We start from the raw sequence: 43200 nt of genomic DNA, 5'->3' as shown, positions 1-43200 counted from the left end.
GTGCCGACCTGGCTCGGCCCGTGCCGACCTGGCTCGGCCCGTGCCGACCTGGCTCGGCCCGTGCCGACCTGGCTCGGCCCGTGCCGACCGTGCGGCCACGAGGAGCCCTCCGGCGCCGGTGGGCGACCGCCCCGTACCGGGTTGTCGCCCGCCGGTGCCGCACTGCCCCTGTTCTGCCGTTCAGGAGGTCGCCAGTCGTGGTATGACTGCCGAGTGACGGGGCAGAACGGGACAAGGCGGACCGCCCGTGGCCACCGATGACCGGGTCGGGCACCTCGGCGACTCCAGGAGCCAGGGGCGGGCGACCTTCCTGGAACTCTTCCTCGATCTGGTCTACGTCTTCGCGCTCACCCGGCTCTCCCAGCGACTGACCGACGACTTCACCGTCAGCCGCCGTACCCTGCTCTCCGAACTGGGCCAGACCCTGCTGGTACTGCTCGCCCTGTGGCAGGTCTGGCTGCTCACGGCCTGGGTGACCAGCCGGTTCGACCCGCGCCGGATCGAGGTCCAGCTCATCGTCATCGCCTCCATGTTCGGGGCGATGATCATGGCGGTGTCGTTGCCGCAGGCATTCGGCGAGCGCGGCGTGGTCTTCGCCAGCACCTTCGTCGCGATCCAGATCGGCCGCCCGCTCTTCCTGGTGCTGGCCCTGCGCGGACATCCCCGGCAACCGGTGTCGACCCGGATCCTGTTCTGGTCCACGCTCTCCTCGATCGGCTGGATCGCCGGGGCGATCAGCGGCGGCGCCGGGCGGGGAATCTACTGGACGGTGGCGGTGCTGGTGGAGTTCCTCGGCGCCGCCCTGCGCTGGCCGACACCGGGGTTGGGGCGCAGCGACGCCCGCAACTGGGGAATCGGCTCGACCCACCTGGCCGAGCGGTACCAGCAGGTGCTGCTGATCGCCCTCGGCGAGGCGATCCTGGTCAGCGGGTTCGTCCTCAGCGCGGTCGGCTTCGCGGTCGAACGCACCTCGGTCTTCGTGGCGACCTTCGTCACCACGGTGCTGTTCTGGCGGATCTACTTCTACCAACCCGACCCGAAGCTGGCCGAGGCGTTCGACCAGAGCCAGGACCAGCTCCGGTTCAGCCGGGCAGTCGGGTACAACCACCTGGTCATGGTGTGCGGGATCGTGGGCACCGCGGTCGGCTACGGCCTGCTCATCAACGACCCGTACGCCGAGCCGGACCCGACCTGGATAGCGATCATCTTCGGTGGGCCGGTGCTCTTCCTCGTCGGCCGGGTGTGGTGCGAGCGGGAGGTGCACAGTCGGGTCGCGGTGACCCGATGGTGCGGACTGCTCGCGTTCGCCCTGCTCACGCCGGTCGCCGCCGTACTGCCGATGCTGGCCGCGCCGTTCCTCGCCACCGCCGTCATGGCCGGGGTCGTGCTCGCCGACGTACTACGCGACCGCGGCCAACTCGCGATCGAGCCGAACCCGCCGGTCTGACGACGACCGAAACCACAGACAGCACCGACCGTACCCACGGTCGGAGCAGGAGAAGGACCGGCCGGATCCGTGGCCGGACCAGGAGAAGGAGCGAACCATGGCAGAAGCACCCGACTACTTCCGGCCGGAGGGCGGGGCGGTGCTGACCACCCTGCTGATCGTCCGGGACGTCGACCGGTCCCGCGAGTACTACCAGCGGGTGCTCGGCGCGGAGTGCATACGGGAACGCGAGCCCTGCGTCCTGCGGTTCCACAACAGCTATCTCGTGTTGAACAACGAGGGCGGGCCGACGGACGACAAGCCGACGGTCCAGGCCCAGGCTCCGGCCGACTCGGCCACGCTCAGTTGCGCGATGAACATCCGGGTCACCGACGTACGCCGGGTGCACGCAGAGTGGTCGTCCCGGGGCGGGCAGTTCCTCACCGAGCCGAAGGACCACGGCCTGGAGATCCGCTGCTACCTGCGGGACCCGGACGGTTACCTGATCGAGGTCGGCCAGGGCACCGGCATCCTGGCGCAGCAGGGCCTCAGCTCCGGTTGACCGGACAGGTCCCCGGATCATCCGGACCGCAACCGCCGCCCGGCCACCCCGCCGGGCCGCCGTCCGGCTTCGGCGCGTGGACGGCCCACCCAGCGCAGCAGCCAGGACGGAGGCTCAGGACGGAGGCTCAGGGCAGCAGCCAGGACGGAGGCTCAGGGCAGCAGCCAGGCCCAGAAGAGATCGTTCGCCGTCTGCCCCGAGTCCCGCCGGATCGACCGGTAGACCTGCCGCCGGTTCAGCTCCCGGATGTCGGACCGGGTGCGGTTCCGGCGGGAGCGGTCCAGCCACCGGTTGAGCAGTTTCTCCACGGCGAGGCCCTTGAGCACCAGCGCGGCGACGGTCAGTGCCAGGATCACGAACACGATCTGCGCGAGCCGGCTGCCGGGTAGCAGGAGCAGCACGGGTACGCCGATCACCAGCAGCACGAAACCCACCCAGGAGACCAGCGTGCAGCCGACCGCCCACCAGTAGGGCTTCCGTTCGCGCAGCCGGTCCAGTTCCCGGGTTCTCAGCTCGCCAGCCTGCATCCGGCCCTCCGTCGACGGCGGCAGTCGGACATCCGCGAACCCAACGGTAGGGACGACCGTCAACCGAAGCTGGCAGGATCGTCGTCAGCCGACCGACGGGAGGAACAGATGCTGTTGCCGGCACTGGGCGGGGTGCTGCCGGACCGTCCGGACGCGGTCCGGATCGACGGCGAGACGGCCTCCTGGGAGGAACTGCGGACCGCCGCCGCCGGGGTCGCCGGCCGGATCGTCGGGGCGCCGGCCGTCGCGGTGTACGCGACCGCGACGCTTCCCGGCGTGGTCGGGATGCTCGGCGGACTGCTGGCCGGGGTACCGGTGGTGCCGGTGCCGGCCGACGCGGGGCCGGTGGAACTGCGGCACATCCTCACCGACTCCGGGGCCGCGCTGCTGCTGGCGGACACCCCGCCGAAACACCCGGTGCCGGTGCCGGTCGAGCCGGTCCGGACGGCCCGGCCCGCGTCGTCCGGCAGGCTTCCCGAACCATCGGGTACGGCCACCGCGCTGATCCTCTACACCAGCGGCACCACCGGGGCGCCCAAGGGTGTCCTGCTGACCCGGGACGCGATCGCGCACGACCTGGACGCCCTGGCCGAGGCGTGGGCGTGGACCCCGGACGACGTCCTGGTGCACGGGCTGCCGCTCTACCACGTGCACGGGCTGGTCCTCGGGGTACTGGGGGCGCTGCGGGTCGGTTCCCGGCTGGTGCACACCGGCCGCCCGCACCCCGACCGGTACGCCTCGGCCGACGGGACGCTGCTGTTCGGCGTACCGACGGTGTGGTCGAGGATCGCCGACGATCCGGGCTCGGCCCGGGCGCTGGCCCCGGCCCGGCTACTGGTCTCCGGCAGCGCGCCACTGCCGGTGCCGGTCTTCGACCGGCTCGCCGAGCTGACCGGGCACCGGCCGGTCGAGCGGTACGGGATGACCGAGACCCTGATCACCGTCAGCACCCGGGTCGACGGCGAGCGCCGGCCCGGGTACGTCGGGCTGCCGGTGCGTGGCGTCCGGACCAGGCTGGTCGACGACACCGGTGCGGTACTGCCGGCCGACGGGGAGAGCATCGGGGAACTCCAGGTGGCCGGTCCGACCCTGTTCACCGGCTACCTCGGGAGGCCGGAGGCGACCACGGCCGCGTACGCGCCGGACGGCTGGTTCCGCACCGGCGACGTCGCGACGGTCGGGCCGGACGGGCAGCACAGGATCGTCGGTCGGGCCAGCACCGACCTGATCAAGAGCGGCGGGTACCGGATCGGGGCCGGCGAGGTCGAGAACATGCTGCTCGCCCACCCCGGGGTACGGGAGGCGGCGGTGGTCGGCGCTCCGCACCCGGACCTCGGCCAGCAGGTGGTGGCGTACGTCGTCGGCGACGGGGTGACCGCCCAAACGTTGATCGACTTCGTCGCGAGCGGGCTGTCCCGGCACAAGCGGCCCCGCCAGGTGCACCTGGTCGAGGAACTGCCCCGCAACGCGATGGGCAAGGTGCAGAAGCGGCAACTGCTGCCCTGACCGGCCCGGCGCGCCGATCCTTGATCCACTCGGTGGTCTCCGGAAGGGCGCGGGTAGCGTGGTCGGGGGCACACCGCCGAGGAGGCGGTCGCCGGGCGACCGGCACGGGGTGCCATGGTGACAGCAGGCTCGTCGGGCGATCCGACAGCGTCTAGCGGACCGGAGGAGCGCGCGTGCAGACCCGCACAGATCTCGTCGAGGACCTCATGGGGCGCTTCCCGCACATCCCGCGCGAGGCGGTTCTGAAGGAGGACCTGCTGCGTGGCGGGATGGCGTTCGACGACTCGGCGCTGACCGACAACGAGAACGGCGAGGTCAAGCCGAAGTCGTACTTCATCTTCTCGTTCGACCACCGCACCCTGCCCGAGCTGGGTACGGCGGCGCTGCGCCGGCCGCCGGAGGAGATCGTGCTGACCGGCGGCCCGTACGAGCTGCGCCGCACCGTCGTCTCGGTGCGGGTCAACCCGGACTCGCCGTACCGGGTCAAGGACGGCGGTGACGGGGTGCTCCGGCTCTACCTGGACGACCGGCCGATCGCCGACGTCGGGCTGCCGCCGATGCCGGAGTACTACCGGCACACCCTCGCGGGCGGCAAGTCGGTGATGGAGGTCGCCCCGACCATCCAGTGGGGCTACCTGATCTACCTGACCGTCTTCCGGGTCTGCCAGTACTTCGGCGCCAAGGAGGAGTGCCAGTACTGCGACATCAACCACAACTGGCGCCAGCACAAGGCGGCCGGCCGGCCGTACACCGGGGTGAAGCCGGTGGACGAGGTGCTGGAGGCGATGGAGATCATCGACCGGTACGACACGGCCGGCGCCTCGCGGGCGTACACCCTGACCGGTGGCAGCATCACCTCGAAGGTCGACGGACTGGCCGAGGCCGACTTCTACGGCCGGTACGCCAAGGCGATCGAGGAGCGCTTCCCGGGCCGGTGGATCGGCAAGGTCGTCGCGCAGGCCCTGCCAAAGGCCGACGTGCAACGGTTCCACGACTACGGGATCCGGATCTACCACCCGAACTACGAGGTCTGGGACAAGCGCCTCTTCGAACTGCACTGCCCCGGCAAGGAGCGGTACGTCGGCCGCGAGGAATGGCACCGCCGGATTCTCGACTCCGCCGAGATCTTCGGCCCCCGCAACGTCATCCCGAACTTCGTGGCCGGGATCGAGATGGCCGAACCGTTCGGCTTCCGGACCGTGGACGAGGCGATCGAGTCGACCACCGAGGGGCTCCAGTTCTTCATGTCCCGGGGCATCACACCCCGGTTCACCACCTGGTGCCCGGAGCCGACCACCCCGCTCGGCCGGACCAACCCGCAGGGCGCGCCGCTGGAATACCACATCCGGCTGCTGGAGGCGTACCGGGCGACGATGGAGGCGAACGGCCTGACCAGCCCGCCCGGCTACGGCCCGCCCGGGGCCGGTAACGCGGTCTTCTCGGTCAGCTCGTTCATGGACACCCTGCCGCCGAACTGACGCCCCGGCCCGGCCGCCCAGCGGGGCTCGACGGCGTCGGTCAGGTCAGGGACTTCGCGAGCCAGTGGTCGACGTAGGGGTCCTCGGTGAAGGCCGGTACCTCCAGAAAGCCGTGCCGGGCGTAGAGCCGACGCGCCTCGACGAGGTCCTGCCGGGTGGTCAGGCACAACCGGGTCACCCCGTGACCCCGCGCCAGCGACTCCAGGCTGTCCAACAGCCGGGACCCGATCCCGCGTCCGCGTGCGGTCGGCGCGACGTAGACCCGGTGCACCTCGGCGGCGTACCCCGACAGCAGTCGTAGCCCGGCACAGCCGACCGCGACACCGTCCAGCCGGGCCACCAGCAGGGCGCCGTGCGGTGCGTCGAGGTGCTCCGGCGGGTTGTCCCGGAGCACCTCCTCGATCCGGTCCGGGCTCGGCCGCCGCCCGTCGTACCTGCGCAGGATCTCCTCGAAGTAGGCCCGGAGCAGCCGTCCGGCCTCCGCCGATCCGGGTGCGACCCGATCGATCCGAGCGTCCACCAGGGTCCACCCGACCCCGGTCGGGCCGCCGGCCCGCACGCCACCTCCACCGTCAGCCATGCCGTCAGGATCGGACCCCGGAACGAGGTCGCTCCTCCCCGTGCGGCGGGACGCGGTTCCCCCGCTGTCGGGAGGTGCTCATCCCAGTATCTCGGCGTCGCTGATGTCCTCGACGTCCACCGGCTGTCGGCGCTCGACGACGACCACCAGGCCGAACGGGTCGCAGACCGGAAACCGCCCCGCCAGGAAGTGCACCTGCCACGAGCCCTCGGGAGCGTTCGGGTAGAAGTTGAACTGCGGCTCTTCCAGGGGAAAGCTCTCGACCCGGAACTCGCGGTACGGCGCGACCTCCGCCTCGGTGACCCCGAAGAAGTCGGGCTCGTCGAACAGCTTCCGATGTACGAGCCGGAGGGCTGCCGCCAGGTGCCGGTCGACGTCGCCGATCACCTCGGCGACCAGCGCCAGGTCCACCTGGTCGAGATCGTCGTCCCCGTCGAGCATGACGTGCAGCGGGACCGGGGTGTCGAGAAGCGCGCTGGTCGGCGGCGGCTGGCGACTCCACATCCGGATGCCCTGCGGCCCGTGCTCCAGCTCCAGCGTGCCGATCCCGGGCAGTTCCCGGGTCTCCGCCTGTTGCCCGGGCAGTTCCCGGGTTTCCGCCTGTTGGCGGGGCAGCGGGTCCGGCGCAGGTCCGGCAGTGGCGGTCACCCGACCGCCCCGGAACGGCGGGCGGTCGGCCGGGTCGACCGGATCGGCCGGGGCGGCCGACTGTGCGGTCCGGCGTTGCCCACCAGGTCGGGATTCCAGGCCGGACCGACGTCCGGACGGTCGACGGTAGGGACGCCGACCGGCAGTCCCGGATTGGTGACCGTCCCGCGAACGGGGCGCCGAACGTCCGTTGTGTCCATGGCCGGAAAGTATCGCCGACCTCTACGACACGCCATGGGTCGGCTCGCCCATCCCGGGGCCGGCCGACGGTCGGTCCGGTCGTACCGGTCCGGCGGCGTCGCTCCTTGCCGGACTGTTGGATCATGTCACCGAGGCGATCCCGAAGTTGGAAGGAGCCGGCATGGCACAGCCGGATGGCGAGGCGGCCGACGCGGAGCGGAACCGGCCGCCGGGCGTACGGGACGATGCCGTGCCGGGCGTACCGGACGATGCCGTGCCGGTGGTCGCGGACGGTTCCGGGCGGCGGACGCGGCGCTGGCCTCTGGTCGCGGCGGTGGTGCTGCTGGCTGGCGCGGCGGCGCTGCTCGGCGGTCTCTACCTGGAGGCCGACCGGGACCGGCAGGACCAGCGGCGCCGGGTGGCGGAACTGACCAGCCGCGAGGCCGAACTGGTACGGCAGGAGGCGGATTCGCGGCACCGCGCCGCCGAGGCGCAGCGGCAGTTCGACGCCGAGCGGGCCCGGTTCACCGCCGTCGAGCCCTGCCTGCGACAGGTGACCTCGCCCGCCCCGATCGAACTGCTGCCCGAAGCCGACCGTGACCGGATTCTCGACGAGGCGATGCGTAACCCGCCGAGCCGCTCCGGACGGACCGTCCGGCTGGACGAGCTGACCCTTCCCCGGGCGATCTTTCCGGCCTGCGAGGACGTCGCCCGGCAGTTGAAGTAGTGGACGAGCACCGCCCGGAACCCACCCGCCGGAGCCGCCTGCCGGCACCGGGGTCCGACCCGGTCGGACCGGCCAGGCCGAGACTGGTCCGGCGGCTCGACCGGCTGGCCGCCCGCCGGTTCGTGACCGTCGTCGCCGGCCCGGACACCGGCAAGACGACCCTGCTGCGGGACTGGGCGACCCGGTGGCCGACGGCCTGGCACACCCTGCTGCCGGCCGACCGCGATCCACGGCACCTCTTCGAGGCCCTGGCTGCGGCACTGCGAGGCGTCGGCGTCGAGGTACCGGCAGCGAGTACGCCTGACACAGCGGGTGCGGCGGACACGGCAGACGCAACAGACGTAACGGGGGCGCCGGACGCGGCGGACGTAACGGGGCCGCCGGACGTAGCGGACGTCATGAGGGCACCGGAAGAGGCGGACGCAGCGGGGGCGCCGGAGGCAGCGGGGGCGCCGGACGATCCGGTCGGGCTCGGCCGGCTGCTCCTCGGAGCACTGGCCACCGGTGCCACCGGCGCGGACGGCAGTGTCCGGTTGGTGCTCGACGACGTGCACCTGCTCGGCACCGGGCCGGCCGCCATCCTGCTGGAAACGCTGGCCGCCGGGCTGCCCGCCGGCACGGTGCTGGTACTCGCCGGGCGCGACCCGGTGCCGTTCCCGGTCGACGTACTGCGATCCGCCGGCCGGCTGGGCGAGATCGGCCCGGCCGACCTCGCACTCACCCCGGCCGAGGTAAGCCGACTGCTGGCGGCGGCGGGCGCGGCGGGACAGCACCCGGCGATCCGGCGCGGCGCGCTGGACTGTGCCGCCTGGCCGGGACTGGTCGCCGCGATCGCCGGCCTGGCCGCCGGAACGGCACATCCGGTGCTCTGGTCCCCTGGAGACAGCCCAACGGCACATCCGGTGCCCTGGTCCGGTGCGGGTGGGCCACCGGCACCGCCCGACCTGGCCGACCTGTCCGTGTCCCTCGACGAGGGCGACCTCGCCGCGCTGTGGGTACTGTCGGCGGTCTGCCGGGCCGGTCCGGCAGCGCGGATCCGTAACGTCGCGGCGTACGACCGGGCGGTGCGCGAACTGGTCGACCCGCACCGGCTCACCGCAGGTGACCTCGCCCCGCTCCGGGCGACCCGACTGGTTCTCGGCGCACCGTCCGGGGTACCCGACGTCGACCTGGTGCTCGCCGAGTCGGCGGTACGCGACGGGCAGCACGACGAGGCGCTGCGCTACCTCGCGGCGGTACCGGCCGGAATGCCGCTGCCGGCGGCGCTGGCCTGGCAACTCGGCGCACTGCTGCACCGGCGGGGCGAGTTCGACGACGCGGAGGCGCTGCTCGAACGCGCCGCCCCGGGCGGCACCGCGACGGCGGGCGGGCTGGCGGACCAGGCGCAGGTGATGGCGGGGCGGGCGGCGGTGCGCTGGGCGCGCGGCGACCGGACCCGGACCCGGGAACTCGCCGACGAGGCGATCCGGCTTGCCGAGCAGAGCCGGGACGACGCGGCGATCGCGGCGGCGTACGTCGCCCGGGCGCTGGCCGCGTTCAGCGAGGGTGACCGGGCCGGCAACGAGCACGCCTACGCCCGGGCGCTCGCCGCGGCCGTCCGGGCCGGTGACCTCGTCCAGCAGTTGCGGATCCACTGCAACGTGGGCTCCCGGCTGGTGGAGGAGGGGCGGTACCGCGCGGCGACCGAGGAACTCGGCTCGGCGATCCGGCTCGGCGAGCAGACCGGCCAGCGACTGCTGCTGGCGCTGGCGCTGCACAACCGGGCCGAGGCGTGGCTGGGACTCGGCGAGCTGGGCCGGGCACGGACGGACGCGGACGCGGCGCTGAGCCTGTGGCAGCGCGACGGGTCGCCGCTGGCCGCGTTCGGGCTGCTGCTGACCGCCCGGGTGCACCGGGTCTGCGGCTCGACCAGCCAGGCGGTGGCCGCCTACCAGGCGGCGTTGGCGATGGCGGAGCCGGACGGCAACGCGCAGGTGCTGATGGAGGCGTGCGCCGGACTGGCCCGGACCCGGTACGCCGACGATCCGGCCGTGGCCGCCGAGTACGCCCGCCGCGCGCTGAAGATGCCGAGCGCGAACGGGCCGACCGTGGCCGAACTCGCCGCCGGCTGGGTGGCGCTCTGTTCCGGTGACGCCGGTACGGCTCTCCGACATGCCGAGCGCGCCCGCGCCGAGTCGGGGCCCCGACGCGATCCCGCCGGACTGGCCGAGGCGATCGAACTCGCCGCGCTCGCCACCGGACTGTCCGGGGCGTCCGAGTCGGCGGGTCCGGTGGCGGGCGGCGGCAGCGGTGTCGGCCGACTGGGCGGCGGCAGCGGTGTCGGCCGGCTGTCGGGGCGTACGACGGTGGGGCTGGTCGAGGCGGCGCAGATCTGGGCCGAGGCCGGCAACGAGGTCGCGTTGGCCACGAATGCGCTGCTGCGGGCGAGGTTCGGGGCGGACCGGCCGGCCGAGGAGGTCGCCCGGCAGCGGCTGCACCGGCTCGGCGTACGCGAGGGGGCCTGGCATGTCGCCGGAGCGCTGGCGGCGGTCGGGCCGGCACCGGTCCCGGAGGTCGAGGTGCAGACCCTGGGGTACTTCGTGGTCCGGCTGGCCGGGGTGCCGGTACCGGCCGCCGGCTGGCAGTCCCGCAAGGCTCGGGAACTGGTGAAGGTGCTCGCCGGTCAGCTCGGCCGGCCGCTGGGCCGGGAGACCCTGGCCGCCGTGCTCTGGCCGGAGGCGCCGTCGGAGGTGGCACTACGTCGGCTGTCGGTGCTGGTCTCGACCGTCCGTGCCGTGCTGGACCCGGAACGGCGGCATCCGGCCGACCGCTACCTGGGCACCGACCCGGCGACGGTACGGATCAACCTGGACCGGGTGTCGGTGGACGCCGTACGGTTCCACGACGCGGCCCGGGCGGCGATCGCAGCGGACGGCGCCGGCCCGCCGGACGGGCGTACCGGGGCGAACGGGATCGGGCCGGTAGGTGAGCGGGAGCCGGCGGGCGGCGTCGAGATCCTGGGCCGGCTGGAGGCCGTCGTCGGGATGTACACCGGCGACTTCTGCGACGACGGCGAGGTGACCGGGGACTGGGCCGGGCGTCCGCGCGCGGCCCTGGCGGAGCTGCATCGTGAACTGGTCCGCCGGTTGGCCCGCCGCTACCTACGATCCGGGCGGCCGGAGGCGGCGGTCGGTTGGTACCTGCGGCTGACCACCGAGGACGGTTACGACGAGTCGGCACACCTGGGTCTGGTCGGCGCGCTGTCGGCGGCCGGGCGGCACGGCGAGGCGGCCCGCCGCTACCAGGACTATCTCGACCGGATGCGGGAGATCGAGGTAGTACCGGCCGCCTTCCCGACGGCCGCCGCAGGCCCGGCCGGTGCCTTGAACGATTCCTGAACCGCCTCCGAACATCGCCGACCATGATGAACCTCCGGACGGCCGGTGGGGGCCTGCCGGACACGGCGGGATGAGCGCGGAGGCGGCGGATGTCCAGTTGGCGGCGGTCCGGGTCGCTGCTCGTGGCGGCCGTTCTGCTGGTCGGCGCCGGGGGGTGCGGGCTCGGGCCCGGTTCCGGCGGCGGGTCGGCGGACGGCGAGGCCGCGAGCGAGGCGGGACGCACCTACGGGTACGGCCCGACCCGCGACCGGTCGGTCAGGTACCAGCCGGACGTGGTGCTCGTCGAGGGGGGACCCGACGCCGTCCGGTCAGCCAGCGCGGACGGTACGACCTGGGTACTCGACGCCGACGCGCCCGGCGCCGACGAGCTCGAACCGGGCCGGATCATGTACGCGACCAGCCGCGCGGTCGGTCGGGTGGAGCAGGTTCGGCGGACCGGGGACGACCTCGCCGTCACGCTCTCCCCGGTGACGCTGACCGAGGTGTTCCGGGACGCGCACTTCCGTTCCGACCGAACGATCGACGACGCGGCGCTGGCGTACCAGGAGGTGCCGAGGCTGCCCGGGGCGGTGAGCGTGCCCTCGGGTACCCGGTCGCCCGAGGACGCCGTCACTCCGATCGGCCTGACCGCCGGTGCCGCCCGGTCCCGCCCGACGGCCGTCCCGGGCGGCGCGGCAGCGTCGCCGGACGGCACCACCGTGCTGGCGCTGGATCCGATCCGGCTCGCCCCGGCCGGTGCCGGCCGGCTGCCGCCGGCCCGGGAGCGGAACTTCGCGGTCACCGTCGGCGACTGGGAGGCGCAGCCGTACCGGACCCCGGGCAAGCTCGGCCTGAAGATCGGGTACGCGGCCAACGAGAACCTCAAGGTCTACATCGACTTCGCGATGAACGTCGACAACCTGCGGATCCGCACCGACGTGCCGATCTCGAACGGGCGGATCGGCGGTGCCGCCACCTTCGCCGTCGACGGGATCCGGAGCATCTCGGTCGACGTGGCGGCCGGCGCCGCGAACGGCGCGGACGACAACAAGAAGGTCCGGGTCGAGGTACCGGTCGAGATCAACATCCCGATTCCCGGTGAGGCGCTGGTCTACAGCAACACCTGGAAGTTCATCGTCACCACCGGGCTGAGTGGCCGGAACACCACCGTGAAGGCGGCCGGGGAGTGGGCGGTCAACGGCACCCTCGGCATGATCGACGGCAGCCTCCAGAAGCCGACCCTCTCGGTGGTCCGGAGCATCATGGACTCGATCACCGGCATCTCGGTCGGCCCCAGCGGGCTCGCCTTCGCGGTGGAAACGAAGATCCAGTTCGGTATCGGCATCCCGGCCGCCTTCGCCGGCCCGTACGCCAAGCTCGTCGTCGACCTCGGCGTCACCAACGGCTCGGCGCTGGGCGCCCCGCTGGCCCGGTGCGTCTCGGCGAGCCTGAACGCCAAGGTCGGCGGCGGGTTCGGGGTGACCGCCTCGTCCGTGGCAATCGCCGAACTGCAGAAACTGCTGCCGACGAAGCTGAAGTTCGAGTTGGAGAGCGAGAAGCTGTGGCCGATCCACCGGGCGGCCCAGACCCTGCCGAACGTACCGCTCTGTGTGGGCTGAGAGGACTTCCCTGATGATCGTCCGTACCCGCCTGGTGCTGGTGACCCTGACGACGCTGGCGCTCGCCCTGCCCACCGGGTGCGGGCGGTTCGCTGCCGGGGACCCGTCACCGGCCGCCGAGGACGCCCCGCCGGCCGCTGCTGCGGATGCCGGTCCGACCGCCGGGCCGACCTCCGGGGCAGCGCCGGCGTCCCTGGACGCCTGCGTCCTGGTCACCAAGGACGACGCCGAGAAGCTGGCCGGTACGCCACTGGACGACGCGGTACCGATCCGGGAGACGTGCAGCTACACCGGACCGGTCACCGGCCCGACCGCCCAGGTGGAGGTCTACGTCGGGGACGGCGCGAAGAAGTTCCTCGACATCGAACGCGAACTCGGGCACGAGATCTGGCCGCTGCCCGGAATCGGCGACGAGGCGTACGCCGAGGACGGTGCCTTCTTCGTCTTCAAGGGTGGCCAGTGGGTCGCGGTCAAACTCGTGCTGCTGAACGACCCGAAGGAGAGCCGCAAGCCGCTGGAGGAACTGGCCGCCGTCGTGGCCGGCCGGATGTGACGCCGATCCGGCGCCACATCAACCCGACGTGACGCCGGCCGGAGTTGACGCCGGATGTGACGCCGACTCCGGTGTGACGCCGACCTGAGGTGATCCAGGCAGAGGTCGTGTCGGCCGGCAACCGGTGCTGGCGGCGCGCTCACTCGGAGGTGGTGTTCGTGGTGGAGGGCACGCCGTCGGTACAGGTGATGGTCATCTGCACCGTCCGGTTGCCGTGCCGGAACCTGATCATCGTGGCCGGCGCCGGGCCCGCCTCGACCTCGTCGGTCCGGTAGGGGCGGTTCGGCGCCCAGGACAGCAGCCAGGCGTCGCCGCCGGTGCAGGTGGCCTGGACGGATCCGCCGTCCGACGACAGGGTCTTCTCCTCGGGCTCGGGGGTCGGCGGCGGTGGCGACTCCGGCGTCGACGGTGCCGGCTCCTCCGGCGTGGTCGGCACCTCGCCGTCCGGGACGCCGCCGCCCGGGTTCCCGCCGGGCTGGCCGCCGGGCGGCACTCCGGTGACCGGGCCGGGCACGATGGTGCCGGACGGCGTTCCCGACATGCCGACCAGCGGTGTCAGTGGCCCCGGCCCCGGTCCCGGTGGCCGGACCGGTGGCGCGGAGCCGTCGCCGGTGCTGCCGGACGGGCCGGTACCCACGGCCGGCCGGCCGCTCGGGCCGGGCTGCGCGGCCCCACCCCGCCGGCCCGCCCCGGGGCTGAGCGGATCGGCGAGCCAGAGCAGCAGCGCGGTGACCGCGACGGCGGCGGCGCCGGTGGCCAGCACACCGGCACGGAACTGGCTGCCCCGGCCACCTGCGGCGCGCGGCACCAGCACGGTCGAGGGTTCGCCGTCGACCGCCGTCGGGGCCAGCGAGTGGGCCAACTCGTCGTCGACGATCCGTACCCCGGCCGCGCGGGCCAGCACGGCGGCCATCTCACGGGCCGCCGGGCGCCGCTCCGGGTCCTTGTCCAGGCAGCGCCGGCACAGGTCGGCGACCTTCGCGGGTACGTCGGGCAGCGGTGGCAGCGGCGTCGGTTCGACGTACACGTGGGCCCGCAGCATCTGGGTGGCGGTCTCCGCGCTCCACGGTGGGCGCCCGGCCAGCAGGCGGTAGAGCAGCACCCCGACGCCGTACACGTCGGAGGCGGGCACGACCGCGCCGCCGCTGATCCGTTCCGGGGCGAGATAGCCGGGAGTGCCGAGCAGTTCGTCGCCCCACTCGTCCGGGTCGCCCTGGCCCACGGCTGCGGCGATGCCGAAGTCGACGACCTTCGCTCCGGCGGGGGTCACCATCACGTTGCCGGGCTTGACGTCCCGGTGCACCAGGCCCCGGTCGTGTGCGGCGGCCAGCGCGGCGGCCACCTCGGCACAGATCCGGAAGACGACCTTGGCCGGCAACGGGCCGGCCGCGACCCGCTGTTCGAGCGTGCCGCCCTCGACGAGTTCCATCACCACGTACGGGATGCAGGTGAGGCCGGTGACCGACTCGCCGAAGTCGTACACCTGGGCGATGTTGGGGTGCGAGAGTGCGGCGGCGGCCCGCGCCTCGTGCCGGATCCGGCGTCGCGAGACCGGGTCCCGGGCGTGCGGCCCGGCCAGCAGCTTGACCGCGACGGGCCGGCCGAGCACCTCGTCCCTTGCCCGCCAGACCACCGCCATGCCGCCCCGACCGAGCTGGTCTTCCAGTCGGTAGCGGCCGCCGAGCACCTGCTGCGCCTCCACGCGAACAGTCTGGCGGCCCGGGTTCACGTCAGTCGGCCCACACGCCGGCCGATGCCCGCAATGTCCTCGATCGGGCAGGAACTCGACCGAACGGGCGAGGCGGGGCCCGGGCGGTGGTCGACAGGACGAGTGCGATTGGCCGAGAGTGATCATGGGACTACTTGTTGTAGTTGCCGAGTCAGGACTACTCGGGCAGATGGACCGGGACGCTGGTGATGACCACGCCGGGTACGTCCCGCAGCGCCCGGCGCAGCCGCAACTCGGTCCGGGTGTGCAGCAGGTGGTGCCACAGGTGCCGGACCACGATCTCCGGCACCACCACGGTCAGGGTCACCTCCGGGCGTACCGAGTGCAGGGCCTCGACGTACTGGGCGAGGGGTCCGATCACGGTCCGGTACGGCGAGATGATCGTCTCCAGCCGCAGGTGGTCGCCCCAGGTCTCCCACTGCCGGCGGAACCGGTCTGCCTCCTCCTGCTCCGGACTGAGGTGCACGGCGAAGGTCGGCTGCCCGAGCGAGGTGGCGTACGCCAGCGCCCGCAGCGCGGCCAGGTTGAGCCGGGCCACCGGTACGACCACCAGGTGCCGTACCTCCCCGGGAGTGAGGTCGACCCGCAGGTCACCCGGGCCGCTCGTCTCCCGCACCTGGTTCGGTCGCGCCTCCTCCGAACCTTCGGCCGAGTCGGGTCCACCCGCTGTTCCCGGCGCGACCTGCCAGTCGGGTCCACCCGCTGTGCCCGGCGCGGCCTGGCCGGTGTCCGGTTCGGGGGCCCGTGCCCGGCCGCCGCCCTGCCCGGAGCTCTGGTGTGCCTCGGCGACGGCCGGCGGCAGTGCCAGTGCCTGGCGCATCGCGTCGTAGTGCGACCTGATGTGCCGGCAGAACAGCACCAGCAGCGGCACGGCCAGCACCGCCACCCAGGCCCCCGCGACGAACTTGGTGATCGCGGCCGTGACCAGCACCAGCGCGCTGAGCAGCGCGCCGAAGGCGTTCAACGCGGCCCGACGCCGCCAGCCCCGCTCCCGGTGGTGCCGCCAGTGCATCACCATCCCGCTCTGCGAGAGGGTGAAGGCCAGGAAGACGCCGACGGCGTAGAGCGGGATCAGTGACTGGGTGTAGCCGCCGAAGGCGACGAAGACCAGCGCCGCCGCGCCGGCGAGCGCGACGAGTCCGTTGCTGAGTGCGAGCCGGTCGCCGAGGTGCAGGAAACGCCGGGGGGCGTACCCGTCCCGGGCCATGAAGAACAGCAGCCGGGGAAGGTCGTTGAACGCCGTGTTCGCGGCCAGCAACAGCACCATCGCGGTCGTCGCCTGGATCAGCGCGTACCACGGACCGTGCGGAAACGTGCGGTGGGCGAGTTGGGAGAGCAGCGTCTCGTCGGCCCTCGGCACCAGGCCGTTGAGGTGGATCAGGATGGTCAGCCCGGCGAAGAGCACCACGAGGAGGGCGATCATCCAGGTGAGGGTGGTCCGGGCCTGACGCCACTCCACCGGCTTGAAGACCGGCACCGCGTTCGAGACCGCCTCGATGCCGGTCATCGAGGTCGCGCCGGAGGCGAAGGCGCGCAGCACAACCAGCAGGCCGAGTCCTTCCACCGCGCCGACCGTCGGCGGCGGGACCGGGCTGAACCCCCGCTCCGCCGCCCGGACCACACCGACGGCGAACAGCAGCAGGATCGCGGCGATGAACAGGTACGTCGGGGTGGCGAAGATCTTCCCGGCCGCCCGGACGCCGCGCAGGTTGCCGGCGAGCAGCGCGGCGATCACCAGCAGCCCGAGCGGCACCGTGAACGGGGTCAGGGCGGGCAGCGCCGAGGTGATCGCCTGTAGGCCGGCCGCCACCGACACCGACACGGTCAGCACGTAGTCGAGGATCAGGCCGGCTGCGGCGGTGAGCCCGAACCGGGGCCCGAGACTGTCGCTGGCCACCAGGTAGGAGCCGGCGCCGTGCGGGTACGCGTAGACGGTCTGCCGGTACGACGCGCCGACGGTGATCATCAGTACCACCAGCGCGGCGGCGATCGGCAGCGAGAGCCCGAGCGCGCCGCTGCCGGCCAGTACCAGGATCGCGAGCATCGCCTCCGGCCCGTACGCCACCGAGGAGAGCAGGTCCGAGGAGAGCACCGGCAGGGCGACCAGCTTCCGCATCCGTTCCTGGAGCACCGCCGCGCTGGCCAGCGGCGGTCCCAGCAGGGCACGCCGGACGCGACCGGTGGCCCGGCCGAGCCGGGTCCCGGTGGTACTCGTCGAGCCGGTCGCGGTCAACTGTCCGTGCTGCTCGGTCCGGAACATCTCGATCCGGCCCAGCCGGTGGAAACGGCTCGGCGCCGGCCGGTGCCGGTACTGCTCCAGGCTCGGATCCAGCGGCAGCCGGGCGTCCCGGGGCGGCTGGTCCCGCAGGTCCGTCCGCCACCGCCGGCCGACCTGGTGCAGGGCGGCCAGTTCGGTCTCGTTCAGCGGCGGGAACTCGGCGGACGGGCTGAAGGTGATCGTCGGGTGCTCCGGGGGCGTCGCACCGTCCCCGTCCCGCTCCTGCCGCCCAGCCATGCTCCGCCTCGTCCCGCACCGCCCCCGCCTCGCACTGTCACCGATCGGGCGGGCCGGCGGCACCGGAATGGCGATTCTCGGCCGGAAAGTACGGGCGGGCGTCCGGGGCGGACCGGACGTGGCAGTCGGGCGGGTCGGGGCAGGGGTGGGCTACTCCACGTACCGCTGCCAGACCGACAACAGGTCGGCGGCGTCGAGGGAGCTGTCGTGCGTCGTGGTCAGGTCGCCGACCATCGCCGAGCTGTCGTCGTCCCAGTAGATCACGAGTTGGTCGACCTGGAAGACGTACTCGATCCGGGTGCCGGACCGGGGGTGGCTGCCGGCGTACTGTTCCCGGGTCCCGGCGTACTCCGCGACGCGCTGGGTCCGGGACCTGTCCCGCTCGTTCTGGTCGGCGAGCGCCCTGAACTGGACCTCCCAGCCGTCCCCGGCACAGGCGACGTACTCGACGGCGGTCCCGCCGTAGGTGTCCGGCCGGCGCTGTTCGCAGTTGCCGACGTCGTCGAGCCACGGCCGGGCGAACTCGCGCAGCGGAGCGGACGTGATCACCCGCTCGTTGGCCCGACCGGCCGGGCCGAGTCCGGAGCCCAGATCGGTCACCCAGACCACGACCAGCACCGTGGCGGCGAGCAGCACCAGCACGGCGGCGCCCGCACCGATCCAGCGGCCCTGGCGGTGACCCGGTCCGGTCCGGGGCGCTCCCGTCGACCCGACACTCCGCACCGCCCCCGCCGAGGCACCGCCGACCCTCGACACGACCGGCGCGGTTCCGGCCGTCGGTACGCCCGGAAGACCGCCGGCCGTCGGCACCCCCTGGGAGGCGCCGACCAGCGGCACGTCCGGCGCGGCGTCGGCCGTCGGTACCCGAAGTGCGGCGTCGGCCCGGGCCGGACCGGGCGGGGCACCGGGTGCCGGGAGCCTGTCCGAGCGGTCGGCGGGCGGCGTCCCGGGTGGAGCACCCGCCGCGCCGAGCAGCGCGCCCTGGGCGACGACCAGTTCGGGCTGCTCGATGACGGTGGGCATGATGCCGAGCCGCCGGTGCAGGACGGTGGCCACCAGCGGGACCCGGCTCGCCCCGCCGACCAGGAACAGTCCGGCCACCCGCTCGGCGTCGACCCCACCGCCCGACACGGTCGCGGCGGTGAGCGCCACCGTCCGCTCGATCGGCGCCCCCGCCGCAGCCTCGAACTCCTCCCGGGTGACGTGTACGTCCACCTCGAAGATCGGCACGTGCAGCCCGGCCGTACTCCGTCGGGACAGCTCCTCCTTGGCGGCCCGGGCCTCCTCCCACAGCGACTGGCGGTGCCGCAGGTCCGGCTCGGCCCCCGGCTGGCTGAGCCGGTGCCATCGGCCGTCGACCGTGCCGGCGGGGACGACCGCGGTGCGTACCCGATCGACGACGATGCCGTCCAGGTCGATGCCGCCCAGGTCGGCGAGGCCCTGGCTGTCGGCGACGTCCCAGCCGCCGTCCGGGCGGCGCCGGAGTACCGCCACGTCGAAGGTGCCGGCGCCGAAGTCGTAGACGACGACGGCGTCACCGCCGCGCACCGGACGGGCGAGGACCGTCGTGAAGTAGGTGGCGGCTGCGGTGGGCTCGGCGACCAGGGCGGGACGGGGCAGCCCGGCCCGCTCGGCGGCATCGACGAGGATCTGGCGGCGCCGGGAGCCCCAGGCCGCCGGATGGGTGAGTACCACCTTGCCGATCGGGCGGCCGACCACGCGTACCGCCTCGTCGGCACAGCGCCGCAGCACGGCGGCGACCACGTCGACGACGGCCACCTCGGCCTGGCCGAGCAGGATGGTCCCCTCGTCGATCCGCCGCTTCGGGTACGGCTCCAGTCCGGCCGGGGAGCTGCGACCGGCCCGCAGCGCGTCCCGGCCGACCAGCAGCCGACCCTCGGAGTCGACGAAGACTGCCGAGGGGAGCAGCGGTGAGGCGTCGAAGAGGAGTGGCCGTCCCTCGCCCGGGTGCCACTGGCACACCGCGACCGTGTGGGACGTACCGAAGTCGATCGCGAGCCGGGGGGCACTGACCACGGGTCACGACGATAGCGAACCGGTGCCCGTCCGGGCCGACCGTCGCCGGCCGGTACGCCCCGACGCCCCGGCCCCGACAACGGGCCGCGGCCCGACCGGGGGGTGGTCGGGCCGCGGCGCAGGGGAGGGGTCGGAGTTCGGAGCGTCCCGGCCGGTCGAGCCGGCGGGGGCGGTGCTCACCGCAGGACGTTCCCCGGATGATCGGAACCGGTCAGGTCAGTCGGCGGAGTCGGCCGAGCCGCCGGAGTCGGCTGAGCCGCCCGAGTTGGCCGAGTCGCCACCACCACTCTTCTTCTTCCGCACCGGCGCCGGAGAATCGTCCGGACTGTCGTCGACCACCTTCGACTTCGGCTTGGGCTTCGCCTTCGGCGTGTCCTTCTTCTTCGGCTTGACCACCGGCTTCGCCTTCGCGGGCGAGTCCGCCGCCGAGGCGTTGACGCTGTCCGCCGACTCGGGCGACGGGTCGACCCAGCCCGGATCCCCCGGGCTGTCGCCGGCCGAGTTGGCCGAGTCGAACGGCGACTGGTGGGCGCTGTCGGCGGACTCCGGCGAGTCGTCGACGGCGCCGGAGTCGTACTGGCCGCTCTGCATCTGGATCGGCTGGACCTTGTCCCGCAGTTCGATCCCGTCGCTGGCCGTCGCCGCTCCGGCGGTGAGGCCGGCCACCAGTGCGGCGGCACCGGCGCCGCCGATGACGATCTGCCACGTCCGGTTGATTCGCATCTCTTCCTCCTCGGTGATTTGCTCTGGTCAAAGCCTCGGTCCCGGAGATGAGACAGCCCTGACGCCGCGATGAGACCTGACTCATCCACCCGCCGGTCGGCGGAGCCGGTGCAGCTCTACTGGCGGAGCGGGTTAGGCCGCGTCGGCGGAGCCGGTTCAGGCTCGCTGGCGGGGCGGCCGGTTCAGCCTCGCTGGCGGGGCTGGTTGAGCTGCGTCGGCGGAGCCGGTTCAGCCGCGTCGGCGGAGCCGCCGGGCGCTGTCCAGCCAGAGTTCGGCCAGTTCGAGTCGGGCGCGGGTACCCGCCGGCCAGTTCCGCTCCTGCACCCGGTGCGGGCCGGTGGCCAGCGACAGCACCACGGCCGCCGTGCGGTAACGCAGCTCGGCGGGGTCGACGACCTGCTCGAACGCGGCCAGGTAGCCGGCACCGGCACGCTGGATCGCCGCCGCCCGGTCGCGGTGCATCTGGGCGAGCACCGAGAGGTGCCCGAGCAGGCAGCCGAGGTCGTCCAGCCGCTCGCCCGGCCCGGCGGTGTCCACGTCGAGCAGCCCGGTGATCCGGCCGCCGGCCACCAGCAGTTGGCCCTCGTAGAGGTCGCCGTGCACCACGGCCGACGGGCCGGGGGCGGACTCGTCGACCAGCGCCGCGCCGAGCGCGGTGGCCTGGTCGGCCACGCTGGGCAGGGCGGCGGCGAGCACCGAGGCGTAGTGCGGGGCCTTCTCCCGCCAGGAGCGTCGGGGCCGGTCCCGGGTCAGCTCGGCCGGAAGCCGGTCGAGCAGGTCCAGCAGCGCCCGTCCGGACGGCAGGGCCGACCGGGCCCGTAACGCCTGGCGCAGGGTCTGTCCGGGCAGCGCCTGGAGCACGAGCAGCCCGTCGGGGGTGTACCCCAGGCTGGGCGCGGCCGGCACCCCGGCCCGGCGCAGCATCCGGTGCCGGTCGTGCAACTCGGCCACCTGCTCCGGGCGGACCACCTTCAGGAACACGCTGCCGCCGGCCCCGATCGCCTCGATCACCGCCCGCCGCCGGGGCCGGTAGGCGCGTACCCGCAGCTCCACCGGCCCGTCCCCGAGACCGAGTTCGCCGCGCAGGGCGGTGACGGCCTGCTCGTCGTACGCGCTGCGCAGTGCCGGCAGCGCCGGGTCGTACGGGAAGCGCCAGGCGGCCACCCGGTCGGTCCCGTTGCCCAGTACCACCGTGCCGGCCGGTGCGCGTCCCGTGCAGGCGGCCAGCCGCTCCTCCCGGACCCGCCCGTCCGGCCAGCGGATCCGTGCCTGGTACGCAGCGGTGACCCGGCGGCCCGGCTGGTGCTCGACCTGGACGGTTCGCCAGTCGAGCAGCTCGCCGCCGGAGGGTCGCAACGCGGCCCGGAGTACGTCCTCGGCGGCCGCTCCGGTGAGCAGGGCGAGCTGGTGGTCGCCGCTCTGCCCGGTCGGGATGGTGCTGGTCGTCGACATGTCAGTGACGATGCCGACCGGCGATGAGGTGACGGTGAGCCGACCATGAGAGTCCGCTCAGCCGCCCCGCCCCGCCCCGCCCCGGCCCCGCCTCGCCCCGGCCCCGCCGCGACCGCCCAGCCCCGCCGGGGCGACTGCCGGCGAAACGAGGAACCAGGGGTCAGGCGGTCATGCGGTCAGCCGGTAGCCGATCCCGCGTACCGTCTTGATCCGGTCGGTGCCGAGCTTGCGGCGCAGGTAACCGATGTAGACGTCGACCACGTTCGAGCCCGGGTCGTGGGCCAGGCCCCAGACCCGGTCCAGCAACTGTTCGCGGCTGAGCACCTGGCCGGGATGCCGGAGCAGGGTCTCGGCGAGCAGGAACTCCCGGCCGGTCAGCTCGATCGGGACACCGTCGACCGTGGCCGTCCGCCGGACCAGGTCGAGCCGGATCGGCCCGGCCTGTAGGACGGTCGGCGTCGCCTGGCCGTGCTCGCGCAGCCGGGCCCGGACCCGGGCGAGCAGTTCCTCGAAACTGAACGGCTTGGTCATGTAGTCGTCGGCCCCGAGGTCCAGCCCGGCGACCCGGTCCGGTACGGCGTCCCGGGCGGTCAGCACGATCACCGGCAGCCGTTCGCCCCTGGCCCGGATCTGGGCCAGCGCCGCCAGCCCGTCCTGACCGGGCAGTCCCAGGTCCAGGATCAGTACGTCGTAGTCGCCGCTGCGGGCTGCGGCGGCCACCTCCACCCCGTTGGTCACCACCGTGGCGACGTAGCCGGCCGCCCGCAGCCCCTTGGTCAGGAACGAGGCGATCCTCGGCTCGTCCTCGGCGATCAGCACCCGGTTCACCGGTCGGCCCCGTCCGCCGGGCCGAGATGCGGGCGCACCGGCAGCAGGATGTCGGACAGGCCCGGAGCGAGCACCGCGCCGGCCGGCAGCACCAGGGTGAAGGTCGATCCCGCGCCCGGAACGCTGTCCACCGCCACCGTGCCCCGGTGTGCCTCGGCGATCGCGGCGACGATGGCGAGGCCGAGCCCGGCGCCCTCGGCGTGCCGCCGTGGCGCGTGCTCCGCGCGGGCGAACCGGGCGAAGATCCGCTCCCGGTCCTCGGGCTCGATGCCGACCCCGGTGTCCCGGACGGCGAGCAGCACCCGGCCCGGCTGCCCCGGTGTCTCGCTTCGGGCGGAGAGTTCGATCGTGTCGCCGACCTCGGTGAACTGGACGGCGTTCTGGGCCAACTGCATCAACGCCTGGGTGAGCCGCTGCCGGTCGGCCCAGACGGCGGTGTCGTCGAGGTCGCCGAGCCGCCAGTCCCGGTCGCCGAGGGCGACGGCCTTGGCGTAGACGTCGTGCATCATCATGGCGACCTCCACCCGCTCGGGATGCAGAAAGTCGGGCTGCTCGGCGCGGGCGAGCATCAGCAGGTCGTTGACCATCCGGTTCATCCGGTCCAGCTCGTCGGTGATCAGGGCGACGGTCTCGGCCCGCTCGTCCGGGTCGTCGCCCATCAGCTCCAGGTGCCCCCGGACGATGGTGATCGGGGTACGCAGCTCGTGGCCGGCGTCGGAGACGAACGCCTGTTGGGCGGCGAACGCCCGGTGCAGCCGGCCCAGCATTCCGTTGAAGGTGTGCGCCAGGTCGGCGACCTCGTCGGTGCCGGTGACGGCGATCCGCCGGGACAGGTCGGTCTCCTCGATGGTCCGGGCCGTCTCCGTGACCGTCCGCAGTGGACGGAGAGCCCGGCCCATCGCCAGGTAGCCGCCGGCGGCCACCACCACGATCACCAGCAGGCAGGCGAGCGTCATCAGGCGTACCGCCCGGTCGATCTCGGCCCGCCGTTCGGCGCCGAACTCTAGGACGACCACCTGGCCGCGTACCGCGCCGTCGATCACCACCGGTACGGCCAGCCAGCGCGCCGAACCGGCCGGACTGTCGGCGATCCGCCCGTACGTGCTGTCGGTCAGCCCGGTCCACCGGCGCAGCAGGTCCGGGTCGCCGCTCGGGTCGTACGGCGGGTTCGCCGTCGCCCGGTGGAACGTGCCGTCCACGAAGACCAGTACCAGTTCGCCGGCCTGTGGCTCGTTGCGCAGCAGGTAGGTGTCGGCGATGGCCCGCAGGTCGGTCCCGAACGGCTGCCCGCTGGCCGGGTCGCGGCCGCCGACGAGTCGGCGGAACTCGGTGACTTCCTGGCGCATGTCGGCGGCGATCCGGTTCTCCAACTGGTTGAGCAGCACCTGCCGGATCACCACCACCGAGGCCAGACTGGCGATGGCGAGCAGCGCCAGGGCCCAGCCCAGCAGCCGGAGCCGCAGGCCGAGCGCCGGCCGCCAACGCCGGACCGGCGACTCAGTCGTCGTCTCCCTCGTCGCCTCCGTCGTCGTCATCGGCATCGTCCCCGTCGCCGGAGCCGCCGTCATCGTCCTCGTCGTCGTCCTCGGCCGGCTGGGGACGGGTGGGCCGGCGCTCGTCGTCGTCCTCGTCGTCGTCACCACCACCCGACGAGGGTCCGTCGTCGTCATCTCCACCGGAGGACGGTCCGTCGTCGTCATCTCCACCGGACGAGGGTCCGTCGTCGTCACCGCCACCGGAGGCAGGTCCGTCGTCGTCGCCGGCAGGTCCGTCGTCGTCATCCCCGCCGGACGCGGCTCCGTCGTCGGCACCGCCTCCGTCGTCGTCTCCGTCGTCGGAACCGGCTCCGTCGTCCCCGGCGTCGTCATCATCGCCTCCGCGCTCGGCCGGGCCGAGGCTCTCGTCGTCGACCGGGCGGGCCATGTCGTCGGGGCCGTCCGTCGTCGTGGTGGTCTGGGTGGCCGGGCTGATGATCTGGATCACCGGCACCCGGTCGTGCGGAAGCAGCGCCGGCAGACCGACTCCGGCGAGCAACCCGGCCAGCGCCCCCAGCCCTACCCCGGTGGCGACCTTCTGCGCGCTCATACCGCCCAGGCTGCCGGAGCCGGATGACGGGCCGATGAGGGCCGGATGAGAAGCCTCTCATCGTCCACCCGTCGCCGGCCGGTGGAACCACGGTACGGGCGCGGATAAAAAAACATTCACCTTTGCCTGAGCCCGTACTTACGGACCCTTTCGACACTGGCCGGTATTCGCTGTGGGCCGACTGTGGGGGCGGGCATGACCGGAACAGTGCTACCGGAGGCACCGAGACGCGGCGGTGGCCGCAGATCCACCCGACGACGAATCGTTCTCGCGGTCGTCGGGGTCGCGTCGTTGCTGGCCACGCTGGTCGGCGTACAGCCGGTCTGGGCGGCGACCTTCACGGTCAACAGCACCGCCGACGCGGTCGACGTCAACATCGGCAACGGGATCTGCCGGACCAGCGCCAACACCTGTACGCTGCGCGCCGCGATCCAGGAGGCGAACGCGACGCTGCCGGCGGACACCATCCAGGTGCCGGCCGGCACCTACCAGATCACCCGGGCGCCGGCCGGGGAGAACGGCGACGACACCGGGGACTTCGACGTCGTCAACCCGCTGACCATCGTCGGCGCGGGCGCCGCGACGACCATCGTGGACGGCGGACAGCCGCCGGCCGGCTCGCCGGCCGAACGACGCGGCCTGGACCGGCTGCTGGAGATCCACGACACCGCCGGCAACGTCACCGTCTCCGGACTCACCCTCCGGGAGGGGTACGACGTCGAGCGCGGCGGCGCCGTCGCCAACCTCTCGCCCGGGGTACTGCGCTTGCAGGGCGTCTCGGTGCTGGACAGTTACGCCGGGGTGTCCGGCGGCGGCATCGACATCGACGGCGAGGGCCGGGTCGAACTTGCCGGCTCGACGGTGAAGGGGAACGCCACCGGCGGTGACGGTGGCGGCATCGCCAACCAGCACGAGGTCGAGCTGACCCTCACCGACACCTCGCTGACCGACAACACCGCCGGTGCCGACGGCGGCGGCCTGAGCAGCGTCTCCAAGACCCGGCTGACCGTCACCCGGGGCACCGTCTCCGGCAACACCGCAGGCGGCAACGGCGGTGGCGTACTCGCCGACTCGGAGCGGCCGACCACGGTCCGGGACACCGTGTTCACCGGCAACTCGGCCGGCGACCCGGTCTCCGGCGACGGCGGCGGTGCCGGCCTCTACCTGGGCGGCAGCGGTGCCGGCACGGTCACCGGGGCGTCGTTCACCGAGAACGAGTCGATCGCCGAAGGCGGTGGCCTGGCCATCCACTCCGGCGGCCCGGTCACGGTCAGCGACAGCACGGTTCGGGACAACTCCTCGGACGCCGGTGGCGGCGGCGTGGAGAACAGCGGCATGCGGGTGACCCTGCTCCGGCTGACCGTCACCGGCAACACCGCCGGGGCCGACGGTGGCGGCATCGAGAGCCAGGGCAGCGGCGCCTTCTCCGTCGTCGACACGACGGTCAGCCAGAACACCGCCGAGCACGGCGGTGGCTTCGCCAACGTGGCCGACGGCACCCTCCAGGTCACCGGCTCGACGTTCTGGGACAACCGGGCCCGGACGTACGGCGGCGGCATCTACAACGCCAGCGACGCCGAGGCGCTGATCGAGAACAGCAGCTCGTCCGGGAACGTCGCCCAGGTGGCCGGCGGTGGCCTCTACACCGACGCGGACGCCGGACTGCGGGTGGTCAACGCGACCATCAACCGCAACGTCGCCCCGCACGGCAGCGGCGTCGGCGACGAGCCGGGCGGCTCGGTCAACTTCCCGGTCGAGCCGAGCACCTCGGTGATCTTCCGGAACACCCTGGTCGCCGGCAACCTCTACAGCCCGGAGTGCAGCTTCGCGGTCGGCTCCGAGGGCGGCAACCTGGACAGCGCCGACTCCTGCTATTTCCGGGGCAGCCGGGACCGGTCCAACGCCGGTGACCCGAAGATCGACGCGATCGCCGACAACGGCGGGCCGAGCATGACGCACGCGATCCAGGACGACAGCTTCGCCCTGGACGGTGGCGTGGCGCCGTGCGCCCCGGTCGACCAGCGCGGCGTGACCCGGCCGAAGAACACCGCCTGCGACATCGGGGCGTACGAGCACGAGGGGCCGTTCCCGGCCGCCGACCTGACCCCGCCGGAGACCTCGATCACCTCGGGTCCGACCTTCGCGGCCGAGCGGGCCACCTTCACCTTCGCCGGCACCGACAACGTCACGCCCCCCGGTGAACTGCTCTTCGAGTGCCGGGTACTGCCCGCCGACATGGAGCCGCCGGACCCGACCGAGCCGCCGGACCCGGAGTTCATGTTCACCGGCTGCCCGACCCCGTACGAGCTGCTCGACATCGAGCTGGGGCAGAACACCCTGGAGGTGCGGGCGATCGACCGGGCCGGCAACGTCGACGCCAGCCCGGCGGTGCACGTCTTCACCGGCGGCGAGGACATCGTCCCGCCGGAGACCACCTTCGCGGCCACGCCGCCGAACCCGAGCGCGGGGCGTACGGCGTTCTTCTCCTTCCTCGGCACCGACGACCTGACCCCGACGAACCTGTTGGAGTACGAGTGCCGGATCGACACCACCGACGAGGAGGCGTGGCTGGAGTGCGCCAGCCCGTGGAGCTTCTCCAACCTCACCACCGGCCCGCACACGGTGCAGGTACGCGCCATCGACGAGGGTGACAACGTCGATCCGACTCCGGCGACGTACACCTGGACGGTTTCCTCGCCGGCCGACTGCGACGCCTCCAACGTGATCCTCGGCGCGGACGCGGACGCCTGGGTCGACGAGTCGAACACCCAGGAGAACTTCGGCATCGCCGAGGAGTTGACGGTCCGGTCCCGGGCACCCGGCGAGGACGCCCGTACCCTGGTCCGGTTCCCGCTCCCCTCCGACGTGCCGGCGGCCTGCGAACTCACCTCGGCGACCCTGCGGCTGCACTCCGACGGCGAGCCGGGCCGCACCCTGGAGGCGGCGCCGGTCGCCGCGCCGTGGGTGGAGTCCCAGGTGACCTGGGCCAACCAGCCCGGCACCACCGGTGCGTCCGCGCTGACCGCCTCCGGCGGCGGCTTCCGGGAGTGGAACGTCACCGGCCAGGTGGCGGCGATGCTGGCCGGCGGTCCGGCGCACGGCTTCATGATCCGGGACACCGCCGAGGAGGGCGACGGCGCCGACCAGGGTTTCAGCTCGCGTAACACCATCGCCGAACCGCCGCAGGTGCCGCAGTTGGTGCTCCGGTTCGACGGGCCGGGTGCGCCGCAGCCGCCCGCGCCGCCGGCCCCGGTGCCGGCGACGGTGAGCTGCGGTCAGGTGATCACGCAGAGCGTCCGGCTGCTCAACGACCTGACCAACTGTCCGCTGGACGGCCTGGTGGTCGGGGCGCCGAACATCGAGATCGACCTGGACGGGCACACGATCGACGGGCCGGGTTACTTCCCGAACCAGCCCGGTTCCCCGGTCGAACTGCCCGAGTTGGGCCTGCCGGCGGCGATCCGCAACGTCGGCTTCGAAAACGTACTGATCACCGGCGGCACCGTGGCCCAGTTCGGCTACGGCGTCGCGCTGATGGCCGGTACCCGGTTCAACGTCGTCGACGGCCTGACCGTACGCGGCAACGCGGTCGCCGGGATCGAGTTGGCGAACGCCGACGACGGCCGTAACGCCAACCGGGTCAGCGGGAACACCCTGGACGGCAACGAGATCGGCATCGCGCTGATCGCCGGCTCGGAGAACAGCGTGGTCCGGCAGAACACCGTCAACGGAAGTCTCGGCGTCGCCCTGCACATGCAGGACGCCAGTGGGCACCTGATCGAGCAGAACACGGTCAGCGGCGTCACCGCGGACCCGACGGTGGGCAGCGACGGTGGTTTCCTGTTGGAGGACTCCCGGGACAACCGGCTGCTCGGCAACACTCTGGCCGACACCGGCGACGGCGGCATCCTGGTCACCGAGGGCTCGCACCGCAACCGGGTCGAGGGCAACACGATGACCCGGACCGGTGACGCCGGGGTGTCGGTGGAGGACTCCGACGCCGCCGAGGTGCTGGACAACGTGGCGCACCTGGCCGCCGACGTCGGCGTCGGGCTCAGCGGCTCGACCGGCAGCGTGGTCCGGGACAACGACGTCCGGTTCAACCCGGGCGGGGTCGAGTTGGAGGGCTCCACCGACAACCTGGTGGAGCGCAACGACGCCAGCCACTCCGGCGGGGCCGGCATCTCGGTCGGGCCGGGCTCGCTGCGCAACCGGGTCGTCGACAACACGGTGCACGACTCGGCCGGCGGCGGCATCGCCGTCGAGGGCGCTGCCGTGGACGCGGAGGGCAACCCGCTCGGCGCCAACCTGGTCGAGCGCAACGAGGTGGTCGGCAACGCCGGGGACGGCATCTCGGTGCCGGAGGCGGGGCACCGGCTGGCCGACAACGCGGCGCACCACAACGCCGCGTTCGGCATCGACGCCGCCGAGGAGGGCACCATCGACGGCGGTGGCAACACCGCCAGCGGCAACGGCGAGCCCGAGCAGTGTCGCGGTGTGGCCTGCGGCCCGGGTACCCCCGGCGCACCGCCGGCACCGGACCAGACCGCCCCGGACACGGCGATCACCACCACCCCGCCGAACCCGAGCAGCAGCCTGGCCAGCGTCAGCTTCGGCTTCACCGGCACCGACAACCTGGCCCCGCCGACCGCGCTGCGCTACCAGTGTCGACTGGACCCGCCGCCGGACCCGGAGCCGGAGCCGCCGGAGCCGGGTGAGCCGCCGCAGCCGCCGGACGTGGACAACTGGATCGAGTGCACCAGCCTGACCACGTACCACTTCCTCTTCGCCGGGGTGCACCGGTTCGAGGTACGCGCCATCGACCCGTTCGACAACGTGGACCTGACTCCGGCCACCCACACCTGGACGGTGGCGGCCGTGCCACCCGGCCCGGACACCGCACCGCCGAACACCACCATCTTCGAGATGCCGGACCAGGCCAGCACCAGCCCGGTGGCCACCTTCGGCTTCCGGGGCAGCGACAACGCGACGCCCGGTCCCAACCTGCGCTACGAGTGCCGGCTCGACGCGGCACCGTTCGGGCCCTGCCTGAGCCCGAAGACGTACGCCGGACTGGCCCTGGGTACGCACACCTTCCAGGCCCGCGCCGTGGACCTGGCCGACAACGCCGACCCGACCCCGGCGACGTACACCTGGAGCGTCTCGCCGGCCCCGGCGGACACCACGCCGCCGGACACCACCATCGACACCGCCCCGGACGCCAGCACGGTCAGCACCGACGCGTCGTTCGGCTTCTCGGCCAGCGAGCCGGACTCGACGTTCGAGTGCTCGCTGGACGGCTCGGCCTTCGCGCCCTGCGTCTCGCCCCAGGCGTACGTCGGGCTCTGGGCGACCAACCACGAGTTCCGGGTCCGGGCCACCGACCCGGCCGGAAACACCGACCCGACCCCGGCCGCACACGGCTGGACCATCGGGGCGGCACCGGTGCCGATGACGGTCGCCTGCGGGCAGACGCTCACCCAGAGCGTGCTGTTGAACAACGGCCTGACCAACTGTGCCAACGGCCTCGTCGTCGGCGCGGCCGGGATCACCGTCGACCTGAACGGGCACGTGATCGACGGCAACGGTCAGGGTGTCGGCATCCGCAACAACGGCCACGACCAGGTCACCGTCACCAACGGCGCGGTCACCGGCTTCGACTACGGCCTGCAACTGAACGCCGGCACCGCCGGCAACATCGTGTCGAACCTGACGTTGAGCGCGAACCAGAACGCGGGCATCCAGCTCGCCGACGCGGACAACGGCAGCGCCGGCAACCTGGTCCGGGACAACACCCTCACCGGCAACGCCGCCGGGGTGGTGCTGACCGCCGGCACCCAGGGCACCCTGCTGCGGAACAACACCATCGACGGCACCACCGGCGAGGGGATCACCCTGACCGGGTCGAGCGGCAACCGGATCGAGGCCAACCGGGTCAGCGGGTCCAGCGGAATGGGCCTGTGGCTGGAAGGGTCGAGCAACAACACGGTACGCGGCAACACGATCCTGGACAGCTCGGACGCCTCGGTGACCCTGGAGGCGGCCTCCAACGGCAACCGGATCGAGGGCAACGAGCTGACCGAGAGCGAGGCCGGGGTGGTGCTGACCGACTCCTCCGGCAACGACGTGATCGCCAACGTGGCCACCAACCACAGCGACGGCGGAATCAGCCTGGAGAACGCGCCGGACAACGTGCTGCGCGGCAACGACGTACGGTTCAACAGCAGCGGCATCGAGCTGTACGAGTCGTCCGGCAACCGGGTCGAGTCCAACGACGCCAGCGACTCGTCGTCCACCGGCATCTCGCTCGGCTCCGGCTCGCTGGACAACGTGGTGGTGCTCAACACCGCCAGCGGCAACTCCGCCGAGGGCATCTCGGTCGAGGCGGAGGTGCTGCCGGAGAGCACCGAGCCGGGCAACATCATCGACCGGAACACCACCGGTAACAACAGCAGCGACGGCATCTCCGTCAACAAGGCGGGGCACCGGATCTCGGTGAACACCGCGAACAACAACGGTGGCTGGGGCATCTACGCCGAGGCCGGCAACACCGACGGTGGCGGCAACCGGGCCACCGGCAACACCGAGCCGGAGCAGTGCTACCAGGTCTCCTGCGACGGGTCGGCCCCCGTGCCGCCGGAGGTCAACCCGCCGGACACGTTGATCGTGGACGAGCCGTCGAACCCCAGCAACAGCAGCTCGGCCAGCTTCACCTTCACCGGGATCGACGACAACACCTCGCTGTACGACCTCGGCTTCGAGTGCCGGCTGGACAGCACCAGCGAGGCGGCCTGGACGGAGTGCGAGAACCCGCAGACGTACGGCAACCTGGCTGCGGGTACGCACACCTTCCAGGTCCGGGCGGTGGATCTCGCCGACAAGGTGGATCCGACACCGGCCACGTACACCTGGGTGGTGGCGTTGTCGCCGCCGGGTGTGCCGCCGGTGAGCACCATCAGTGCCGGCCCGCCGGCCGAGACGGCGGCCCGGAGCGCCCAGTTCACCTTCTTCGCCAACGAGCCGGACGCGACGTTCGAGTGCGCGCTCGACGGCGCGGCGTACGCCGACTGCGTCTCCCCGGTGCTCTACGAGGAGTTGCTGCCGGGTGCGCACGAGTTCCAGGTGCGGGCCCGGGACGCCGAGGGCAACGTCGAACCGACCCCGGCGACCCGGACCTGGACCATCACCGGTCCGCCGGTGGTCACCCTGGTGGTGGCCCCGGAGGCGGAGACCACCAGCACCACGGCGACCTTCGCCTTCACCGCCAACGAACCCGTGGTCCGGTTCGAGTGTTCGCTCGACCTGGCCGCCTTCACCACCTGTGTCTCCCCGGTGGAGTACCCCGGCCTGGCCATCGGCGAGCACTCGCTGCGGGTCCGGGCGGTGGACGTCGACGGGATGACCTCGGGCGAGGACGAGATGGTCGAGCACGAGTGGGCCGTCGTGCCCGGCCCGGACACCACCGCGCCGGAGACGACGATCACCACCGGCCCGGCGAACCCGAGCCCGACCGGGACGGTGAGCTTCACCTTCACCGGCACCGACAACGTGACGGCGCCGGCCGGGCTGCTCTTCGAGTGCCGCCTCGACAGCCAGAACGAGGCCGACTTCGTGGAGTGCGCCAGCCCGTACGGCTATCCGAACGTGGAGCTGCCGGCGGAGCTGGAGCCGGGTCCGCACGTCTTCGAGGTGCGGGCGACCGACCAGGAGGACAACGTCGACCTCACCCCGGCCAGCTACTCCTTCACGGTGGCCGGTACCCCGACCGCGCCGCAGACCACCATCGCCTCGGCGCCGGAGGTGACCACCAGCAGCACCACCGCGACCTTCACCTTCGGCTCCAGCCAGCCGGGCTCGACCTTCGAGTGCCGGTTGGACGGGGCGCCGTTCACGGCCTGCACCTCGCCGAAGGAGTACCCCGGACTGGCGGTCGGCGACCACCGGTTCGAGGTACGCGCGACCAACGCGGGCGGGTCCGGGGACCAGTCCCCGGCGGTCTTCGAGTGGACGGTGGAGCCACCGCCGGACACCACGGCGCCGGAGACGTCGCTCGGCAGCACGCCGCCGGCCAGCACCACCAGCCCGACCGCCTCGTTCACGTTCAGCGCGAACGAGCCGGGGTCGACCTTCGAGTGCGCGCTCGACGCGGCGGCGTTCGGGCCGTGCGTCTCGCCGGTCAACTACACCGGGCTGGCCGTCGGGGCGCACCAGTTCCGGGTCCGGGCGACCGACGTGGCCGGCAACACCGATCCGACGCCGGCCAGTCACACCTGGACGGTGGCGGCGCCGCCGAGCTGTGCCGCACCTGGCTCGGTGACGTTGGGGGCGAACGCCGACAGTTGGGTGTTGCAGTCCTCGTCGTCGAGCAACTACGGCACCGACTCGACCATCAAGGTGGACAGCAAGTCGGGCGCCAACGCCCGGGTGCTGGTCCGGTTCAACCTGCCGGCGATCCCGTCCGGCTGCCAGGTCACCGACGCGAAGTTGCGGCTCTACTCGGGGTCGTACAAGACCGGCCGGACGTTGCAGGCGATCCCGCTCGCGGCGACCTGGTCGGAGGCGAACGTGCGCTGGAACAACCAGCCGGGCACCACCGGTACGGCGGCCACCACCGCATCCGGCTCCGGTTACCGGGAATGGTCGGTGACCGGCCAGGTCGGCGGCATGTACGCCGGTGGCAACCACGGGTTCCTGGTCCGCGACGCGGTCGAGAACGGCAACGGCGTGGAGCAGGGCTTCAACAGCCGGGAGAAGGGCAGTGACAACCCACCACGCCTGGTGATCACCTTCGGCTGACGCGTACGGTCGGCGGAGTTGTCGACCGGGCCGGCGGACCGCCTCCTCAGCGGGATCGAGGGGGCGGTCCGCCGTGTCCGGCGGGTGGGTCGGTGACCGGCTCGGGATACATAGATGAATTCACGCTTAACAGCAGGTGAACCACGGTGGGACGGCGCATGAGAAAGCCTCGGAGGAACGGCCATTCCCGCCGGGAGAGCGGGTCGGCCTCGTCCAGCCTTTCGAGGAGTCCCGATGTCTCCACATCGGACGTACGATGCGAAGGTGCGTCGACACACAGTGACGGCGCCGTCGCCCGCTGCGCCATGACGTGCGGCCTCGTGAAGGAGATGTCTGATGCTGGGTCGCCCGGGCTGGTCCCGTGCCACCAGAAGCATCCACACCCGGATCCTGGTCAGCTACATCGTGCTGATCGTCCTCTCCGGCGGGCTCTGCGCGGTCGCCATCCACGAGGTGCTGATGATCCGGCTGGAGAGCCGGATCGCCGAGGCGGTGCAGCAGGAGTTCCTGGAGATCGACCGGCTGGTCACCGACGGCCGCGATCCGCGTACCGGCGCCGCCTTCACCTCGGTGGCGGCCGTCTTCGACGTCTACTTCCGGCGCAACGTCCCCAGCCAGGAGGAGGCGATCCTCGCCTTCGCCGACGGGCGGCTGCAACACGCCTCGATGGGCCGGTTCCCGGTCGACCGCGTGCCGGACTCCGCCATGCAGGTCTTCGCCACCTCCGCGCGGACGTACACCGTCACCGACGGCCGGCCGCCGCTGGACCGCTTCGACACCAGCCGGGGCAGCGCCTACTACGGAATCCTGCCGCTGCGGGTCGGGGCCAGCACCGGCGCCTTCGTGGTGACGATCCTGCCGGTGGCGCAGCGCCGCGAGATCGCCGACCTCCAGCGGTACGCCGTCGGCGCCGTCCTCGGCGTGGTGGTGCTCGCCTCCGCCTGCGCCTGGCTGGTCACCGGGCGGGTGCTCGGACCCGTCCGGCAGCTCACCGAGACCGCCCGACTGATCTCGAAGTCGGACCTGACCCGGCGCATCCCGGTCGCCCGGCAGGACGAGGCGGCCGAGATGGCCCGCACCTTCAACGCCATGCTCGACCGGCTGGAGGCGGTGTTCCGGCGGGAACGGGAGTTCCTGCTCGACGCCGGGCACGAACTGCGCGGCCCGATCACCATCTCGCTGGGCAACCTCGGCCTGCTGCAACAGCAGTTGCCGGACGACGACGAGGCGCGCGGCACCATCGCGGTGGTCACCGACGAGCTTGAGCGGATGGCCCGGATCGTCGGTGACCTGCACATCCTGGCCGACGTACCGCACCCGCACTTCCTCCAGCCCGAGCGGATCGACCTCGAACTCTTCGTCGCCGAGCTGGCCGTCAAGCTCAGCGCGCTGGCGCCCCGGCAGTGGCTCGTCGACGAGCTGGGCGAGGGACTGCTGGTGGCGGACCGGCACCGGCTCACCGAAGCGGTGATCAACCTCGCCGACAACGCCGTACGGCACACCGCCGACACCGACACCGTCTCGATCGGCGCGGCCGTACGGGGCGAGGACGTGCACATCTGGGTCCGGGACACCGGCTGCGGCATCGAGTACGACGACCAGCCGTACATCTTCGACCGGTTCCGCCGGGGCGCGCGGGCCCACCTGCGCTATCCCGGCACCGGGCTGGGGCTGGCCATCGTCCGGGCGGTGGCGCAGGCGCACGGCGGACGGGTCGACCTGTCCAGCCGGCCCGGGGTGGGCAGCACGTTCACCCTGGTGATCCCACGGCAGGGGCGGGAGGGTGAGCTTGGCCAGGATACTGATCGCTGAGGACGACCTGCAGATCGCGGCCTTCCTCGACAAGGGGCTGCGGGCCAACGGCTGGGCCACCACCCACGTCACCGAGGGGGAGCAGGCCGAGGAGTTCGGCCTGAGCGGCGACTTCGACCTGCTCATCCTCGACATCGGGCTGGCCGGCCGGAACGGGTTCGAGGTGTTGGCGGCGCTGCGGGCCCGGGGGCACCGGCTGCCGGTGCTGGTCCTCACCGGACGGGCCCGGGCGCACGACGTGGTGGCCTGCCTGGACGCCGGAGCCGACGACTACATGACGAAACCGTTCCGGTTCGAAGAACTTCTGGCCCGGGTACGCGCCCGGCTGCGCGACGTCGGCTCCGACGAGCCGCGCACCCTGGTCGCCGGTGCGATCCGGCTCGACCTCTGGACCCGCCAGGTCACCGTGCACGACCGGGACGTGGCGTTGACCGGTCGGGAGTTCGTACTGCTGGAGACGCTGATCCGGCACGCGGGTCGGGTACTCAGTCGGCAACAGTTGCTCTCGCACGCCTGGGGCTACGACTTCGATCCGGGTACCAATCTGGTCAACGTCTACGTCAGCGCGCTGCGCAAGAAACTCGGCGAGGACGTGATCGAGACGATGCGCGGGTTCGGCTACCGGCTACGTAGCTCCTGACCAGCGGAATGACCGGGATGGTTGGCGGCGCGGAGGGCCGCGGCCGAAGTGGTGTCGAGCCGGGGCCCTCGGCTGTTGCGTCACTCAGTAGCATCGAGCCATGCCACACCAACCCCAACTGGCGGAGTCCGACTCCACCGAGGTCATCGCGGGAACTCCGGACGGGAGTTCCACCGACGCACCGGCTCCCAAGCGGCGGCGGCGCACCAGGCGGATCATCCTCATCACGCTGCTGGTGTTGGCATTGCTCGGCGGCGGGGGAGCGGTCGCGGCCGGCATCTACGTCCACCGCCTCGAGTCCGGCATCGAGCGGGTGGAGGCGTTCGACGCGGTTCCCGAGGAGTCGCGTCCGGTCAAGGTGGCGAAGGACGCCAAGAACATCCTGATCCTGGGCAGCGACACCCGCGACCCGTCGAACACCGGTGGTTCGCGCAGCGACACCATCATCCTCGCCCACCTGCCGGCGGACCGGTCCAGCGCCCAGCTCGTCTCGATCCCCCGGGACACCTGGGTCAACGTGCCGAAGTCCAAGGACGGCAAGCACGGCGGGCGGGACGCCAAAATCAACGCCGCGTACGCCTGGGGCGGGATTCCGCTGATGGTGCAGACGGTCGAGAAGTTCACCGGGGTCCGGGTCGACCACGTCGCGATCGTCGACTTCGCCGGCTTCAAGGAGATCGTCGACGCGCTCGGCGGCGTACAGCTCACCGTCGAGGAGAGCTTCACGTCGACGCACTCGCTGCTGCCCACCGGCCGTCGCGAGTTCAAGAAGGGCCCGCAGGTGATGGACGGCGCACAGGCGCTGGACTACGCCCGCGAGCGGTACGCGTTCAAGGACGGGGACTTCGCCCGGATCCGGCACCAGCAGCAGGTCATCCGGGCCATCCTGGACAAGGCCGCCTCCGGCGGCACGCTGGCCAACCCGGCCAAGCTGAACTCCTTCATCCGGGCCTCCGCCGACGCGGTCTCGGTCGACAAGACCCTCTCCATGCTCGACATGGGCATGGAGCTGCGGCATCTGCGCAGCGGCAACCTGACCTTCATCACCAGCCCCACCAAGGGGACCGGCAACGTCGGCAGCGAGAGCGTCGTGTTCGCCAAGACCGACGAGGTGAAGACCTTCTACGACGCCGTCCGGCGCGACGCGGTACCCGAGATCCTCAAGGGAGCGAAGTGACCACCCCCGCCGAGGCGGGGCGCTCGCGGCCGTATCCTGCACCGGGCGTCCCGTAGGGGAGGTCATCGTCACGGGGGAGAAACAGATGTCGACGTGGCCGTTGGCACAGCACGATCCGACGGTCGGCCTGCCCGACACCGGTCCGTCGGAACGGGCCCCGCTCGTACCGGTGGTGCCGGGCGCCGACGCCGTCGACCCGGGGCCCGCGCTGCCGGCGGTGCCCCGCCCCCGCGCCGGATCCGGGCTCAGCGCCGAGGAGCGGGCCCGGGCCGGCACCGACACGACGGCGGTACTGCCGTACGCCGGATCCCGGGCCTCGGTGCGTACCCGCAGGTTGCGGGCCTGGATGGTGACCGCCCCGGTCGACGTCGCCGCACTGCTCGGTCCGCTGCTGGTCACCGGTGACCGCTACTGGCGGGGGACCGTGTTCACCGCGGGGCTCACCGTCGCCATCTTCGCGGCCGGCGGGCTCTACCGGGCCCGCCGGCACATGAGCATCCTGGACGAGTTGCCGAGCCTCTGCGGCCGGCTGCTCGCCTCCGCCGCGATCGTCGCCATCATCGCGGCGATGCGGCACGGCTCGGTGGAATACATGACCGGGTTCATGCGCGGCGTGGCGCTCTCCGCCGGGCTGGTCATCGTCGGCCGCGCGGTCACCCGACGGGCGGTGCTGATCGCCCGCAAACGGCGTTGGGTCGAACACAACGCGATCATCATCGGCAGCGGCCCGATCGCCGCCGAACTCGCCCGGCTGCTCCGGCGCTATCCGCAGTACGGCCTGCGCTTCGCCGGCTGTGTCGACGCCGAGGAGCGGCACAGCCCCACCTCGCCGCCGCTGATCGGCACCCTGGACCAGCTCGCCGACCGGATCCGCCTGGTCGAGTGCGACGTGCTCGTCGTCGCCGAACCCGACTATCCGGAGACCGGCCTGATGGAGATGCTGGCCCGCCCGGAGTACGCGAGCTGCGACATCTGGAGCGTGCCCCGGCTCTGGGGGTCCCGTTCGCCCGGCGGCCTGCCCGACCACATCGGCGCGATCCCGGTGGTGCAGATCCGGCACACCAGCCTCTCCGGCCTGCGCTGGGTGGTCAAGCGCGCCTCCGACATCGTCTTCTGCGTGGTGGCCCTGGTCGTACTCAGCCCGGTGCTGCTGCTCTGTGCCCTGGCCACCTGGCTGGAGGGCGGCCGGGGGATCTTCTTCCGTCAGGAGCGGATCGGGCGCTACGGCAAGCCGTTCGACGTCATCAAGTTCCGGACGATGCAGCCGGCCGACGAGGTCGAGTCCCGGACGCACTGGTCGATCGCGGACGACCGGCGGGTCGGCCCGGTCGGCCGGTTCATGCGCCGCACCTCCCTGGACGAGCTGCCCCAACTCTGGAACATCCTGCGCGGCGACATGACGGTGGTCGGCCCCCGCCCCGAGCGGCCGTACTTCGTCGAGAAGTTCTCCGCCGAGCACCCCGACTACGCGATGCGGCACCGGGTACCGGTCGGGCTGACCGGGCTCGCCCAGGTCAGCGGGTTGCGCGGCGACACCCCGATCTCCGACCGGGCCCGGTTCGACAACTACTACATCGAGAACTGGACGCTCTGGCTCGACCTCAAGGTGCTGCTGCGGACCGTCATCGAGGTGTTCCGGGGCGGCGGGCGCTGAGCATCGGCCCGGCAGCGAGCGGTCAGCCGGCGGGCAGGAACGGCAACGGGGTCACCTGGAAGCCGTCGAGATAGCGGGCCGGGTCGGCACCGAGTACCGCACCGAGGACGGTGCCGTAGACCTGCCGGAAGTCGACAGTCGCCTTGAGATCGCCGTCGTCCAGGTCGGACAGGCTGGGCTGCTCGCCGTAGAGGCCGCCGGTCACCTGGCCGCCGAGCACCAGGACCGGACCGGCGGTGCCGTGGTCGGTGCCGTCGGAGGCGTTGCCCCGTACCCGCCGGCCGAACTCGCTGTAGACCACCACCGTGACCTGCCGGCCCGCCTCGGTCCGCGCCATCCGCTCCACGAAGCCGGTCAACGCCTCGTCGAGCTGGGTTAGCAGCAGCTCGTGCCCGACGATCAGGCTGGCGTGGGTGTCGAACCCGCCCAGGCTGACCGAGTAGACCCGGGTCGGCACGTTCGCCTCGACACAGCGGGCAACCAGGGCGAGCTGTGCCGCGAGCGCGCTCGACCCGCCGGTGCCGGTCGCCGGACCGCTCGGCCCGCTCTCCGCGCGGGCAGTCTCCTGGGAGTGCCGGACGAGATGGTCCACCCGGAGCAGGTCGGCGTAGGAGGCGGCGGCCCGGGCCTGCATCGCCGGCTCGCCCGGCTGCGCGACGCCCAGCGCCCCGACCAGCCCGTCGTCGATCCCGGGCGGCAGCCTGAGGCCGCCGAGACTGACGCAGGCACCGGACCGGGTCTCACCGGCGAGCAACGGCGGCAGTACCGGCTCGAAGCTCACCGCCGTCTCCGGGGTCGCATTGGTGCCGTCCAGCCAGCGGCCCACCCAGCCGCTGTAGATGGGTACGCCCGGCGACGCGGTCTGCCAGATGTCCATCGACCGGAAGTGGCTGCGGTCCGGCTTCGGGTAGCCGACCCCGAGGACCACGGCGAGGCGCTTCGCGTCCCACAGTCGCTTCAGCCCACGCAGCTTCGGGTTGAGCCCCAGCGCGTCGTCGAGGTGCAACACCTGCTCGGCCGGGTACGCCAACTCGGGCCGCAACCCGTGGTAGCGGCGGTCCGCGTACGGGATGACGGTGTTCAGGCCGTCGTTGCCGCCGTACAGGGTGACCAGCACCAGTTTCCCGCCCGGGTCCGGCGGGGCGGCCCTGGACGACTTGTCGAGCAGTTCGGCGAGGCCCAGCGCGGCCCCGGTGGTCGCCAGCGCACCGCCACCGACAACGCCGGAGGCGACCAGGAAACGGCGTCGGGTCAGCGCGTCCATCTCAGGTCACCAGGTATTCCGGGCTCGCCAGGCCGAGGACCAGCAACTGGCGGGCATCCTTCACCTCGCGGAGCACCTGGTAGGTCCGGTCGGTCCAGCCGTCCAGGCAGAGCATGTCGGCGACCTGTTCCGGGGTCAGCCGCTCCGGCCGGTGCAGCGCGACCAGCCTGCCGGCCAGGTCTAGCCGGACCTGGGCGGCGGCCGAGGTCAACCAGGCGGTGCCGGCCGGCCACCCGCCGACGCTCGGCGGCGCGAACGGAAGCTGCCCGAGCGCCCGCATGCCGTGCACGATCTCCATGGCGGTCTCCACCGGCAGTCCGCTGATCCGCAGGCCGAGCTGCCGCATCGCCCCGACCAGCCACTCCACCGGCTGCTTGACCAGGGTGTGTGCGGTACCGGCGAAGGCTTCGTCCTCGAAGAGCACCCGCAGCATCGCCATCGGTGCGGGGAACGCCTCGACCATCTTCTCCCGGAGCCGGTCCGGCAGGGGTTCGCTGTGCGAGGCGTACCGGAACCACATCCGGGTGGCGATGAACCGGGGGCATTCCGGACGGGTGAGCAGCAGGTTGACCAGGCTGTGCGCGTCGAACTTCGCCGTCTGGCCGAGGATGGTCTTGCGACCCGGATCGTGCCGCTTCCGGTCGAAGTACGGCACCTCCTCCTCCAGTACGGTCAGCCAGCCGGTGAGCGCCCGGCCCGCCTCCCGGACGTCCCGCTCGGTGTACTGGCCGATCCCGAGCAGGAACAGCTCGAAGAGTTCCCGGGCGAGATTCTCGTTGGGCGCGTCCTTCTTGTTGAACTGCCCGTCCAGCCAGTAGATCAGTGCCTGGTCGACGATCATCCGGTGGGCGAGGTCCACGATGTCCCGGGCGTTGCGCAGCGTCCGGTGCTGGGCCAGCACGAACTGCCCGCTGCGTACCTTGTCGATCGAGGTGGCCCAGTGCCCGTGCCAGAAGAACACCAGCTTCTCGACCGCCTGGTGGCTCGCCACGGCCATCCGGTCCAGCCACCACCGCTGGAGCAGCTCGGTCTGCGCCTTCCGCTTGACGTCGGCCGCGATGTGCTGGGCCCGGGTCGGATTCGGCAGGTTGGCGTGCGGGTCGGGGCCGAGGGTCGGCACGGGGGAGCTGGTCGCGCCGACGTCCGGCCCCAGTGGAGCGAGCAGCCCGGCGAGCGTCTCCGGGTAACCCGACTGGCGTGCCGCGCTGAGCTCGACCGCGGTCGGACCGAAGCCGGCCCGGCGCAGGAGCAGCGCGACGTCGCCGGTCATGATGGCAACATAGGCGAGAAGCGGTGGCAGCGGCAAACGTTTGGCGGCCGGCCGGATCGCCGACGGCTACGGGTCGCAGCCGGAGGACCGGCGGGCGCGACCGAAACTGGATAAAGCGGGGTACCGGTGAGGCCGGCTGCCGCCGCGTCCCGCCGCTCCCCTAGGGTGCCCTGGTGCGACAGCGCGCGGTCATTGACAGAATGACTTCCCCTACGGTCGATCGGTGTCGGTTCGATGCGGGCGGTTCCCGCCGTCGCGTGCTCGGCCCCCGCACGGTCGGTCGAGTCTTTCCTCGGCAGCGTCCGGTGCACGCTGCCCGACAGGGCCGGAAGAGACAGGTGACGACGACACCACCGGGCGGTGCCGCCCCCGGGGCCGGAGCGCCCCGACCGACGATGCTGGTGCTGGGCACCGCCGAGTGGAGTGCGCCGATCGCGACGAACCAGCACTACGTGGTGCGGGAGTTCGCGCGGGACTTCGAGACACACTTCGTCGAGTCGCTCGGCCTGCGCCGGGTCCGGTTCGACGCCCGGGACCTCACCCGGATCGTCCGCCGGGTCCGCAACTCCGTCCAGGGCCGGACCGGCACGGCCGGCCGGCCCGTGCCGGAGCGGGCGACGGTCGTCTCGCCGCTGATCGTTCCGGTGCACCGCCGTCCCACCCGACCGGTCAACCGGATGCTGCTGGAGCGGGCCGTCGCCCGGTGGCGGACCTCGCCCCGTCCCCGGGGCCTCTGGACGTTCACCCCGGTCACCTACGGGCTGGAGCGGTACGCCGACTTCACCGTCTACCACTGCGTCGACCTGCTGGGTGCCTTCCCCGGAGTCGACGCGGTCGCCGTCGACGCCGGAGAACGCCGGTTGGCCGGTCGGGTGCGGTGCGCGATCGCGACCAGCGAGGTGGTGGCCGCACACCTGCGGGAGGTCGGCTTCCCGGACGTCCACACCCTGCCGAACGTCGCCGACGTCGACCTCTTCGCCGCGGCCGGCCGTCCGGCGGCGCAGCGTCGTCCGGCGGCACTCTTCGCCGGCAACCTGTCACCGCACAAACTGGACTACCCGCTGCTCCGCGCCCTGGCCGAGGGACTGCGCGGCCGGGGCGAACTGCTGCTGGCCGGTCCGGTCGCGGCCGGCGGTGGCGGCTTCGCCACGGAACTGGCCGAGTTGGTCGGACTCGGCGCGCGCTACCTGGGGGTACTCGGCATCGAGGAGTTGGCCGAGGTGACCGGCACCGCCACGGTGGGCCTGGTGCCGTACGCGCTCAACCCGTACACCACCGGGGTCAGCCCGCTGAAGTGCTACGAGTACCTGTCGGCCGGGCTGACCGTGGTGAGCACCGCCGTTCCGGACGTGGTCCGGGCGGCCCGGGGTACCGCCGCGATCGGCGTCGCGGACTCCGTCGACGATTTCGTCGCCCGGGTGCTGCGCGCCGTCGAACCCGGCACGGACCAGGAGATCGCCGCCCGCGTCGAGTACGCCCGCGACTTCGGCTGGCGGGCCCGTGGCGAGCTGCTGCGGGGCATCGTCACCGGAGCGGGCGGGCCCCGTCCGGCATCGGCGCCGGGGCCGTCCCGTGCCTAGCCGACTGCCCGCCGCCCGGCGCCTGGTCGACGGGTTCGGCACCGCCGCCGCCGACCCGACCCGGCTCACGGTGCTGGCCGCCGTACTCCTCGTCCTCGCGCTGCCCCAGCTCTACCTGCTGCCCGGCGGCAACGTCGACATCGCACTGGGCACCTTCGTCGCCCTGCTGGCCGCCCCGCTGGTGCTGCTCGCCGCCCGGGGCGGGCTGGCCCGGGGGCTGCTCCGGCTCGGTCTGGTCCGGATCCTGCTGCTCCTGCTGGCGCTCCGGCTGCTGGCCCTGGCCTGGTCGCCCGAGCCGCGCGCCGGATTGCAGTTCATCACCCTGTTCGTCCAGTTCGTCGTCACCCTGGTGCTGATGTCGGCGGTGGCCCGCGACGGCGCGGACGCCCTGCGGAAGCTGCAACTGTGGTACTGGCCGTGGGTGCTGCTGGAGGCCGCCCTGGTCGTCGCCTTCCGGGTGCTGCCCGGGCTGGAGG

The 43200-nt window shown here is 72.6% G+C and carries 28 protein-coding genes (1 of these 28 running past the window's edge); 15 read left to right on the top strand and 13 right to left on the bottom strand.

The features are described 5' to 3' along the window. Positions 1–247: 247 nt before the first annotated feature. Positions 248–1447 carry a low temperature requirement protein A gene (locus Pen02_RS31470; RefSeq protein ID WP_203869783.1) on the top strand — a complete coding sequence of 400 codons (1200 nt, stop codon included), beginning with the start codon at positions 248–250 and terminating at the stop codon, positions 1445–1447. 97 nt (positions 1448–1544) lie between these two features. Next, entirely contained in the window at positions 1545–1988 is a 444-nt protein-coding gene (locus Pen02_RS31465; protein WP_203869782.1) for a VOC family protein, read from the top strand. Between the two features lie 152 nt (positions 1989–2140). Here Pen02_RS31465 and Pen02_RS31460 read toward each other — a convergent pair whose 3' ends face one another. After that, a complete protein-coding gene (locus Pen02_RS31460; protein WP_203869781.1) occupies positions 2141–2515 on the bottom strand; it encodes a hypothetical protein in 375 nt (124 codons plus the stop codon). Between the two features lie 108 nt (positions 2516–2623). On the opposite strand from Pen02_RS31460, the gene Pen02_RS31455 reads away from it, so the two are divergent. Together Pen02_RS31455 and Pen02_RS31450 are read left to right on the top strand one after the other, a co-directional pair. Further along, positions 2624–4021, top strand: coding sequence for an acyl-CoA synthetase (locus tag Pen02_RS31455; RefSeq protein ID WP_203869780.1), 1398 nt, complete (start codon positions 2624–2626; stop codon positions 4019–4021). Between the two features lie 173 nt (positions 4022–4194). Beyond that, positions 4195–5499: a radical SAM protein gene (locus Pen02_RS31450; protein ID WP_203869779.1), complete on the top strand. Its 1305-nt coding sequence runs from the start codon at positions 4195–4197 to the stop codon at positions 5497–5499. A 40-nt stretch (positions 5500–5539) separates the two neighbouring features. On the opposite strand, the gene Pen02_RS31445 is transcribed toward Pen02_RS31450, so the two are convergent. Further along, positions 5540–6079, bottom strand: a complete 540-nt coding sequence (locus Pen02_RS31445) for a GNAT family N-acetyltransferase (RefSeq protein ID WP_203869778.1) — start codon at positions 6077–6079, stop codon at positions 5540–5542. A 78-nt stretch (positions 6080–6157) separates the two neighbouring features. Further along, the gene (locus Pen02_RS31440) at positions 6158–6727 is read right to left on the bottom strand and encodes a hypothetical protein (protein WP_203869777.1); all 570 of its coding nucleotides are present in this window, start codon (positions 6725–6727) and stop codon (positions 6158–6160) included. A 361-nt stretch (positions 6728–7088) separates the two neighbouring features. On the opposite strand from Pen02_RS31440, the gene Pen02_RS31435 reads away from it, so the two are divergent. The 4 genes from Pen02_RS31435 (at position 7089) to Pen02_RS31420 (ending at position 13162) form a co-directional block, all read left to right on the top strand. Then, positions 7089–7634, top strand: a complete 546-nt coding sequence (locus Pen02_RS31435; RefSeq protein WP_203869776.1) for a hypothetical protein — start codon at positions 7089–7091, stop codon at positions 7632–7634. Continuing rightward, positions 7634–11011 (top strand): ATP-binding protein, encoded by a 3378-nt coding sequence (locus Pen02_RS31430; RefSeq protein ID WP_203869775.1) that lies wholly within the window; start codon positions 7634–7636, stop codon positions 11009–11011. The genes Pen02_RS31435 and Pen02_RS31430 overlap by 1 nt, the downstream gene beginning before the upstream one ends. An 89-nt stretch (positions 11012–11100) precedes the next feature. Beyond that, positions 11101–12609 (top strand): hypothetical protein, encoded by a 1509-nt coding sequence (locus Pen02_RS31425; protein ID WP_203869774.1) that lies wholly within the window; start codon positions 11101–11103, stop codon positions 12607–12609. A gap of 13 nt (positions 12610–12622) precedes the next feature. Beyond that, positions 12623–13162 carry a hypothetical protein gene (locus Pen02_RS31420; RefSeq protein WP_203869773.1) on the top strand — a complete coding sequence of 180 codons (540 nt, stop codon included), beginning with the start codon at positions 12623–12625 and terminating at the stop codon, positions 13160–13162. A 139-nt stretch (positions 13163–13301) separates the two neighbouring features. On the opposite strand, the gene Pen02_RS31415 is transcribed toward Pen02_RS31420, so the two are convergent. The 8 genes from Pen02_RS31415 to Pen02_RS31375 form a co-directional block, all read right to left on the bottom strand. After that, positions 13302–14864, bottom strand: a complete 1563-nt coding sequence (locus Pen02_RS31415) for a serine/threonine-protein kinase (RefSeq protein WP_239141609.1) — start codon at positions 14862–14864, stop codon at positions 13302–13304. Between the two features lie 184 nt (positions 14865–15048). Then, positions 15049–17406, bottom strand: a complete 2358-nt coding sequence (locus tag Pen02_RS31405; RefSeq protein ID WP_239141607.1) for an APC family permease — start codon at positions 17404–17406, stop codon at positions 15049–15051. A gap of 150 nt (positions 17407–17556) precedes the next feature. Next, complete coding sequence (locus tag Pen02_RS31400) at positions 17557–19443, bottom strand: Hsp70 family protein (RefSeq protein WP_203869771.1); 1887 nt, start codon at positions 19441–19443, stop codon at positions 17557–17559. A 216-nt stretch (positions 19444–19659) separates the two neighbouring features. Continuing rightward, on the bottom strand, positions 19660–20166 hold the full coding sequence (locus tag Pen02_RS31395; RefSeq protein ID WP_203869770.1) for a hypothetical protein: 507 nt from the start codon (positions 20164–20166) through the stop codon (positions 19660–19662). 228 nt (positions 20167–20394) lie between these two features. Continuing rightward, positions 20395–21618, bottom strand: coding sequence for a phosphotransferase (locus tag Pen02_RS31390; protein ID WP_203869769.1), 1224 nt, complete (start codon positions 21616–21618; stop codon positions 20395–20397). Between the two features lie 168 nt (positions 21619–21786). Further along, a complete protein-coding gene (locus Pen02_RS31385) occupies positions 21787–22446 on the bottom strand; it encodes a response regulator transcription factor (protein ID WP_239141604.1) in 660 nt (219 codons plus the stop codon). After that, entirely contained in the window at positions 22443–23981 is a 1539-nt protein-coding gene (locus tag Pen02_RS31380) for a sensor histidine kinase (protein ID WP_203869768.1), read from the bottom strand. The genes Pen02_RS31385 and Pen02_RS31380 overlap by 4 nt, the downstream gene beginning before the upstream one ends. Continuing rightward, on the bottom strand, positions 23944–24531 hold the full coding sequence (locus tag Pen02_RS31375) for a hypothetical protein (RefSeq protein WP_203869767.1): 588 nt from the start codon (positions 24529–24531) through the stop codon (positions 23944–23946). Before Pen02_RS31375 ends, Pen02_RS31380 begins: the two co-directional genes overlap by 38 nt. A gap of 195 nt (positions 24532–24726) precedes the next feature. Here Pen02_RS31375 and Pen02_RS31370 point away from each other — a divergent pair, with 195 nt between their 5' ends. From Pen02_RS31370 to Pen02_RS31350, 5 genes are all read left to right on the top strand, one after another. After that, entirely contained in the window at positions 24727–33327 is an 8601-nt protein-coding gene (locus Pen02_RS31370) for a right-handed parallel beta-helix repeat-containing protein (protein WP_203869766.1), read from the top strand. A 336-nt stretch (positions 33328–33663) separates the two neighbouring features. After that, positions 33664–35139 carry a sensor histidine kinase gene (locus Pen02_RS31365; RefSeq protein WP_203869765.1) on the top strand — a complete coding sequence of 492 codons (1476 nt, stop codon included), beginning with the start codon at positions 33664–33666 and terminating at the stop codon, positions 35137–35139. Continuing rightward, the gene (locus tag Pen02_RS31360) at positions 35117–35779 is read left to right on the top strand and encodes a response regulator transcription factor (protein ID WP_203869764.1); all 663 of its coding nucleotides are present in this window, start codon (positions 35117–35119) and stop codon (positions 35777–35779) included. Before Pen02_RS31365 ends, Pen02_RS31360 begins: the two co-directional genes overlap by 23 nt. A gap of 100 nt (positions 35780–35879) precedes the next feature. Then, complete coding sequence (locus tag Pen02_RS31355; protein WP_203869763.1) at positions 35880–36956, top strand: LCP family protein; 1077 nt, start codon at positions 35880–35882, stop codon at positions 36954–36956. Positions 36957–37041: 85 nt separating this feature from the next. Beyond that, a complete protein-coding gene (locus Pen02_RS31350) occupies positions 37042–38610 on the top strand; it encodes a sugar transferase (protein ID WP_239141602.1) in 1569 nt (522 codons plus the stop codon). Between the two features lie 22 nt (positions 38611–38632). Here Pen02_RS31350 and Pen02_RS31345 read toward each other — a convergent pair whose 3' ends face one another. Both Pen02_RS31345 and Pen02_RS31340 read right to left on the bottom strand, forming a co-directional pair. After that, positions 38633–39874, bottom strand: coding sequence for a DUF1501 domain-containing protein (locus Pen02_RS31345; RefSeq protein ID WP_203869762.1), 1242 nt, complete (start codon positions 39872–39874; stop codon positions 38633–38635). Position 39875: 1 nt separating this feature from the next. After that, the gene (locus tag Pen02_RS31340; protein ID WP_203869761.1) at positions 39876–41144 is read right to left on the bottom strand and encodes a DUF1800 domain-containing protein; all 1269 of its coding nucleotides are present in this window, start codon (positions 41142–41144) and stop codon (positions 39876–39878) included. 338 nt (positions 41145–41482) lie between these two features. Here Pen02_RS31340 and Pen02_RS31335 point away from each other — a divergent pair, with 338 nt between their 5' ends. Further along, positions 41483–42724 (top strand): glycosyltransferase, encoded by a 1242-nt coding sequence (locus Pen02_RS31335; protein WP_239141601.1) that lies wholly within the window; start codon positions 41483–41485, stop codon positions 42722–42724. Next, positions 42717–43200, top strand: partial view of an O-antigen ligase family protein gene (locus Pen02_RS31330; protein WP_203869760.1) — the 5' end (the start) only. Its footprint extends 1241 nt past the window's final position; only the first 484 of its 1725 coding nucleotides appear in the window; it begins with the start codon at positions 42717–42719; its stop codon lies off the right edge, out of view. The genes Pen02_RS31335 and Pen02_RS31330 overlap by 8 nt, the downstream gene beginning before the upstream one ends.

This window comes from Plantactinospora endophytica (assembly GCF_016862915.1).
In the GTDB taxonomy this organism is placed as follows: Bacteria; Actinomycetota; Actinomycetes; order Mycobacteriales; family Micromonosporaceae; genus Plantactinospora; species Plantactinospora endophytica.
The sequence above is the reverse complement of the archived record's forward strand: the minus strand, read 5'-3'. Positions and strand labels throughout refer to the sequence as shown.

Excerpts from the sequence above, each read along its gene's own strand:
- Pen02_RS31465 (WP_203869782.1), top strand. The coding sequence starts at position 1,545 with ATGGCAGAAGCACCCGACTACTTCCGGCCGGAGGGCGGGGCGGTGCTG.
- Pen02_RS31460 (WP_203869781.1), bottom strand. The coding sequence starts at position 2,515 with ATGCAGGCTGGCGAGCTGAGAACCCGGGAACTGGACCGGCTGCGCGAA.
- Pen02_RS31455 (WP_203869780.1), top strand. The coding sequence starts at position 2,624 with ATGCTGTTGCCGGCACTGGGCGGGGTGCTGCCGGACCGTCCGGACGCG.
- Pen02_RS31445 (WP_203869778.1), bottom strand. The coding sequence starts at position 6,079 with ATGGCTGACGGTGGAGGTGGCGTGCGGGCCGGCGGCCCGACCGGGGTC.
- Pen02_RS31435 (WP_203869776.1), top strand. The coding sequence starts at position 7,089 with ATGGCACAGCCGGATGGCGAGGCGGCCGACGCGGAGCGGAACCGGCCG.
- Pen02_RS31425 (WP_203869774.1), top strand. The coding sequence starts at position 11,101 with ATGTCCAGTTGGCGGCGGTCCGGGTCGCTGCTCGTGGCGGCCGTTCTG.
- Pen02_RS31420 (WP_203869773.1), top strand. The coding sequence starts at position 12,623 with ATGATCGTCCGTACCCGCCTGGTGCTGGTGACCCTGACGACGCTGGCG.
- Pen02_RS31405 (WP_239141607.1), bottom strand. The coding sequence starts at position 17,406 with ATGGCTGGGCGGCAGGAGCGGGACGGGGACGGTGCGACGCCCCCGGAG.
- Pen02_RS31395 (WP_203869770.1), bottom strand. The coding sequence starts at position 20,166 with ATGCGAATCAACCGGACGTGGCAGATCGTCATCGGCGGCGCCGGTGCC.
- Pen02_RS31390 (WP_203869769.1), bottom strand. The coding sequence starts at position 21,618 with ATGTCGACGACCAGCACCATCCCGACCGGGCAGAGCGGCGACCACCAG.
- Pen02_RS31380 (WP_203869768.1), bottom strand. The coding sequence starts at position 23,981 with ATGACGACGACGGAGGCGACGAGGGAGACGACGACTGAGTCGCCGGTC.
- Pen02_RS31375 (WP_203869767.1), bottom strand. The coding sequence starts at position 24,531 with ATGAGCGCGCAGAAGGTCGCCACCGGGGTAGGGCTGGGGGCGCTGGCC.
- Pen02_RS31370 (WP_203869766.1), top strand. The coding sequence starts at position 24,727 with ATGACCGGAACAGTGCTACCGGAGGCACCGAGACGCGGCGGTGGCCGC.
- Pen02_RS31365 (WP_203869765.1), top strand. The coding sequence starts at position 33,664 with ATGCTGGGTCGCCCGGGCTGGTCCCGTGCCACCAGAAGCATCCACACC.
- Pen02_RS31355 (WP_203869763.1), top strand. The coding sequence starts at position 35,880 with ATGCCACACCAACCCCAACTGGCGGAGTCCGACTCCACCGAGGTCATC.
- Pen02_RS31350 (WP_239141602.1), top strand. The coding sequence starts at position 37,042 with ATGTCGACGTGGCCGTTGGCACAGCACGATCCGACGGTCGGCCTGCCC.
- Pen02_RS31345 (WP_203869762.1), bottom strand. The coding sequence starts at position 39,874 with ATGGACGCGCTGACCCGACGCCGTTTCCTGGTCGCCTCCGGCGTTGTC.
- Pen02_RS31340 (WP_203869761.1), bottom strand. The coding sequence starts at position 41,144 with ATGACCGGCGACGTCGCGCTGCTCCTGCGCCGGGCCGGCTTCGGTCCG.